The sequence below is a fragment of the Ralstonia sp. UBA689 genome, from assembly GCF_002298975.1.
Taxonomy (GTDB): domain Bacteria; phylum Pseudomonadota; class Gammaproteobacteria; order Burkholderiales; family Burkholderiaceae; genus Ralstonia.
On record NZ_DBMV01000031.1, the window covers coordinates 55,858 to 112,759 of the forward strand.

The 56,902-nt window shown below is 64.4% G+C and carries 52 protein-coding genes (2 of these 52 running past the window's edge); 26 read left to right on the plus strand and 26 right to left on the minus strand.

The annotated features are described in order from the left end of the window. From ppsA (B4F51_RS13995) to B4F51_RS14005, 3 genes are all read left to right on the plus strand, one after another. On the plus strand, positions 1 to 1,435 hold the 3' portion of the coding sequence (gene ppsA / locus B4F51_RS13995) for a phosphoenolpyruvate synthase (protein ID WP_296226463.1). It extends 971 nt beyond the left edge of the window; the window shows 1,435 of its 2,406 coding nt (coding positions 972-2,406); its start codon lies off the left edge, out of view; its stop codon occupies positions 1,433 to 1,435. Between the two features lie 214 nt (positions 1,436 to 1,649). Further along, positions 1,650 to 1,967: a hypothetical protein gene (locus B4F51_RS14000; RefSeq protein ID WP_296226464.1), complete on the plus strand. Its 318-nt coding sequence runs from the start codon at positions 1,650 to 1,652 to the stop codon at positions 1,965 to 1,967. A 269-nt stretch (positions 1,968 to 2,236) separates the two neighbouring features. Then, the gene (locus tag B4F51_RS14005) at positions 2,237 to 2,440 is read left to right on the plus strand and encodes a DUF3330 domain-containing protein (RefSeq protein WP_296226587.1); all 204 of its coding nucleotides are present in this window, start codon (positions 2,237 to 2,239) and stop codon (positions 2,438 to 2,440) included. Positions 2,441 to 2,598: 158 nt separating this feature from the next. On the opposite strand, the gene fdhF is transcribed toward B4F51_RS14005, so the two are convergent. Both fdhF and B4F51_RS14015 read right to left on the minus strand, forming a co-directional pair. After that, positions 2,599 to 5,328: a formate dehydrogenase subunit alpha gene (gene fdhF, locus B4F51_RS14010; protein WP_296226466.1), complete on the minus strand. Its 2,730-nt coding sequence runs from the start codon at positions 5,326 to 5,328 to the stop codon at positions 2,599 to 2,601. Beyond that, a complete protein-coding gene (locus B4F51_RS14015) occupies positions 5,316 to 6,671 on the minus strand; it encodes a complex I 51 kDa subunit family protein (protein ID WP_296226468.1) in 1,356 nt (451 codons plus the stop codon). The genes fdhF and B4F51_RS14015 overlap by 13 nt, the downstream gene beginning before the upstream one ends. A 377-nt stretch (positions 6,672 to 7,048) precedes the next feature. Between B4F51_RS14015 and acsA the strand changes: the two genes are divergently transcribed. From acsA to B4F51_RS14040, 5 genes are read left to right on the plus strand one after another with little or no spacing between them, the layout of a single operon-like run. Beyond that, positions 7,049 to 8,815 carry an acetate--CoA ligase gene (gene acsA / locus B4F51_RS14020; RefSeq protein ID WP_296226470.1) on the plus strand — a complete coding sequence of 589 codons (1,767 nt, stop codon included), beginning with the start codon at positions 7,049 to 7,051 and terminating at the stop codon, positions 8,813 to 8,815. Then, positions 8,812 to 9,834 (plus strand): pyruvate dehydrogenase (acetyl-transferring) E1 component subunit alpha, encoded by a 1,023-nt coding sequence (pdhA, locus tag B4F51_RS14025; protein WP_296226472.1) that lies wholly within the window; start codon positions 8,812 to 8,814, stop codon positions 9,832 to 9,834. Before acsA ends, pdhA begins: the two co-directional genes overlap by 4 nt. Beyond that, positions 9,831 to 10,805 (plus strand): alpha-ketoacid dehydrogenase subunit beta, encoded by a 975-nt coding sequence (locus B4F51_RS14030; protein WP_296226474.1) that lies wholly within the window; start codon positions 9,831 to 9,833, stop codon positions 10,803 to 10,805. The genes pdhA and B4F51_RS14030 overlap by 4 nt, the downstream gene beginning before the upstream one ends. Before the next feature lie 37 nt (positions 10,806 to 10,842). Further along, positions 10,843 to 11,970 (plus strand): dihydrolipoamide acetyltransferase family protein, encoded by a 1,128-nt coding sequence (locus B4F51_RS14035; protein WP_296226476.1) that lies wholly within the window; start codon positions 10,843 to 10,845, stop codon positions 11,968 to 11,970. After that, a complete protein-coding gene (locus B4F51_RS14040) occupies positions 11,967 to 12,209 on the plus strand; it encodes an acyl carrier protein (RefSeq protein ID WP_296226478.1) in 243 nt (80 codons plus the stop codon). Before B4F51_RS14035 ends, B4F51_RS14040 begins: the two co-directional genes overlap by 4 nt. A gap of 122 nt (positions 12,210 to 12,331) precedes the next feature. On the opposite strand, the gene ytfE is transcribed toward B4F51_RS14040, so the two are convergent. Beyond that, positions 12,332 to 13,003: an iron-sulfur cluster repair protein YtfE gene (ytfE, locus tag B4F51_RS14045; RefSeq protein WP_296226479.1), complete on the minus strand. Its 672-nt coding sequence runs from the start codon at positions 13,001 to 13,003 to the stop codon at positions 12,332 to 12,334. A 163-nt stretch (positions 13,004 to 13,166) separates the two neighbouring features. Here ytfE and norR point away from each other — a divergent pair, with 163 nt between their 5' ends. From norR to B4F51_RS14070, 5 genes are all read left to right on the plus strand, one after another. Next, a complete protein-coding gene (norR, locus tag B4F51_RS14050; RefSeq protein ID WP_296226482.1) occupies positions 13,167 to 14,702 on the plus strand; it encodes a nitric oxide reductase transcriptional regulator NorR in 1,536 nt (511 codons plus the stop codon). Positions 14,703 to 14,914: 212 nt separating this feature from the next. Then, positions 14,915 to 16,966, plus strand: coding sequence for a ribonucleoside triphosphate reductase (locus B4F51_RS14055; RefSeq protein ID WP_296226484.1), 2,052 nt, complete (start codon positions 14,915 to 14,917; stop codon positions 16,964 to 16,966). Next, positions 16,963 to 17,139 (plus strand): anaerobic ribonucleoside-triphosphate reductase, encoded by a 177-nt coding sequence (gene nrdD / locus B4F51_RS14060; RefSeq protein ID WP_296226486.1) that lies wholly within the window; start codon positions 16,963 to 16,965, stop codon positions 17,137 to 17,139. Before B4F51_RS14055 ends, nrdD begins: the two co-directional genes overlap by 4 nt. Next, a complete protein-coding gene (locus B4F51_RS14065; protein ID WP_296226488.1) occupies positions 17,102 to 17,815 on the plus strand; it encodes an anaerobic ribonucleoside-triphosphate reductase activating protein in 714 nt (237 codons plus the stop codon). Before nrdD ends, B4F51_RS14065 begins: the two co-directional genes overlap by 38 nt. Before the next feature lie 4 nt (positions 17,816 to 17,819). Next, positions 17,820 to 18,497 (plus strand): Crp/Fnr family transcriptional regulator, encoded by a 678-nt coding sequence (locus B4F51_RS14070; protein WP_296226490.1) that lies wholly within the window; start codon positions 17,820 to 17,822, stop codon positions 18,495 to 18,497. A gap of 64 nt (positions 18,498 to 18,561) precedes the next feature. Here the strand turns inward: B4F51_RS14070 and B4F51_RS14075 are convergent, their stop codons facing one another. From B4F51_RS14075 to B4F51_RS14095, 5 genes are read right to left on the minus strand one after another with little or no spacing between them, the layout of a single operon-like run. Further along, positions 18,562 to 18,984 (minus strand): putative zinc-binding protein, encoded by a 423-nt coding sequence (locus B4F51_RS14075; RefSeq protein WP_296226492.1) that lies wholly within the window; start codon positions 18,982 to 18,984, stop codon positions 18,562 to 18,564. A 36-nt stretch (positions 18,985 to 19,020) separates the two neighbouring features. Beyond that, positions 19,021 to 19,437: a ubiquinone anaerobic biosynthesis accessory factor UbiT gene (gene ubiT / locus B4F51_RS14080; RefSeq protein ID WP_296226494.1), complete on the minus strand. Its 417-nt coding sequence runs from the start codon at positions 19,435 to 19,437 to the stop codon at positions 19,021 to 19,023. Beyond that, positions 19,434 to 20,318: a U32 family peptidase gene (locus tag B4F51_RS14085; protein WP_296226496.1), complete on the minus strand. Its 885-nt coding sequence runs from the start codon at positions 20,316 to 20,318 to the stop codon at positions 19,434 to 19,436. The genes ubiT and B4F51_RS14085 overlap by 4 nt, the downstream gene beginning before the upstream one ends. Positions 20,319 to 20,337: 19 nt before the next feature. Continuing rightward, the gene (gene ubiU / locus B4F51_RS14090; protein WP_296226589.1) at positions 20,338 to 21,354 is read right to left on the minus strand and encodes a ubiquinone anaerobic biosynthesis protein UbiU; all 1,017 of its coding nucleotides are present in this window, start codon (positions 21,352 to 21,354) and stop codon (positions 20,338 to 20,340) included. Between the two features lie 44 nt (positions 21,355 to 21,398). Further along, positions 21,399 to 22,703 carry a hypothetical protein gene (locus B4F51_RS14095; RefSeq protein WP_296226498.1) on the minus strand — a complete coding sequence of 435 codons (1,305 nt, stop codon included), beginning with the start codon at positions 22,701 to 22,703 and terminating at the stop codon, positions 21,399 to 21,401. Between the two features lie 244 nt (positions 22,704 to 22,947). On the opposite strand from B4F51_RS14095, the gene B4F51_RS14100 reads away from it, so the two are divergent. Beyond that, positions 22,948 to 24,264: an MFS transporter gene (locus B4F51_RS14100; RefSeq protein ID WP_296226500.1), complete on the plus strand. Its 1,317-nt coding sequence runs from the start codon at positions 22,948 to 22,950 to the stop codon at positions 24,262 to 24,264. A 48-nt stretch (positions 24,265 to 24,312) separates the two neighbouring features. Further along, a complete protein-coding gene (locus B4F51_RS14105; protein WP_296226502.1) occupies positions 24,313 to 25,698 on the plus strand; it encodes a NarK family nitrate/nitrite MFS transporter in 1,386 nt (461 codons plus the stop codon). 19 nt (positions 25,699 to 25,717) lie between these two features. Here B4F51_RS14105 and B4F51_RS14110 read toward each other — a convergent pair whose 3' ends face one another. Beyond that, positions 25,718 to 26,386, minus strand: coding sequence for a YitT family protein (locus B4F51_RS14110; protein ID WP_296226504.1), 669 nt, complete (start codon positions 26,384 to 26,386; stop codon positions 25,718 to 25,720). A 287-nt stretch (positions 26,387 to 26,673) separates the two neighbouring features. On the opposite strand from B4F51_RS14110, the gene B4F51_RS14115 reads away from it, so the two are divergent. From B4F51_RS14115 to B4F51_RS14145, 7 genes are all read left to right on the plus strand, one after another. Beyond that, complete coding sequence (locus B4F51_RS14115) at positions 26,674 to 30,411, plus strand: nitrate reductase subunit alpha (RefSeq protein WP_296226506.1); 3,738 nt, start codon at positions 26,674 to 26,676, stop codon at positions 30,409 to 30,411. Beyond that, a complete protein-coding gene (narH, locus tag B4F51_RS14120) occupies positions 30,408 to 31,952 on the plus strand; it encodes a nitrate reductase subunit beta (RefSeq protein WP_296226508.1) in 1,545 nt (514 codons plus the stop codon). The genes B4F51_RS14115 and narH overlap by 4 nt, the downstream gene beginning before the upstream one ends. Before the next feature lie 17 nt (positions 31,953 to 31,969). Beyond that, positions 31,970 to 32,671, plus strand: coding sequence for a nitrate reductase molybdenum cofactor assembly chaperone (narJ, locus tag B4F51_RS14125; protein ID WP_296226509.1), 702 nt, complete (start codon positions 31,970 to 31,972; stop codon positions 32,669 to 32,671). Then, positions 32,668 to 33,351, plus strand: coding sequence for a respiratory nitrate reductase subunit gamma (gene narI / locus B4F51_RS14130; protein ID WP_296226512.1), 684 nt, complete (start codon positions 32,668 to 32,670; stop codon positions 33,349 to 33,351). The genes narJ and narI overlap by 4 nt, the downstream gene beginning before the upstream one ends. Position 33,352: 1 nt before the next feature. Further along, positions 33,353 to 33,874 (plus strand): molybdopterin-guanine dinucleotide biosynthesis protein B, encoded by a 522-nt coding sequence (mobB, locus tag B4F51_RS14135; RefSeq protein ID WP_296226514.1) that lies wholly within the window; start codon positions 33,353 to 33,355, stop codon positions 33,872 to 33,874. Positions 33,875 to 33,935: 61 nt separating this feature from the next. Continuing rightward, positions 33,936 to 35,891, plus strand: coding sequence for a type IV pili methyl-accepting chemotaxis transducer N-terminal domain-containing protein (locus B4F51_RS14140; RefSeq protein ID WP_296226516.1), 1,956 nt, complete (start codon positions 33,936 to 33,938; stop codon positions 35,889 to 35,891). 35 nt (positions 35,892 to 35,926) lie between these two features. Further along, positions 35,927 to 36,595: a response regulator gene (locus B4F51_RS14145; protein WP_296226519.1), complete on the plus strand. Its 669-nt coding sequence runs from the start codon at positions 35,927 to 35,929 to the stop codon at positions 36,593 to 36,595. Positions 36,596 to 36,854: 259 nt separating this feature from the next. Here B4F51_RS14145 and guaA read toward each other — a convergent pair whose 3' ends face one another. The 3 genes from guaA to guaB form a co-directional block, all read right to left on the minus strand. Continuing rightward, complete coding sequence (guaA, locus tag B4F51_RS14150; protein ID WP_296226520.1) at positions 36,855 to 38,474, minus strand: glutamine-hydrolyzing GMP synthase; 1,620 nt, start codon at positions 38,472 to 38,474, stop codon at positions 36,855 to 36,857. Beyond that, positions 38,449 to 39,027 carry a hypothetical protein gene (locus B4F51_RS14155; RefSeq protein ID WP_296226521.1) on the minus strand — a complete coding sequence of 193 codons (579 nt, stop codon included), beginning with the start codon at positions 39,025 to 39,027 and terminating at the stop codon, positions 38,449 to 38,451. The genes guaA and B4F51_RS14155 overlap by 26 nt, the downstream gene beginning before the upstream one ends. A 137-nt stretch (positions 39,028 to 39,164) precedes the next feature. Then, positions 39,165 to 40,628: an IMP dehydrogenase gene (gene guaB, locus B4F51_RS14160; RefSeq protein ID WP_296226522.1), complete on the minus strand. Its 1,464-nt coding sequence runs from the start codon at positions 40,626 to 40,628 to the stop codon at positions 39,165 to 39,167. A 167-nt stretch (positions 40,629 to 40,795) separates the two neighbouring features. Here guaB and B4F51_RS14165 point away from each other — a divergent pair, with 167 nt between their 5' ends. Both B4F51_RS14165 and B4F51_RS14170 read left to right on the plus strand, forming a co-directional pair. Beyond that, positions 40,796 to 41,734, plus strand: a complete 939-nt coding sequence (locus tag B4F51_RS14165; RefSeq protein ID WP_296226523.1) for a DMT family transporter — start codon at positions 40,796 to 40,798, stop codon at positions 41,732 to 41,734. 155 nt (positions 41,735 to 41,889) lie between these two features. Further along, positions 41,890 to 42,432: a DUF4124 domain-containing protein gene (locus tag B4F51_RS14170; RefSeq protein ID WP_296226524.1), complete on the plus strand. Its 543-nt coding sequence runs from the start codon at positions 41,890 to 41,892 to the stop codon at positions 42,430 to 42,432. A gap of 11 nt (positions 42,433 to 42,443) precedes the next feature. On the opposite strand, the gene B4F51_RS14175 is transcribed toward B4F51_RS14170, so the two are convergent. After that, positions 42,444 to 42,800, minus strand: a complete 357-nt coding sequence (locus B4F51_RS14175) for an RnfH family protein (RefSeq protein WP_296226525.1) — start codon at positions 42,798 to 42,800, stop codon at positions 42,444 to 42,446. Beyond that, entirely contained in the window at positions 42,787 to 43,224 is a 438-nt protein-coding gene (locus B4F51_RS14180) for a type II toxin-antitoxin system RatA family toxin (RefSeq protein WP_296226526.1), read from the minus strand. Before B4F51_RS14180 ends, B4F51_RS14175 begins: the two co-directional genes overlap by 14 nt. Before the next feature lie 124 nt (positions 43,225 to 43,348). Here B4F51_RS14180 and smpB point away from each other — a divergent pair, with 124 nt between their 5' ends. Further along, positions 43,349 to 43,795 (plus strand): SsrA-binding protein SmpB, encoded by a 447-nt coding sequence (gene smpB / locus B4F51_RS14185; protein ID WP_296226530.1) that lies wholly within the window; start codon positions 43,349 to 43,351, stop codon positions 43,793 to 43,795. Positions 43,796 to 43,819: 24 nt separating this feature from the next. Here smpB and B4F51_RS14190 read toward each other — a convergent pair whose 3' ends face one another. The 3 genes from B4F51_RS14190 to ppsA (B4F51_RS14200) form a co-directional block, all read right to left on the minus strand. Beyond that, positions 43,820 to 44,746 (minus strand): SPFH domain-containing protein, encoded by a 927-nt coding sequence (locus tag B4F51_RS14190; RefSeq protein ID WP_296226532.1) that lies wholly within the window; start codon positions 44,744 to 44,746, stop codon positions 43,820 to 43,822. A 22-nt stretch (positions 44,747 to 44,768) separates the two neighbouring features. Further along, positions 44,769 to 45,194, minus strand: coding sequence for an NfeD family protein (locus B4F51_RS14195; RefSeq protein ID WP_296226533.1), 426 nt, complete (start codon positions 45,192 to 45,194; stop codon positions 44,769 to 44,771). Between the two features lie 155 nt (positions 45,195 to 45,349). Continuing rightward, positions 45,350 to 47,737, minus strand: coding sequence for a phosphoenolpyruvate synthase (gene ppsA / locus B4F51_RS14200; protein WP_296226536.1), 2,388 nt, complete (start codon positions 47,735 to 47,737; stop codon positions 45,350 to 45,352). A 226-nt stretch (positions 47,738 to 47,963) separates the two neighbouring features. Between ppsA (B4F51_RS14200) and ppsR the strand changes: the two genes are divergently transcribed. After that, entirely contained in the window at positions 47,964 to 48,803 is an 840-nt protein-coding gene (gene ppsR / locus B4F51_RS14205) for a posphoenolpyruvate synthetase regulatory kinase/phosphorylase PpsR (RefSeq protein WP_296226538.1), read from the plus strand. A gap of 66 nt (positions 48,804 to 48,869) precedes the next feature. Here the strand turns inward: ppsR and B4F51_RS14210 are convergent, their stop codons facing one another. From B4F51_RS14210 to lpxD, 9 genes are all read right to left on the minus strand, one after another. Beyond that, positions 48,870 to 49,766, minus strand: a complete 897-nt coding sequence (locus B4F51_RS14210; protein WP_296226541.1) for a metal-dependent hydrolase — start codon at positions 49,764 to 49,766, stop codon at positions 48,870 to 48,872. Between the two features lie 45 nt (positions 49,767 to 49,811). Continuing rightward, the gene (locus B4F51_RS14215; protein ID WP_296226543.1) at positions 49,812 to 51,611 is read right to left on the minus strand and encodes an SDR family oxidoreductase; all 1,800 of its coding nucleotides are present in this window, start codon (positions 51,609 to 51,611) and stop codon (positions 49,812 to 49,814) included. Positions 51,612 to 51,628: 17 nt separating this feature from the next. Beyond that, positions 51,629 to 52,504: a M24 family metallopeptidase gene (locus B4F51_RS14220; protein ID WP_296226544.1), complete on the minus strand. Its 876-nt coding sequence runs from the start codon at positions 52,502 to 52,504 to the stop codon at positions 51,629 to 51,631. 140 nt (positions 52,505 to 52,644) lie between these two features. Then, positions 52,645 to 53,427, minus strand: a complete 783-nt coding sequence (locus B4F51_RS14225; protein ID WP_296226545.1) for a TrmH family RNA methyltransferase — start codon at positions 53,425 to 53,427, stop codon at positions 52,645 to 52,647. A gap of 5 nt (positions 53,428 to 53,432) precedes the next feature. Then, a complete protein-coding gene (gene rnhB, locus B4F51_RS14230) occupies positions 53,433 to 54,131 on the minus strand; it encodes a ribonuclease HII (protein ID WP_296226546.1) in 699 nt (232 codons plus the stop codon). Positions 54,132 to 54,146: 15 nt separating this feature from the next. Further along, positions 54,147 to 55,280: a lipid-A-disaccharide synthase gene (gene lpxB / locus B4F51_RS14235; RefSeq protein WP_414706771.1), complete on the minus strand. Its 1,134-nt coding sequence runs from the start codon at positions 55,278 to 55,280 to the stop codon at positions 54,147 to 54,149. Positions 55,281 to 55,321: 41 nt separating this feature from the next. Then, complete coding sequence (lpxA, locus tag B4F51_RS14240; protein WP_296226548.1) at positions 55,322 to 56,134, minus strand: acyl-ACP--UDP-N-acetylglucosamine O-acyltransferase; 813 nt, start codon at positions 56,132 to 56,134, stop codon at positions 55,322 to 55,324. Further along, the gene (gene fabZ, locus B4F51_RS14245; protein ID WP_296226549.1) at positions 56,131 to 56,625 is read right to left on the minus strand and encodes a 3-hydroxyacyl-ACP dehydratase FabZ; all 495 of its coding nucleotides are present in this window, start codon (positions 56,623 to 56,625) and stop codon (positions 56,131 to 56,133) included. Before fabZ ends, lpxA begins: the two co-directional genes overlap by 4 nt. Then, positions 56,622 to 56,902, minus strand: the end of a protein-coding gene (lpxD, locus tag B4F51_RS14250) for a UDP-3-O-(3-hydroxymyristoyl)glucosamine N-acyltransferase (protein WP_296226550.1). Its footprint extends 793 nt past the window's final position; the window shows 281 of its 1,074 coding nt (coding positions 794-1,074); its start codon lies beyond the right edge, outside the window; the stop codon is at positions 56,622 to 56,624. The genes fabZ and lpxD overlap by 4 nt, the downstream gene beginning before the upstream one ends.

Below are 56,902 nucleotides of genomic sequence, written 5' to 3' on the forward strand. Positions count from 1 at the left end.
AACCAATGAGATGTTCGTCGTGCAGGCCCGGCCGGAGACGGTCGAGTCGCGTCGCGAAGCCAGTGCGGTAAAGACCTGGCGCATCAAGAAAGCCGGCCGCAAGATCGTATCCGGCGCAAGCGTCGGCGAAGCCATCGCGGCCGGCAAGGTCTGCATCATCGAGAGCCCGCGTGACATGGGGCGCTTTGTCGACGGCGCTATCCTCGTCACCCAGACGACGGACCCGGACTGGGTGCCCGTCATGAGGCGCGCCGCTGCCATCATCACCGACCAGGGCGGCCGCACATCACACGCCGCAATCGTGAGCCGCGAACTTGGACTTCCGGCCATCGTCGGTGCGGGCAATGCGACGCATCTGCTGCACGACGAACAGGAAGTGACGGTGTCGTGTGCAGAAGGCCGAGAAGGATTCGTCTACGATGGCATCGCCGACTTCGAGGTCGAAGAAATCGATTTTGGCAGCATCCCGGCGACGCGCACCAAGGTCATGCTGAACCTCGCCAATCCAGCGGCAGCGTTTCGTTGGTGGCGGATTCCTGCGGACGGCGTCGGGCTCGCACGCATGGAGTTCGTCGTCAGCAACCATATCAAGATCCATCCGATGGCCCTTGCCCGCTTCGATGCGCTCAAAGACGAAGACGCAAAGCGAACCATCGCAGCGTTAACGGCGGGGTACGAAGACCGGACCGAGTATTTCGTCGATCGCCTCGCACGTGGATTGGGGCGGATCGCCGCAGCCCAGTATCCCCACCCCGTCGTCGTCCGTATGAGCGACTTCAAGACCAACGAATACGCGCATCTGATCGGCGGGGCGGAATTCGAGCCTAAGGAGGAGAACCCCATGCTCGGGTTCCGGGGTGCATCACGGTACTACTCGCCCCGCTACCGGGAAGGCTTCGCGCTTGAATGCCGTGCCATTTGCCGCCTGCGCAACGAGATGGGCTTCACGAATGTCATCGTCATGATCCCGTTCTGCCGTTCAACAAAAGAGGCGGACCGCGTGCTGGAGGTGATGGCCGAAAACGGTATCCGGCGCGGCGAAGCCGGCCTCAAGATTTACGTCATGTGCGAGATCCCGTCGAACGTGATTCTGGCGAAGGCCTTCGCGCAACGCTTCGATGGCTTTTCGATTGGCAGCAACGATCTGACGCAACTGACGCTGGGCGTTGATCGCGACTCAGCGGACCTTGCAGAGCTGTTCGATGAGCAGGATGACGCAGTCAAGTGGATGATCCGAAACGTCATCACGGAGGCCCACAAGGCCGGCGCCGACGTCGGTTTGTGCGGGCAAGCGCCGAGCGATCATCCTGAGTTTGCTGTCTTCCTTGTCGAATGCGGCATTGATTCCATGTCGGTCAGTCCTGACAGCTTTATCGCGGTCAAGCGCCGTGTGGCTGCTGCGGAGAAGGCCGCACAGGCGGCTCCGGAGACATAAGCACCGTACCGAATGATTGGTTGCGCCTGGTCAACGCTGTGGACACGCGTTCTCGTACATTAAGGCAAAGGCAGGCAGATATTTCAGCAGCGACGGGAAGCATCGCACCTGCTCCCACCCGCGTCCATGTGTGAGGAAATCGAGCATGCGTTGGCGAACCTCTCAATGCGAATGCACGCAGCACACAAGCGCTGCGTCGGAGCCGGCCCCACCCATGCCGGTCAAAGACGACATCCTGCGCGCATACACCGTGCTCTTCTGGTTTAACCTCTACCTCAGGCATCCGGAATTCCCGGCAAGCGATGGGCTGTTCCCGAAAGACCCAGCCGTCCGCCGTGTCTTCCTGCGGGTGCATGACAAGGTGTTTGCACACTGGGCAACCGCTGCGAACCGGGTAGGCATCAGCACCCACGAGTTTCGGGACGCGTGTGCGGCCGTGCGCGCATCGTGGATCGGTGAGGACGACCCTCTACGCACCTGCCGAGGCAGGGCAAGCGTTTTGTCGGATTGGCCGCAACTGGATCTGGACTGAGGGGGACATCGTCCTTTTCGCGCAAAAGATGGAAGAAGCAGTTTGAGGGAAACTGCTTGCACGGAGCACCTTGATTGCTTGCTCGGCCCTTGATGCATATCAACTATGTCGCGTCACAAAAGAGGAAGCTCCAAGTTATGGAGCAGACCGTACTGGCCCATACGCAGTGCGTTCTCGCTCAACCACAATCCGTTGGTCGACCCTACATCGGCCAACGTCCGTGCGCCGCTGCGAGGAAATTGTCGGCCGATTTTTTGGGGGGGATCATGATGAAGCCCAACCCACCCGCAGAACTCGTCTCCTGCGAAATCTGCATGAAGGAAGTACCGATATCGGAGGCGTTTGTCCCCGAAGCGTCCGACTACGTTGCCTACTTTTGCGGTCTGGAGTGCTATGCCCAGTGGCGCCGTCAGCTTTCGGAGAAAGCTGGGCAAGAGGGGACTGCTCCGCCTCCCGTCGAGCCGCCAGCGTGACCTGTGCAAAACGGCCGGGCGTGTCGTACTCACAACCGATAGTCCGGGCTTCCGTTAGGGTCTGTTCACATATGCAACGTGCGTACGTTCCATGTGTGCACGGCTGCTTGAGCAGGTAGAACAAGCGTAGAAATGCGCGGTTCGGCCGTCGCGCATCCTCAGCTTCCACTTGCCGCCAGCCTAGGTGATGACTGCACCGTAGTACTCGGTTGGGGCGGCCGTGTGGATGAGCCGCCGCACTTTTCAACCTGCACCGCTGTCACTTTGTATTCCGGTGCGTGCACGAGCCGGTCACGCACCGGCGATGTCAGTTGGTTGATCGATAGATCGGGGCGGTGGAAGCTGCAGAACAATTGTCCGACCTGCATCGCATCGCTGATATGCAGGGGCAGAATCGCAGAACCATACCGGCTCGTCACCCGTACTGCCTCGCCCTCTCCCAACCCATGGCGTGCAGCGTCCGCCGGCGCCATATCCAGCGTGTCCGACGGCCGCAGCGCTGCGTTGGGGGTGCGGTAACTCATCGTGCCGGCGTTGAACTGATGCAGGACGCGACCCGTGGTCAACAACAAGGGATAGGTGTCGTCGGGTTGCTCTGGTGTGGGCACGTAGGCAATCGGCGTGAGCGCTGCGGTCTTGCTGCCGACAAAATGTTCCCGGTGCAGCACTGCCGTGCCTGGGTGATTCTCATCCGGGCACGGCCAATGAAGATCTCCGCGCTCCAGGCGCGAATACGCCAGTCCAGCACCATCGGGCCAGAGCGAGCGCACTTCATCCCAGATCTGCTGCGCTCCCTCGAACTCGAAGCCCTTCGGTTTGCCCATGTGGGCCGCGAGCGCCTGGATGATCCACCAGTCCGGGCGTGCCTGCCCGGGAGCTGATGTGACAGCGCGGACACGCTGCACGCGCCGGTCGGAGTTCATGAACGTCCCGTCTTTCTCGAAGCCCGACGCCGCAGGCAGGAACACCGTACCGAATGCTTCGGCGGTTTGATTCATGAACAGATCCTGCACGATGACCAGATCCAGCGCGGCAAGCGCCGCGGCCGTGGCGCTTGCGTTGGCCAGCGAAAGATAGATGTCATAGCCCATCACCCACAGCGCCTTGAGGCGGCCTGACTGCGCGGCATCCATCATCTCCAGTACATCCAGGCCGCGCGTTGTTGGCAGCTTGACGCCCCACGCCTGCTCGAAGCGAGCCCCGGCCTGACGGATTGACTGCGATCCAGTGAGCGTCACCGGATCGCACCCCATCTGCGCGGCACCTTGCACGTTGTTCTGGCCGCGCAGCGGGTTGATGCCGCTGCCAGCCTTGCCGAGATTGCCTGTAAGCAGCGCCAGGTTGATGAGCGCCATGACCCCTTCACTGCCTTGCAGATGTTCGGTCACACCCAGGCCGTGAAAACACATGGCCGGCCGGCCCTCGGCATAGATCCGGGCAGCGGCACGGATTGCCGCCGCCGACACACCGCACATATCTGCAACCTTTTCCGGCGAGAAGGCAGCCACATGCGCGGCAAATGCATCGAAACCGCTGACCCGCTCGCCGAGAAATGCGCGATCGATCAACTCTTCCTCAATCAGAGTGGCGGCTAGAGCGTTGAACAGCGGCACATTGCAGCCCATGCGTACCGGCAGGTGGACGTCAGCCATCGCAGCCAGCTCGGTACGGCGAGGATCGATGACCACCAGGCGTGCCCCCTTGAGTACTGCCTGCTTGATGCGCGCACCGACCACCGGGTGGTTCTCGGTCGGATTCGCGCCGCAAATCAAGAAGGCATTCGCCTGTTCGATGTCGTCGAAGCTATTGGTGGCCGCACCGACGCCGAGCATTGTCTTGAGCGCCTTGGCGCTGGGCGTGTGGCAAACGCGCGCGCAGCAGTCGATGTTGTGCGTACCAAGCACCACGCGGGCAAACTTCTGCGCCAGGTAGTTGTCTTCGTTGGTGGCGCGCGCCGAGGCGAGCACACCTACGGCGTCGGCGCCGTACCGGGCAATGACGGCTTGCAGTTGCGACGCTGCAAAGCCGAGCGCTTCGTTCCAGCCCACCCTCTGCCACTTTCCATCGCGGCGCAGCATCGGTTGGCTGACGCGGTCTGAGGCGTGGTTGTACTCGAATGCATAGCGCCCCTTGACGCACAGATGCCCACGGTTGACCGGGGCGTCGGCAGGGCGTACGGCGACCACGCGCCCGCCAGCCGTCCCCACCTCCATTTGGCAGCCAACGCCGCAATACGCGCAGGTTGTGCGCGTCCATGCGGTCGGCTTGGCGGCGGTCCGCTTGTCGAACAAGGCTCCGCTGGGGCAACTGTCCACGCAGGCACCGCAACTCACGCAGCCGGCGGTGAGCAAGGTTGGCCCTTTTCCCGTGGCAATGCGCGTCGTATCGCTCCGCCCGATCGCCTCCCAAATGAACTGCCCCTGCACCTCCTCGCAGATGCGGACGCAGCGTTCGCAAAAGACACAGCGGTCCATCCCGACACCGAGATAGGGGTGGCTGTCGTCCTGGAACAGCCCGTCCTCCTGCTTGCCTCCTGGCTGCACGCCGTATTCGGCCAGCAGGCGGTGGAACGGGTGAAGCGGGTCCGCCGCGTAGGCCGTTCTCGGATAGCGCGCGGTGATGAGTTCGAGGTTCGTGCGGCACAGGGCATCGATTGCGTTGCTGTGGGTCTGCACGGCCATGCCTTCGGCCACTTCGGTCGTACAACTTGCAACGGGTCGCACTTGGCCGTCCACGTGCACAACGCAAAGACGGCACGCTCCGGACGGCGCCAAGCGCTTGTCGTGGCACAGGTGGGGAATTGCCTTGCCGGCCGCCAACAGCGCGTCAATCAGCAACGAGCCCTCCACGGCTTCCCACGGAACACCGTCGATCGTCAATCGCACCATGCTCGCAGCTCCGACGGATAGTGGCGTTTCACGGACTGAACAAATTCGGCCAGCCCCCGGCCGTGCCCGCACAAGCTTGTTGCCGCCAACGCTTCGACCAGGCGGCGGAAGCGATCGCCATCGACTGGCATGCGGTTGGCCGCCGCGTCGGCCATCGCGGCCAGAATTGGCGTACCGAGATGGCAGGGTGTGCATTTGCCGCAGGATTCGCGCGCACCAAAGCGCAGAACCTCCGCAACGATGCGTCCGATTGAGGTGTCATCGGCAAACGCGATCACGCCGCCGTGCCCGACCGCGCAGTCGATGGCCTGCATTTCTTCGTAGCCTAGCCGCGTGTCGAGCAGTGTCGGCGGCACGATGCCGGCGAGCGGCCCACCAACCATCAACCCTTTCAGGCTGCCGCGGCGCAAGCCTTGACCGAGCCGGTTGACGACGTCCGCCAAGGGGGTGCCGAATTCGACCTCATAGAGCCCAGGGCTGCGAAACAGCGAGTTGAGAGACAGCAGCTTGGTCCCCCGGCTTTGGGAGAAACCGAGCGCTGCGTAGGCTGCCGCGCCATGCGTCACGATCCATGGAATCGCGCACAGAGTCTCCACGTTGTGCACCAGCGTGGGGGCGCCGAACAACCCTTGCTGTGTGATTTGCGGCGGCCGTGGCCGCACCTCCGGCCGGCGCCCTTCCAGCGCATTCAGCAGGGATGTCTCCTCCCCGCAGATGTAGGCGCCCTGCCCCACGACCAACTCCAGTTCAAACGCGGGGTGAAGCCAGCCCGCGGCGTGCGCCTGTTCCAGCGCTTGTGACAGAACTTGCGCCGCGACCGGATACTCCTTGCGGATGTAGATATAACCGTGGTGTGCGCCGACAGCATGCGCGGCAATCGCGGTCGCCTCGATCAGTCGAAACGGATCGTCTTCCAGCAGGAAGCGGTCTGAAAACGCACCGGGGTCACCTTCGTCCGCATTGACCACCACGTATTTGGTCTGGGCCGGTTCATTGGCAACGGCCTGCCACTTGGTGCCTGCCGGAAACCCGGCCCCGCCCCGTCCGCGCAGCCGGGAATCGCGCACCATGTTCACCAGCACCTGCGGTGCCATCGCCCGGGCCACGGCAAGCGCGTCGCCGCCACCATGGCTGCGATATGTGGCCAGGTCGCGCACGCCACCGCGCAACACGTTGCTCAATAAAACGGGATGACGCGCATGTTCGCCAATGTGCGGCCGGACATCGTGCGCCCCGTCGCTTGGGGCGGCATAGCATTTGCCCAGGCAGTAGAGCGCTGGCGTTTGGCTGGCGGCGGCATGCCAGCGCTCCGGTCTATCCGCGCGTGCCGCAAAACAGGCCAAGCCCGCGCACGAGCGTTCGCTGATTGCGCACTGTTCGAGGTGATAGAAGCCACGTGTGGCAGCGTACCGTTGCATCGGTTTCACCGTAGGGCCCACCAAAGAGCATCCGGGGCGGTAACCCGACCTGCTTCCGGATATCTACCTCACCCTACCTTGATGGCACTGGCATCTGTTGCGTTGGATCAAGCACCGGCATCGGCGAGCTGTCAGCAAGTGGCTTTACATGCACAGCACGCCTACCATCGCCCGCATTTCACCGAGTCCGGCTTTCGCCCGCTGGGCATGTGCGAAACCGTCGCGCCACGCCGCCGCCATCGAGCCGGCTTTCCTTTCTGTCACCCAGCCGGGCGCCTATATTGGCCGAAAGGGGGAGCACGATGGATACGTCATCGATCATCCGCAAGACGGCCACCGACCTGCGGGTCAGCCCCAATCTGGCGGATTACGAAGCCGAGTGCCGCCGCTTTTCCTGGGGTGCCGTCGGCCGCGAGTTGAGCGGTCAGCCACTGGGGGCGGTGAATATCGCGTGGCACGCGGTGGACCGTCATGTCATCGGTGGTGCGGGCGACAAGACCGCATTCCGTTTTCTCGCGAGCGGCGCATCCAGTCGCACTGTCAGCTACGCGGAGTTGTCCGCGCAGACCAATCGCTTCTGCAATGCGCTGCGCGCACTCGGCATCGGCAAGGGCGAGCGGCTCTTCATCCTTGCGGGGCGCATTCCGGAACTCTATATCGGCCTGCTGGGCGCCCTGAAGAATGGCACGGTGGTCTCCCCTCTTTTTTCGGCGTTCGGCCCCGAGCCCATCGCCACGCGCATCAACCTCGGTGCCGGCACCGTACTGCTGACGACGGATGCGCTCTATGCGCGCAAGGTTGCCAAGTGGCGCAGCCGCATGCCAAGCCTGAAGCATGTGTTGCTGGTGGCGGAAGACGGCGGCATCACGTCTGAGCCGGGCACGCTCGACTTGGCTTCGCTGCTATGCAGCGCGTCAGACACGTGCGAGATCACGCCAACCACGGCCGAAGACATGGCGCTGCTGCATTTCACCAGCGGCACCACAGGCACGCCGAAGGGCGCGGTCCATGTGCATGGTGCGGTTGCTACTCACTGGGCGACCGGCAAGTACGCGCTGGACCTGCACGCCAGCGACATCTATTGGTGCACCGCCGATCCGGGCTGGGTGACCGGCACCTCTTACGGCACCATCGCACCGCTGCTGCACGGCGTCACCTCGATCGTCGATCGCGAAGAATTCGACGCCGAACGCTGGTACGGCATTCTGCGCGACGAGGGTGTCAGCGTCTGGTACACGGCACCAACGGCCATCCGCATGTTGATGAAGGCCGGGGCGGACATGGCGAAGCGATACGCCCTTCCGCAGCTTCGCTTCATTGCCAGCGTGGGCGAGCCATTGAACCCGGAGGCTGTCCGGTGGGGCAAGGAGGTGCTGGGCCTGCCGATCCACGACAACTGGTGGCAGACCGAGACCGGCGGCATCATGATCGCCAACACCCCCGCGTTCGACATCAAGCCTGGTTCGATGGGCAGACCACTGCCTGGCGTTGAGGCGGTGATCGTGCAGCACCACGAAGACGGCAGCGTGGATGTCATCGATACCCCCGGCAAGCAGGGCGAGCTCGCGCTCAAGCGAGGCTGGCCCTCCATGTTTCGCGGCTATCTCAACAATGACGAGCGCTATCGCAAAAGTTTTTCCGGCGAGTGGTACTTGACTGGCGACCTGGCCAAGCGCGACGCGGATGGCTACTACTGGTTCATCGGCCGCACCGACGATGTCATCAAATCCGCCGGCCATCTGATCGGTCCGTTCGAAGTCGAGAGCGCGCTGATGGAGCATCCGGCCGTGGCCGAAGCCGGGGTGATCGGCAAGCCGGACCCGGTCGTCGGCGAAATGGTCAAGGCCTTTGTCTCGCTCAACCCGGGGTTCGAGCCCAGCGACGCGCTGCGCCTGGACCTGCTCGGGCACGCCAGGACGCGCCTGGGCGCGGCCGTCGCCCCCAAGGAGATCGCCTTTCTGGAGCAACTGCCACGAACGCGCAGCGGCAAGATCATGCGGCGCTTGCTCAAAGCGCGCGAGCTCGGCCTGCCAGAGGGGGATACCTCGACACTGGAGGGCGGCACATGACCGTCATCGATCATCCGGCACCGCAGCCGCCAACGGGACCCGTCCCCTACGATCGGACATTCGCACAGGCGCTGCTGCGCGACATGGTGCGCATTCGCCGTTTCGAGGAGAAATGCGCGGAGCTCTACGGCGCGGGCAAGATACGCGGTTTCCTGCATCTGTACATCGGCGAGGAGGCGGTGGGCGTGGGCGCCTTGCACGCGCTGTCCGCCGACGACAACATCGTCGCAACCTATCGCGAACATGGCCATGCGCTGGTGCGCGGCATGGACATGGGCGTGCTCATGGCGGAGATGTACGGCAAGCGTGAAGGCTGCGCCAGGGGGCGTGGCGGCTCCATGCATCTGTTCGACCACGAGCACCGGCTGTTCGGAGGCAACGCCATTGTTGGCGGTGGCCTGCCGCTCGCGGTGGGCCTGGCGCTGGCAGAGAAGATGCAAGGCGGCAGCCGGGTCACCGCCTGCTTCTTCGGCGACGGAGCGGTGGCGGAAGGCGCATTTCATGAGTCGATGAACCTGGCTGCGTTGTGGAAGCTGCCGCTGCTGTTCTGCTGCGAGAACAACCTCTATGCGATGGGTACGGCCTTGGAGCGCCACCAGGCCCAGACTGACCTATGCGCCAAGGCCGCCTCCTACGCCATGGCCGCGCAGTCGGCGGACGGCATGGATATCGTCGCTGTGCATGAAGCCGCCAAGGATGCCGTCGCACGCATCAGAACCGGTGCCGGGCCGGTGTTCCTGGAGCTGCGCACCTACCGTTTTCGGGCCCACTCGATGTATGACCCGGACCTCTACCGGCAGGCCGAGGAGATCGAGGCGTGGAAGCAACGCGGTCCGATTCACACGTTCACTGCGCGGCTGAAGGCCGAGGGCAAGCTGAGTGAGGAGGACTTCCTCGCGCTCGATGCTGCAATCAATGCCGAGGTGACCAAGGCGGCGGCCTTTGCCGACGCCGGCGCCTGGGAGCCCGTGGAGGATTTGCTGAAAGACGTGTACACGCCTGTCGGAGCCGCGCCATGAGCCGCCGCCTCAGCTACCGCGACGCGTTGCGCGAAGCCCTGCGCGAAGCGCTTCTCAGCGATCCACGCGTGTTTCTCATGGGCGAGGATGTCGGCCGGTATGGCGGCACCTATGCGGTTTCCAAAGGGCTGTTGGCCGAGTTCGGCCCCGAGCGCATCCGCGATACACCGCTGTCGGAACTCGGATTCACGGGGGCTGGCATTGGTGCCGCGCTGGGCGGCATGCGCCCGATCGTCGAGGTGATGACCGTCAATTTCAGCCTGCTGGCGCTCGATCAGATCGTGAACACTGCTGCGTTGTATCGCCACATGTCCGGTGGGCAGTTCTCGGTGCCGCTGGTCATTCGCATGGCCACGGGTGCCGGCCGCCAGGTGGCAGCGCAGCATTCGCATAGCTTCGAAGGCTGGTATGCGGGCATTCCGGGCATCAAGGTGGTGGCGCCAGCCACCATTGAAGATGCACGCGGCATGCTGGCGCCGGCGCTGGCCGATCCCGACCCCGTCCTGATCTTCGAGCACGCCGGCCTCTACAACATGGAAGACGAATTGCCCGATGCCGGCAACGTCGACATCAACTCGGCGCGCGTCCGGCGCGTGGGCAAGGACGTGTCGGTCATCACGTATGGCGGGTCGCTCTACAAGGCATTGCAGGCAGCCGAGACGCTCGCCGCAGACGGCATTGCGGCAGAAGTGGTCGATCTGCGCTCGCTGCGCCCGCTGGACGATGCCACCATCATGACGTCGGTTGCCAAGTGCCGCCGCGCGGTCATCGTTGATGAAGGGTGGCGCAGCGTCAGCCTGGCATCGGAAATCATGGCGCGCATTGTCGAGCAGGCGTTCTATGAGCTTGACGCCCCGGTGGCCCGCGTCTGCACTGCGGAAGTGCCGATTCCCTACGCAAAACACATGGAAGACGCCGCGCTGCCGCAGGCCAATCGCATCGTCGATGCAGTCAGGCGGATGGTGTCATGAGGGCGCGCCCAAGCGCTGCGACCCTTGCGGAGGCCGCATGATCGAGTTCACGCTGCCCGCCCTGGGCGCTGACATGGACGAAGGCACGTTGCTCGAATGGCGAATCAAGCCCGGCGACGCCGTGAAGAAAGGCCAGATCATTGCCGTGGTCGACACCAGCAAGGCGGCAATCGATGTCGAGAGCTGGCACGAAGGCACGGTAGCCGAGTTGCTGGTCGCGCCCGGGGCGAAGATCCCCGTGGGGACGCTGATGGCGACGTTTCTGGAACCGGGCGAGGCACCGGGCGCCGTCAGGCGTCTGCACGAAAAACCAACGGCAGCCGGTGCCGAGGCAGGGCCGAGCCGACGTCGCAGGATCTCGCCCGCGGCGCGCAAAGCCGCACGCGAACACGGCATCGATGTCGAGAACATCACTGGCAGCGGCCCTGGCGGTGCGGTCACGCTGGCGGACGTCGAGCACGCCGCACGAAGCAGCGGCGCAGTGCCAAGCGACAGATCAGCCGAGATACGCAAGGCCATCGCTGCCGCCATGACGCGCTCCAAGCACGAGATTCCGCATTACTACGTGGCCGAGACGATCCCGTTGGTGGCCATGCTGGCATGGCTCGCACGGGAGAACGCCAAGCGCCCACTGGCTGAACGCCTGCTGCCGGCGGTCATGCTGATCAAGGCCGTCGCCCTTTCGCTCAAGCAGTTTCCGGAGTTCAACGGCTTCTTTCGCGATGGCGCCTTCGAAGCGGCTGCGGCAGTGCACGTCGGCGTCGCGATCTCGTTGCGACAAGGCGGATTGATGGCACCGGCGCTGTTGGATGCCGATACCAAATCCCTCACACAGTTGATGCAGGAGCTGACCGACCTGGTCAAGCGATGCCGGGGCGGATCGTTGAAAAGCTCCGAGATGTCGGCGCCCACCGTCACCGTCACCAATCTCGGTGATCAGGGGGCAGCACAGGTCTTCGGCATCATCTATCCGCCGCAGGTTGCGCTGGTGGGTTTTGGCCGTATCACAGAACAACCGTGGGCGGAAAACGGCGGGCTGAAGGTCGTGCCGGCGGTGACCGCCAGCCTGTCGGCCGATCACCGCGTCTCCGACGGGCACCGGGGCGCCCTCTTCCTCACGGAACTGCGCGAACTGCTGCAACATCCGGAGGCACTCGACCAATGAACGAAGCAGAAATCCGCGCGACCGTGCTTGCGGCACTCCGCGCCATTGCGCCCGAAATCGATGCTGCCCAATTGCGCCCCGACCGGCCGTTGCGCAGGCAGGTGGACCTCGATTCAATGGACTGGCTCAATTTCCTGCTGGCCCTGCATGACAAGCTGAAGGTCGAGATTCCAGAATCCGACTACGCGCGGCTGGTGACGCTGGATGATGTGGTGGCGTATCTAGCCCACGCACGCTGAGCCCGCGCCACCAGAAACTCCCTGCACGAGGTCATGCTGACCCTGTTCGCTGCCCAGGTGCCGTGAAGCGATTGACTGTGTCGCGGGCCAGGGGGCGGCGCAAACCGACGCCTGCAGCACACTCAGTTTGACGCGCCAGCGATGTCGAACAAAACGTTGTTCTCCAAATGAATGTGCTCCATCAGGTCTTCGCGGAACACGCGCAAACCGAGATAGAGCGCCCGCCATGTCGTGCAAGCCCCGCGTGGCAAGGTGATGTCGTTGGTCAACGTCATCAGTTGCTGCAGCGCTTCGCCGTGCTGGTCATGCTCCATGCGCATCACGGCAATCGGGCCGCCTGCCCGCACGCCATGGCCGCGTGCCAGCATCGGAAACAGGATCTGCTCCTCTTTCTGCATGTGGCTTTCAAGCTCCTGCCGCATCGCATCCAGCAGATCGCCCAGGCCCGTGGGGCACTCCGGGCGGTCGCCATGTACATGCTCAACCCGGCGCGCCAGGCGAATCAGTTCGGGCAACTGCTCACGATGGCGCTCGTGAAAGCGCTCAAGAATGTAGTCAATCAACATGCTTGGCGACACGGCGGACCAGTCCACTGCTTCATCCGGGGTCACTGCTTCGTGCAGGGCCTCCAAGCGCTCTACGATGGGTGCGGCGTCGATCCCCTTGGCCTGCGCTGCGTCACGCAGGCTGTGCTGGCCGCCGCAGCAAAAATCGAGCTGGTATTCATGAAAGATGCCCGTAGCGCCAGGAATATTGCGGGCCAGTTGCCCCAGCGGCTGATCGAGTAACGCCATAACGTGCTCCTATGCAAAATCGGTGTGTGGGAAAGCGATGTCGCATTAGTGCGAATTGCATGCCAGATTTTTCCCCCGACAAATCAAAGGGTTGAACCGAACAGGGTAAAATCCACCCACTTCAAATGAAGGTGTTTTTTACCTTTCTAAGGTGATTTAGACCATGCTCGACCGCTTGCTCCTCACCGATCTGGTTGCCGATCTGCCGCCGGCAGTGCGCATGCAGCGGCTGGTCGGCAGCCTGCGCTCACACTTCCGTTGCGGGGCGGTTGCGCTGCTGAAACTGGAGGAAGACCACCTGCGACCGATTGCGGTGGATGGGCTGGTGCGCGACGCGCTGGGCCGGCGCTTTGTGGTCGGGCAGCATCCGCGTCTGGCCGCCATCCTCGCGCGGCGCGGCGTGACGTGCTTCCACCACGACAGCACCTTGCCCGACCCCTACGACGGGCTCATCGACGAACAGGCCGGCGTGCCCTTGCCGGTGCACGACTGCATGGGCGTCAGCCTGCAGGTCGAGGGCCAGTTGTGGGGCGTGCTCACGCTCGACGCGCTCAAGGTCGGTACCTTCAACGCGGATGCGCAGGCCGAACTGCGCCGCCTCAATGTCGTGATCGAAGCCGCTGCACGCACCACGCGGCTTGAAGAGGAAATCCGCGCGCTGCGCGCCACGCGCGGTGACTCGCCTGCAGGCGACGCTGCGGCGGATGACTGGGAGATCGTCGGCCAGAGCCCCGCGATTCATCAGTTGCTGCATGAGCTGGAGGTGGTGGCCGATTCCGAGTTGCCGATCCTGGTGCTCGGTGAGACCGGCGTGGGCAAGGAGTTGTTTGTGCACCGGTTGCATCGTCTGTCACGCCGTCGCGATCGTCCGCTGGTGCATGTGAATTGCGCGGCGCTGCCGGAGTCGCTTGCAGAGAGCGAGCTGTTCGGCCACGTCAAGGGCGCATTCTCGGGCGCCGTGGGTGAGCGCCCAGGCCGCTTTGAGGCTGCGGACGGCGGAACGCTGTTTCTCGACGAGGTCGGCGAGCTGCCGCTCACGGTGCAGGCCAAGCTGCTGCGCGCGCTGCAGAACGGCGAGATCCAGCGGCTCGGTGCCGACCGCCCGCGCCATGTCGATGTGCGCGTGATTGCCGCGACCAACCGCAACCTGCGCGAGCGCGTGCGCGATGGCGCGTTCCGGGCCGATCTCTATCACCGGCTGTCGGTCTATCCGGTGCCGATCCCTCCGCTGCGTGAGCGCGGCAACGACATCCTGCTGCTGGCCGGCCGTTTTCTGGAAAACAACCGTGCACGCCTCGGCCTGCGCAGCCTGCGGCTCAGCCCCGATGCAGAGCATGCCTTGCGCCGCTATCCGTGGCCCGGCAACGTGCGCGAACTGGAACACGTCATCAGCCGCGCCGCACTCAAGGTGCTGAGCCGCGGTGCCAACCGCGACGACATCGTGACGCTGGGCGCCGAGCTGCTCGACCTCGATACCGAGGCGGCCATTCCCGGCGCGTCGGCCGTCGGAGTGTCGCTCGACGCGTCGCAGGACATCACGCCCGGCACAACGTTGCGCGACGCCGTTGACGATTGCCAGCGGCAGTGCATCCAGGCAGCGCTGGCCATGCACAGCAATAACTGGGCACAGGCGGCGCGTGCACTTGGCGTAGACGCCAGCAACCTGCACAAGCTGGCGCGGCGGCTGGAGCTCAAGTAGTCGATCTTTTGCTCACGCGATCGTCGAGCCCTTGATCGTGTGAGTGGCAACACGGCAAGGCATGCGCCCCTGCTCTCGACATGGGCTTTGGGGCCCGCACCCGTGTGCGATTGACTGCCGTCAACAGAATCGAAAATCCGCGCAAGCAGGCACCTCCAACCACAACATCTAGTGCTAGCCTTACCCACATACCACTATATGTAGGGGGTCTTATGGCGTGCACACAGGTCACCAAACGCGATGGATCATTGGCCGCGTTCGACGGGAAGAAGATTGAACGGGCCATCGCTGCGGCGGGCCAGGCGACGGGGGAATTCGACACGCAGGAAGCGCAGCGCCTGAGCGCGCGCGTGGTCGAGCAAGTGAGCGCACTGGACTGCCCAAGCATCGAGGTCATCCAGAACCGCGTCGAAGAAACGCTGGTTGCCGCCGGCTACTGGCGCACGGCACGCGCGTACATCGTCTATCGCGAGCAACATGCCCGCCTGCGCGCGCTCAAGCACACGCTGGTCGACGTCGAAAGCACGATGGACGAGTACCTCGAACAGCGCGACTGGCGCGTCAACGCCAACGCCAATCAGGGCTACAGCCTGGGCGGGCTGATCCTGAACGTGGCGGGCAAGGTCACCGCCAACTATTGGCTGTCGCACGTCTACAGCCCCGAGGCCGGCACCGCGCACCGCGAGGGCGACATCCACATCCATGATCTCGACATGCTGTCGGGCTACTGCGCGGGGTGGTCGTTGCGCCAGTTGTTGACCGAAGGTTTCAACGGTGTGCCCGGCAAGGTAGAGGCCACGCCGGCGCGCCATATGTCGGCGGCCATCGGGCAGATCGTCAACTTTCTCGGCACGCTGCAGAACGAGTGGGCCGGCGCGCAGGCGTTCAGCTCGTTCGATACATACATGGCGCCGTTCATCCGCCGCGACGCCATGTCCTACGCGGCCGTCAAGCAGGCCATGCAGGAGCTGATCTACAACTTGAACGTCCCCAGCCGCTGGGGCACGCAAACGCCGTTCACCAACCTCACGTTTGACTGGACGTGCCCGGCCGACCTGCGCGAGCAGATCCCCTACATCGGCGGCGAGGAGATGCTCTTCACCTACGGCGATCTGCAGCCCGAGATGGACATGATCAACCGCGCCTACATCGAAGTCATGATGGCCGGCGATGCCAAGGGCCGCGCGTTCACCTTCCCGATCCCGACCTACAACATCACGCCCGATTTCGATTGGGAGCACACCAACACCACACTGCTGTTCGAGATGACGGCCAAGTACGGGCTACCGTACTTCCAGAACTTCCTCAACTCCGACCTGGAACCGCACATGGTGCGCTCGATGTGCTGCCGCTTGCAGCTCGACCTGCGCGAACTGCTCAAGCGGGGCAACGGGTTGTTCGGGTCTGCCGAGCAGACCGGGTCGATTGGCGTGGTCACCGTCAATTGCGCGCGACTTGGCCACCTTTATGCGGGCGACGAGGCCGCGCTGCTGGCGCGGCTGGACACCCTGCTCGCACTCGGCCGCGACGTGCTGGAGGTCAAACGCAAGTTCGTGCAGCGGCTGATCGACCAGGGGCTGTATCCATACACGCGACGCTACCTGGGCACGCTGCGCAATCACTTCAGCACGTTGGGCGTGAACGGCATCAACGAAATGGTCCGCAACTTCAGCGGCGATGCCGATGACCTCACCACGCCCGCCGGTCACGCCATGGCGGTGCGCCTGCTCGACCACGTGCGCCAACGCATCACGGAATTCCAGGAGGCCACAGGCCATCTCTACAACCTGGAGGCCACGCCCGCCGAGGGCACGACCTACCGATTTGCCCGCGAAGACCACAAGCGCTGGCCCGCCATCCTGCAGGCCGGCACGACGGACCAGCCGTACTACACCAACTCCAGCCAGTTGCCGGTCGGCTACACCGACGACCCGTTCGAGGCACTGGCGCGTCAGGAAACCTTGCAGAGCAAGTACACCGGCGGCACGGTGCTGCACCTGTACATGAACGAGGCGATCTCCTCGCCCGAGGCCTGCCGGGAACTGGTGCGCCGAGCCTTGGCGAATTTCCGCCTGCCGTATATCACCATCACCCCGACGTTTTCGATCTGCCCAAAGCACGGCTACCTGTCGGGCCAGCACGCGTTCTGCCCGAAGTGCGATGCCGAACTGCTGGCGCGTCAGGCTCCCAGCGCTTGCGGTTGTGCAACGGCAGACACCTCCGGTTCTTCCACCCATGTCACCCACGAAGGAGCATCCGTATGAGCACACTCACCCAAACTTCCACACCCGCCGTTCAACTGGACGACAGCCAGCGCACCCGATGCGAAATCTGGACCCGCGTGATGGGCTATCACCGGCCCGTCAGCTCGTTCAACATCGGCAAGCAAGGGGAATTCCGTGAACGCCGCTTCTTTGTTGAAGAACGCGCCCGCTGAGCCACCACGCTGCCCGCCGCCGGCCATCGGCGGCCTGACGCCGTTTTCCAGCGTCGACTGGCCGGGGCAACTGGCGGCGGTGGTGTTCATTGCGGGCTGCCCGTGGCGCTGCCACTACTGCCACAACCCGCACCTGCAGACGCGCGCGCGCACGCTGGATTGGGACGACGTACTGACCTTCCTGCAGCGCCGCCAGGGCTTGCTCGATGCTGTGGTGTTCTCCGGCGGCGAACCCCTGAGCGAGCCACGTCTGCCGCAACTGATGCGCGCCGTGCGGTCGCTCGGCTTCAAGGTGGGGCTGCACACCGGCGGCATCTACCCGGCGCACCTGGCAGACGCGCTGCCGCTGGTGGACTGGGTGGGTCTCGACATCAAGACCACCGCGCCGCGCTATGACGCACTGACGGGCCGCCGCGGCAGCGCTGCGCCGGTCGATGCCTGCCTTGACTTGCTGCTGCGCAGCGGCTGCGCATTCGAGTGCCGCACCACGTGGGACCCGAGCTGGCTGCCCGAGCCGCAACTCCTTGCGCTGGCGCAAGACCTGAGCCTGCGCGGCGTGAAACACTATGCAATACAAGCCTATCGAAGTGCCCCCGGGACCCCGGTCATCACGTTGCCGAGCGAACGCACGCAAGGTGCATTGGCCGCCTGCTTCACTTCTTTCTCCTGCCGGTGACACCATGTCCGAGACCGTCGATATTGGCAGCCTGCTCAAACACACCGCTCTGTTCCAGGACTTCGATACCGACGACATGGCGGTGCTGGCACGCGACTGCCGCCAACTGCGCATTGCGCGCCATGACTTCGTTTTCAACCACGGCGATCGTGCCGACGGCTTCTATGTCGTGGCCGTCGGTGCGATCAAGCTGGTGCTGCCGGGGCCGCACGGGCAGCGCAAGGTGATCGAATTCTTCGGGCCGGGCCAGTGCTTTGGCGAGCCCTTCATGTTCATCAACCAGCCCTATGCGGCCGATGCCCAGGCCATGGAAGACAGCCTGCTGGTCTGGATCGGCAAGCCGGCCATCGATGCCGCGCTTGACGTCCACCCGCACCTGGCGCGCCAGATGCTCGCGGGCCTGTCTTCACGGCTGCACACGCTGATGCGCGACATCGAGACCGTCAAGCTGCAAAGCGCCAATGAGCGTCTGATCGGCTATCTGCTCTCACTGCCACGCAAGCTGGACCGGGCGCGCTTTCCATGCAGCAAGAGCCTGGTGGCGTCCAAGCTGGGACTGGCGCCCGCCACGCTCTCGCGCGTGTTGCAGCAGTTGATTCGAGATGGGCTGATCCTGGTTGATGGGCGTGACGTGGTCATCCCCTGCACCACCGCCCTGCAGCGTCAGTTGCAGGCTGGGTAAGCGATTACGGGGGTACGGCCCCGAACATGAAATTGCGGGCCACGGCGCGAAGCCGTGGCGCAAATCAACCCTCAGACGCGGACAGCGAAGCGGGCTCCGCAGCGCCTGCGGCGTCGATCTTGCGCTGGAGCGTATCGACCGCCTCATCCACCAGCGCGGCGGCGGCGACGAGTTCGTCCTCGCTGCAATCGGCGTGATACCGCTTTCTGGCACCGAGCTGGTTGAGTATCAGATGCACGTCGGCGGTCACGCCGGCCGTCGCCAAGCATGCCTTGACGCAGGCCAGTGCACAACCGTCGAGTGCCAGGATCGGCCGCCCGCTGCGCGCGGTCTTGACGAGCGCATGCACGCCACCGCCCACGCCACTGATGCAAGACATCTCTGCCCGGCCGCTGCGGTCGAGATCAACAGCCAGGCGGTTGGCCGCCTGTGCCACGCTCGAACACCCCGAGCATGCATAGACCAGCGGCAAATGATGCGACGACATGGCAAACCCTCCCTCCGCGTGACTGGGCAATGTGCGCTAGCGCGACTGCCACCGCGCCAGCCACGCCGGCCGCGAAGCGGCATCGAGCCAGTTCTTGACGATCAGCCCCAGCTCGGTATCTCCGGCAATTTTGAGGCGGCGCTGGAAGAACAGCGTGTCGGCATCGGCAGTGCCGCGCATGAGCGCCAGGAAGTCGCCAACGTCTGCTCGCAACTCCAGCTCCGGCGCCTGCCCGGATAGCCGATGGAATGCGCCATTACGGCAGCAGAAGCATGCGCGCAGGCCCAGGTCTTCCACCGTGATGGCAAAGCGCCGCCCATCAAGTTCGGGCGGCGGCGTCAGCCACGACAGGCGCCGCGCCGCGTCAAGCCCCAGCACGAACGGCAAGGAGGTCAGCGGCTCCGGCAAGCGGCGCGCAAACCGTACGAGGATGGCGGGTGGACGCAGCATCATGCCTGCGACTCCAGCCATTCGATGCCGGATCGGCCATGCCAGTAGCCGTTACAGCGGCCGATGCCATCTGGCGGCTGCACCTCGGGGGCAGGCTTGCCTTGGCGCAGGGCATCCAGCGCGGCAACTGCTTCGAGCGTGCCGCGCGATTGCGGGCTCACGCGCAACACATTCACGCCCAGGGCCGACAACGCCGGGGCCTGGTCCAGCACATCCAGGCACTGCCCAGACTGTGTCTGGATACCGTTGATGGCGAGAAACTCCTGTCCCTCGCGCGTGCGCACCGCAAGGCCGTCGGGATGCTCGATGCAGCGAAAGCCGCATTCGTCCTTGTTGAGGCGGAAGTGCCGCGCCGTGAAGCAGCGCGCAGAAAACGCCAGCGGCAGCCGCCCCCACACCATGGCTTCGATCTCCAATGCACTGGGCTTCTCGCGCATCAGCTCAGCCAGGGTGGCCTGACTCATTTCCAGCGGCATGACCGCGCGTATTGCGCCCAGCCCGGCCAGCCATTCGAGCGTGGCACCGTAGTAGCCATTGCAGTGCGGCCCGGCCACAAACGGCCGCCCGCCCAGAAGCCGCACGGCGCCAAGCTCGCCGACCTCCACGAGCCAGTCGTCCTGCTGGCAAAGCTGGCGCAGCGCGCGCGCCTCGGTGCTGGTTTCGATGAGCGTGCGCGTGGACAAGACGACGGATTTGCCTGCCGCGCGCAGCATGGCGGCAAGCGCCAGCCAGTCTTCGGTGCGCAGTTCGTGGCGGCGGCTGCAGACGGTTTCGCCCAGGTAGACGATATCGACCGGGCTGGCCGCCACCTCGGCATAGAAATCCAGCGTGTTTTGACGTGGCCAGTAGTAAAGCAGCGGCCCCAATGAGATTTGGTAGGACATGATGTGCCGGAGAAAACGCCTATTTCCAGGGACGATCGAAGGCACCCTGTGTCACGTGTGCCCCTTCGGCATGCCGTACGAGCGCGGCTTGCCAGTCCGGCTTGGCCGAGAAGCGGGCCGGGTCCGCCAGCGCCGCATCCAGCGCAGCACGCAGCGTGGCTACCACCTGCGCAACGTAGGCCGGGCTGCGCTGGCGCCCTTCGATCTTGATGGCCGCCACCCCCATGCCGATCAGCCTCGGCAGCAGGCTCAACGCGTTCAGGCTGGTCGGCTCTTCCAGTACATGATCGACCTCGCCATCGACCAGGAAGCGGCCCTTGCACAGCGTCGGATACCCCGCCGCCTCTCCGGGTGCGTAGCGGTCGATCAGGATGTCGTTCAGGCGCGCGTCGAGGTTGCCGTCACGCTCCATCCAGCGCACCGCATGCGCGGGGGAACACACGCCCTTGTTGTTGGGCGAATCGCCCGTGGCGTATGACGACAGCAGGCAGCGCCCTTCGGCCATCACGCACAGGCTGCCAAAGCCGAATACCTCGATCTGCATCGAGGTCTGCCGGATCACGCGCTCCACCTCAGCCAGCGTCAGCACGCGCGGCAGCACCGCGCGGTGGATACCGAACTGCTCGCGCATCAACTCGATGGCATCTGCGTGCGTGGCCGAGCCCTGCACGGACAAGTGCAGCCGCAGCTCGGGATAGCGGTCACGCGCATAGGCCATCAGCCCAGGGTCGGCCAGGATCACGGCATCGGCGCCCAGCATGTAGGCCGCGTCGATGGCCATGCGCCACTCGATGCCCCGGCCGGCCTGCGGAAACGTGTTGATGGCAAACAGGACCTGCCTGCCCATGCTGTGCGCCAGCTCGACGCCCGTGCGGATATCCGCCTCGGTGAAATTAAGGCCGGCGAAGTTGCGCGCGTTGGTGGCGTTCTTCAGACCAAGGTAGACGGTGTCGGCCCCGGCGCTCAGGGCAGCCTTGAGCGCGGCAAGGCTACCTGCGGGGGCCACCAGTTCAATGGCGGGTGTGGTCGGTGTCATGCCGGCAGTCTGCGATGTGTCTGCCAGTGTGGTTTTGCGTTCGATCAAGCGTTCGGTCGTGCGTGCGCAAAAGCTCGGGAGACCTGCCGGAAGATCAGCAACGCACGGCACAGTTGCCCCCCCAGCCAGAGTTGCGACAGCGCGAACAGCCCTCCGGCCGGTACGGTCATCGCCCCGGGGTGCAGCGGTACCAGCAGCAACCCTGCCAACGCAAGCAGCAGGACACGGGCATGCCAGTGCTGCTGCCGCTCGCCAATCAAGGTCTGCATGGCGGGCAACCGTACGTGCCGCGGCACGCGCCTGCGCAAATGCATCCACACCATGAAGGGGATGATCTTGCCGAGCATGGCGTTGATCGGCAGCACACCGCCACCCACCAGAGCCAACACGCCCATCCACCAGGCAACCGGCCAACCCGTCGGCAACCAGCGTGCCGCCAGACCGAGCACAGCCACCGTCAGCCAGGAGCCCGTCGCGCCCAGCCACAGCGGCCAGCCCGGATCGTGCCTGCGCCGTGCGCCGTACACCGCCCGCAGCCCGACGGCCGACAACGCACCCAGCGCGAGCCACGCCCACGTCTGCCAGAGCGCCGCGCCACCCAGCCAGCCAATTGCGCTGCCCAGCAGCAGCGGCGCCCACAGCCAGCCCGGCATCCACCGTTGCCAGCGGATCGGCAGACGCCGCGTCTGCCAGAACATCGGCAGCACCGTTGACGCTACACCGGCCAGCAATGTTGCCAGCCAACCGCCCAGCCCCCAGCCGACATGCAAATCCAGAAGCACCGGTGGCGGCGCGAACATCCCCAAACCAAGCACCGTGCTAAGGGTTGCGCCGCTGGTCAGCGTCAACAGCAGAGCCCAGCCAATGCGGCGCAAGGTGCGTACCGTGCCGGGCGCGGCTTGCGCCGCATGTGTCTGGCCGACACGCAAGCCTGCCAGGATCAGCAAGGCGGCTGGAATGGCCAGCAGCGGTGCGCCAAACCACGCTGCCAGCGCAAAGGCGGAACGCCCCACCCCAAGAAAGCCCGCGTCCAGCGCAACCGCCGTCGCCACACAGGTTGCGGCCACGCAGGGCGAGACCCAACGCGCACCCGGCACCGGCACACCCGCCACCACGGGAAACAACTGAAAGAGCGCGCCCAGCATTGCGGGCAGCAACGTCCCCACGGCCAGCGCGTGAACCAGCGCCAGCGTGAGCGGTGCAAAGCGATCCGGCAATCCATTCGCAGGCCCAAACGCCAGCAGCAACCCCGCCGCCGCGCCGACCCACGGCACGGGCAGCAGACAGCCGAACACGACGCCCGGGGCGGGCATGCGTTCGTAGAAGAGCGTTGGGGCAGGTTGTGTCATGGGTGGCCGATGTCAGTGTCCTCACGCTAGCCGAAGCGGGACAGCGCCTGTTTGATGTGCATTAAGGCTCCAACGAGATCGGCTTCAACGATGGGCAACATCCGGGTTCCGCAAGCGTCGCCCCTGTCGAAGGAACTAGCCCGGTCGACCCGCCTTGGGCACGCACGCCCTCCTCCAGCGACGAATAGACGCACGCGGGTGGCGGCCCTACGCTGGCCTTGCCAATTCGAGCACTGGGTCAGACATGTCCACCGCTACCGTCCACTCTCAATCCGCCGTACCGCAAACCGTCGTCGCGCCACGCGCCTACCTGGTACTGGCTTCCAGCACCTTCGCCTTCACCATCTGCTTTGCGGTGTGGACGATGTTCGCCATCCTCGGGATTCCGCTGCAGAAACAACTGGGGCTTTCCGAAACCGAATTCGGGCTGATTGCCTCGATGCCCGTGTTGACGGGCTCGCTGGTGCGCGTGCCGCTGGGCATGTGGACGGACCGCTTCGGCGGGCGCATCGTGTTCTTCCTGCTGATGCTGGCAACGGTTGTGCCGATCTGGTTTGTTGCCGATGCTACGCGCCTCTGGCAGTTCCTGCTGCTCGGCGCGCTGGTGGGCCTGGTCGGCGGGTCGTTCTCGGTGGGCACGCCATACGTCGCACGCTGGTTCCCCAAGAAGCGCCAAGGCTTTGCCATGGGCATCTTCGGTGCAGGCAACGCGGGCGCGGCACTCAACAAGTTCGTTGCGCCAGCGCTGGTGCTTGCCGCCGGCACGTGGACCGTGGTGCCGCGCGTGTATGCGGTTGCCATGCTCATCACCGCGCTGCTGTTCTGGTTCGGCTCGGCCACCAACCCGGCGCACGCCACGGGCAAATCCGTCTCGCTGGGCGAGCAGTTGCGCGTGATGAAAGACCCGCGCGTCTGGCGCTATGCGCAGTATTACTCCGTGGTGTTCGGCGGATACGTAGGGCTGTCGCTGTGGCTCACGCGCTACTACGTCTCGGAATACGGCTTCTCGATCAAGACCGCGGCGTTCCTGGCAGCCTGCTTTTCGCTGCCGGGCGGCGTGCTGCGCGCGGTGGGCGGCTGGCTGTCAGACCGCTACGGCGCCTACCGCACCACCTGGGCGGTGATGTGGGTGTGCTGGGTGGCGTTCTTCCTGCTGAGCTATCCGCCAACGCAGCTCACCATCAACAGCACACATGGCCCTCTGGATTTCCACATCGGCCTGTCGCCCGTGATGTTCACCGTGCTGATGGGCGTGGTGGGCGTAGCAATGGCCATCGGCAAGGCTTCGGTCTTCAAGTTCATCTCCAACGATTTCACCGACAACATCGGCGCGGTTTCTGGCGCCGTGGGTCTGGCCGGTGGCCTGGCGGGGTTCGTGCTGCCGATCCTGTTCGGCGTGCTGGTCGACCTCACGGGCATCCATTCCACCTGCTTCATGTTGCTGTACGGCGCCGTTTGCGTGAGCCTGGTGTGGATGCACTTCAGCTTCCGCAACAGCGCGCAGGCCACCACGGCCGCCGCACAAGCCCCGCACGCCGCACTCGCCCAACGCGCCGCCTGATCCTTGATTGCGCCGCGCCGGCCTGGCGCGGCTTTGCTGGAGCTCATCATGACTTCAAACGTCCTCACCCACTGGGAGCCGGAGAACCCCTCGTTCTGGCGCGCCACCGGCCAATCGGTGGCGTATCGCAACCTGTGGATCTCCATTCCCGCCCTGATGATCGCGTTTGCGATCTGGTCCTTGTGGAGCGTGGTGGTAGTCAACCTCGACAAGGCCGGCTTTGTGCTGACCAAGAACCAGATGTTCTGGCTCACCGCGCTGCCGGCGCTGTCGGGTGCCACCTTGCGCATCTTCTATTCGTTCCTGGTGCCAATCTTCGGCGGGCGGCGCTGGACGGCGATGTCCACCGCCAGCCTGCTGATTCCCGCACTGGGCATGGGCTTCGCGCTGCGCGATCCGCAGACGAGCTACCCGACCCTGCTGGTGCTGGCGCTGCTGTGCGGCCTGGGCGGCGGCAATTTCAGCTCGTCGATGGCCAACATCAGCTTCTTCTTCCCCAAGCAGAAGAAGGGGCTGGCAACGGGGCTCAATGCCGGCATCGGCAACCTGGGGGTGTCGGTGGTGCAATTCGTCACGCCGCTGGTGATCTCGGTGGGCGTGTTCGGCGCGCTGGGCGGAGACCCGCAAACCTACACGGCAGGCGGTGTCGAGCGCAGCTTGTGGCTGCAAAACGCGGGCTTCCTCTGGGTGCCATTCATTCTGGTGGCCACGGTTGCGGCCTGGTTCGGCATGCATGACATTGCCGATGCCCGTGCATCCTTTGCAGATCAGGCCGTGATCTTCAAGCGCACCCACAACTGGCTGATGTGCCTGCTGTATGTCGGCACCTTCGGCTCGTTCATCGGCTTCTCGGCCGGGCTGGCCCTGCTGACCAAGTCGCAGTTCCCGAGCGTCAACCCGACCACCTACGTCTTCCTCGGGCCCCTGGCGGGTGCGCTGACCCGGCCCGTGGGCGGGTGGATATCAGACAAGGTCGGCGGCGCGCGCGTCACGCTGTGGACGTTCGCCGGCATGATCGCCGCCGTGCTTGGCGTGCTGATGTTCCTGCCCGCTGAGGGCAGCGCCGGCAACTTCGCGGGCTTCCTGGCGATGTTCATCGTGCTGTTTGCGCTGGCCGGCATCGGCAACGGCTCGACCTTCCGCATGATCCCGATCATCTTCCTGACGCAGCACCAGCGCGCGGCCCGCGGCAAGGATGAAGCTGCGCAACGCCAGGCCGTGCAGGATGCCGGCAAGGAATCGGCCGCCGTGCTGGGCTTTACCGGTGCCATCGGCGCTTATGGCGGGTTCTTCATCCCGAAGAGCTTCGGCACCTCGCTGGAACTGACGGGCTCGGTCAATGCGGCGCTGTACTGCTTCATTGCCTTCTACGTGCTGTGTCTGCTGGTGACGTGGGCGGTCTACGCCCGGCGCAATGCGCCGATGCCTTGTTAGGCAACGCCCCGATGCCGCGCTAAGCCATTGAAGAACCGGGCGAGCCGTTGCCGCCGACACGTTCAGCGGCAGCGGCGGCTTGCGCCGCCAGGTAGCGGCCGGGCCGGTGGTTCAGCGCAATGCTGAGGTTGAGCGCCACCGCACCCACCAGCGAGGCGGCCAGCGCCATCGGGCTGACAACGAACAGCGATGCCAGCACGATGCCGACGTCCACCGCCATCTGAAACTTGCCCGCGCGGATGCCGTACTTGTCTTGCAGATATAGCGCGACGATGTTGACGCCCCCCAGGCTGGCCTGGTGGCGAAACAGCACGATCAGGCCGACGCCCATCAACGTGCCACCGATGACACCGGCGTATAGCGGGTTCAGCGTGCCCAGGTGCACGAAATGCGCGTGCACCTCACTCAGCCACGACACCAGCGCCACCGCACAGAACGTCTTGAACGTGAAGCGCCACCCCATGCGCCGCACCGCCAGGTAATAGAACGGCAGGTTGATGGTGAAGAACACGACGCCAAACGGCAGCGATGTGGCGTAGTGGATCAGGAACGCCACGCCCGCCGTTCCGCCGGAGAGCAAGCCGCCCTGCTTGAACAGCGTGATGCCGAGCGACACAAAGAGCGTGCCGGTGACGATGGCCAGCACGTCTTCGAGCGCGCTATGCCGGGTGATGGTGGGGGCATTCATGGAGAGGCTCCTTGCGGATACCGTGGATACGGCGCTGACTATGAACCCGCTCAGCGCGCGGGCTCCTTGATCCAGACCAAGGGAAGGCCAATCAAGCCGGCCCGTTGCACGGGCGCTGCGGCCACTCGGCATAGTTCTTCCGGCGGAGGCGCCCCGCACTTTCCTCCCTCTATTGCAGTGCGTAGGCAGGTCGGCCGATGAATGGGCACGGCTGGCGACGATCCTTAAGCTGGCGTCATCCCTGCAATCGCTGCGCGCCGGCCAACTGGCGTGCACGTCACTCCGCCATGAGCCACTTTCTCGATCGCCTGAAATTCCTCACCCACGTCCGGTCGACCTTTGCCGATGGGCACGGCGCTGTGGTCAATGAAGACCGCCGCTGGGAAGACGGTTACCGCAGCCGCTGGCAGCACGACAAGATCGTGCGCTCCACCCACGGCGTGAACTGCACCGGTTCTTGCTCGTGGAAGGTCTACGTCAAGAACGGCCTCATCACGTGGGAAACACAGCAGACCGACTACCCGCGCACCCGCCCGGACCTGCCCAACCACGAACCGCGCGGCTGCCCACGCGGCGCGTCGTATAGCTGGTACGTCTATTCCGCCCAGCGCGTGAAGACGCCGCTGATTCGCGGCCGGTTGATGGCGATGTGGCGTGAAGCACGCAAGACCATGGACCCGGTTGCCGCCTGGGAATCCATCAGCCAGGACCCCGAGAAGGCCCAGCGCTACAAGAGCGTGCGCGGCCAGGGCGGCTTCGTGCGCGCTGATTGGGACACCGCCACCGAGATCATCGCCGCCGCCAATGCGTACACCATCAAGCGCTACGGCCCGGACCGCGTGATCGGCTTCTCGCCCATCCCGGCCATGTCGATGGTCAGCTATGCGGCCGGCGCGCGCTACCTGAGCCTGATCGGCGGCGTATGCCTGTCGTTCTATGACTGGTACTGCGACCTGCCGCCCGCCAGCCCGCAAGTCTGGGGCGAGCAGACCGACGTGCCGGAATCGGCCGACTGGTACAACTCGACCTACCTGATGGTGTGGGGCTCCAACGTGCCGCAGACGCGCACGCCGGACGCGCACTTCTACACCGAGGTTCGCTACAAGGGCACCAAGACCGTGGCCATCTCGTCCGACTACGGCGAGATGGTCAAGTTTGGCGACATCTGGCTCGCCCCAAAACAGGGCACCGACGCCGCGCTGGCCATGGCGATGGGCCACGTGGTGCTCAAGGAATTCCACACGACAGGCAAGTCGGCCTACTTCCGCAACTACGTCAAGCAGTACACCGACATGCCGATGCTGGTGCTGCTGCGCGAGACCGCAGACGGCAGCTACGCAGCCGACCACTTCCTGCGCGCCTCGCACCTGGCGGGCAACCACGGCGAGGCCAACAACCCCGACTGGAAGACGCTGCTGATCGACGCGCCGACGGGCCGGCTGGTGGTGCCCAACGGCACCATCGGCCTGCGCTGGAACGAAGCCCAGCACGACAATGGCGCCAAGGTGGGCCGCTGGAACCTCGAACTGAAGGATTCCGCCGACGGCTCGGAAATCGACCCGCTGCTCTCGCTGGTCGACAAGCACGACGACGTGGTGGAAGTCAGCTTCCCCTACTTTGGCGGCGAGCACGACGCGATGTTGAAACGCCGCGTGCCCATCAAGCGCGTCACGCTGGCCGATGGCACCACGGCGTGCGTTGCCACCGTTTATGACTTGCAACTGGCCAACTACGGCGTCGACCAGGGCCTGGGCGGCCCCAACGTAGCTGCCAGCTTTGATGACGATGTGCCCTACACCCCGGCCTGGCAGGAGAAGCACACAGGCGTGCCGCGCAAGCAGGTGATCCAGGTGGCGCGCGAGTTTGCCGACAATGCCGACCACACGCACGGCAAGAGCATGGTCATCGTCGGTGCGGCGCTAAACCACTGGTACCACAACGACATGATCTACCGCGGCATCATCAACCTGCTGATGATGTGCGGCTGCATCGGCCAGAGCGGCGGCGGCTGGGCGCACTACGTGGGCCAGGAGAAACTGCGTCCACAGTTCGGCTGGGCACCGCTGGCCTTCGGGCTGGACTGGTCGCGCCCCCCGCGCCAGATGAACGGGACGTCGTTCTTCTACAGCCACACCAGCCAGTGGCGGCACGAGAAGTTGTCCGTGGACGAAATCCTCAGCCCCACGGCGGACCGGGCACGCTATGCCGGCCAGTCGCTGCTGGACTTGAACACCAAGAGCGAGCGCATGGGCTGGCTGCCCTCCGCACCGCAACTCAACGCCAACCCGCTGGACGTCACTGCCGCCGCGCAGGCTGCGGGCCGGGAACCCGTGGCCTACACGATCGAACAGCTCAAGAGCGGCAAGCTGCGCTTCGCCTGCGAAGACCCGGACCACCCGGACAACTTCCCGCGCAACATGTTCGTCTGGCGCTCGAACATTCTCGGCAGCTCGGGCAAGGGGCACGAATACTTCCTCAAGTACCTGCTCGGCACGCAGAACGCGCTGTTCAGCGATGAAGCGGCCGCCATCAAGCCATCGGAAGTGGAAGTGCGCGAGGCGGCCGAAGGCAAGCTCGACCTGCTGACGGTGCTCGACTTCCGCATGAGCACGACCTGCCTGTACGGCGACATCGTGCTGCCCACGGCCACGTGGTACGAGAAGGACGACCTGAACACGTCCGACATGCACCCGTTCATCCATCCGCTGTCGGAAGCGGTGCACCCGCTGTGGGAATCCAAGACAGACTGGGAAATCTACAAGGCCATCGCCAAGAAGTTCACGGAGATTGCCGGCCCGATGCTCGGCACGCGCCACGACCTAGTGTGCACACCGCTGATGCACGACACGCCGGGCGAGCTCGGCCAGCCGTTCGAGCCCAAGGACTGGAAGCACGGCGAGTGCGATCTCATCCCGGGTAAGACCGCGCCGGCGATGACCGTGGTCGAGCGCAACTACGCCGACATCTATCGCAAGTTCACGTCGGTCGGCCCGCTGCTCGACAAGCTGGGCAACGGCGGCAAGGGCATCAACTGGAATACCGAACACGAGGTGCACGAGCTGGCCGGCCTGACCCACAAGGTCACGACGCCCGGCGTGAGCCAAGGCCGCCCACGCCTGGAAACCGCTACCGACGCGGCGGAAATGATCCTGACCTTCGCGCCCGAAACCAACGGCCACGTGGCCGTCAAGGCGTGGGAGGCGTTGTCCAAGATCACCGGGCGCGACCATACGCATCTGGCCGTCGGGCGCGAGCACGACAAGATCCGCTTCCGCGACGTGCAGGCGCAGCCGCGCAAGATCATCTCGGCGCCGACGTGGTCGGGGCTGGAATCGGAAGAGGTCAGCTACAACGCGGGCTACACCAACGTGCACGAGCTGATTCCATGGCGCACCCTCACCGGCCGCCAGCAGTTTTACCAAGACCACCGCTGGATGCTCGACTTTGGCGAAGGCGCGTGCCTGTACAAGCCGCCCATCGACACCAAGACCGTGCAGCCGATGCTGGGCAAGCACAGCAACGGCAACCCGGAACTGGTGCTGAACTGGATCACGCCGCACCAGAAGTGGGGCATCCACTCCACCTATTCCGACAACCTGCGCATGCTCACGCTCTCGCGCGGCGGCCCGCACGTGTGGGTATCGGAAGCCGAAGCCAAGGCTGCCGGCCTGCGCGACAACGACTGGGTGGAGGTCTTCAACGTCAACGGCACGCTCACGGCGCGGCTCGTGGTGAGCCAGCGCGTGCCGCGCGGCATGTGCCTGATGTACCACGCCCAGGAAAAGATCGTGAACGTGCCCGGCGCCGAGACCAGCGGCATGCGCGGCGGCATCCACAACTCCGTCACACGCACCGTAACCAAGCCCACGCACATGATCGGCGGCTACGCGCAGCAGGCCTACGGCTTCAACTACTACGGCACGGTCGGTAGCAACCGAGATGAATACGTGATCGTGCGCAAGATGCAGCGCGTCGATTGGATGGAAGAACAACTGGCCGAGAGCCTTCCGGGAGTCTCGCAATGAAAATCCGTGCCCAGGTGGCCATGGTCTTGAATCTGGACAAGTGCATTGGCTGCCATACCTGCTCCGTGACGTGCAAGAACGTCTGGACCTCGCGCGACGGCGTGGAATACGCCTGGTTCAACAACGTCGAGACCAAGCCCGGCATCGGCTACCCCAAGCAATGGGAGAACCAGGACAAGTGGCAAGGCGGCTGGCAACGCCACGCCGACGGCAAGCTCACCCCGCGCCAGGGCGGCAAGTTGAAGATCCTCGCCAACCTGTTCGCCAACCCGAACCTGCCGCAGATCGACGACTACTACGAGCCCTTCACCTACGACTACGCGCGCCTGCAGAACGCGCCGCTGTCGCAAACGCCGCCCACCGCGCGGCCGGTCTCGGCCATCACCGGCAAGACGATGGAAAAGATCGAGTGGGGCCCCAACTGGGAGGACGACCTGGGCGGCGAGTTCGAATCGCGCAGCCGCGATCAGCTCTTTGAAGACATCCAGAAGGAGATGTACTCGACCTTCGAGAACACCTTCATGATGTATCTGCCGCGCCTGTGCGAGCACTGCCTGAACCCGACCTGCGTGGCATCGTGCCCATCGGGCTCGGTCTACAAGCGCGAGGAAGACGGCATTGTGCTGGTCGACCAGGACAAGTGCCGCAGCTGGCGCATGTGCGTGTCGGGCTGCCCATACAAGAAGATCTACTTCAACTGGCAGAGCGGCAAGGCCGAGAAGTGCACCTTCTGCTTCCCCCGCATCGAGACCGGTCAGCCGACGGTGTGCTCGGAAACCTGCGTGGGCCGCATCCGCTACCTGGGCGTGATGTTGTATGACGCGGATCGCATTGAAGCCGCCGCCAGCGTGGAGAACACGAAGGACCTCTACAACGCGCAACTCGACGTGTTCCTTGACCCGCACGACCCGGCCATCCAGGCCGAAGCGCTGCGTCAGGGGATTCCGCAAAGCTGGATCGACTCGGCCGTGAAATCACCGGTCTACAAGATGGCCTGCGAGTGGAAGGTGGCCTTCCCGCTGCACCCCGAGTACCGCACGCTGCCGATGGTCTGGTACATCCCGCCGCTGTCGCCGATCCAGTCGGCTGCGGAATCCGGCGTGATGGGCATGGACGGGATGATCCCCGACGTGAAGAGCCTGCGCATTCCGGTGCGCTATCTCGCCAATCTGCTCACTGCGGGCGACGAGGTACCGGTGGTCAGCGCGCTGGAACGCATGCTCGCCATGCGCGCGTACAAGCGCGCGCAGACCGTGCACGGCGTGCAAGATCTCGACGTGCTCCGCCGCGTCGGCCTCACACCCGCGCAGGTGGAAAACATGTACCAGATCATGGCCATTGCCAACTATGAAGACCGCTTCGTCATCCCGGCCTCGCACAAGGAGATGACGCAGGACAGCTTTGATGAGAAAGGCGCGTGCGGCTTCAGCTTCGGCAACGGCTGCTCGGGCGGCGTATCTGAAGGCACGTTCTTCGGGCGCAAGAAGGCCAGCGTATCGACCATCAGCATGCCGGTCTCGCGCAAGAAGAGCGCAGCCTGATGCCACCGGAGACCCACATGACCACGCCCTCGATGTACCACTTGCTCTCGGTCCTGCTCACCTACCCCGAGCCGGAGCTGCTGGATGCTCTGCCCGAACTCGATCAGGCGCTGGGCGCCACGCCCGCCGCCCGCGAGCGGTTGGCCCCGCTGCTGGCCACGCTGCGCGATACCGATCTCATCACGCTGCAGGAACACTACGTTGCCACCTTCGACCGCACCCCCTCGCACGCACTGCATCTGTTCGAGCACGTGCACGGAGAGAGCCGGGACCGTGGCCAGGCCATGGTCGACCTGATCGACGAATACCGCAAATACGGTGTCGAACCCGCCGACAGCGAACTGCCGGACTACGTGCCGCTGTTCCTGGAAGTACTGGGGCATATGGAATCGACGGGGCACCGCGCCCAGGCCACGGCCTTGCTGGGCGACGCCATTCATGTGCTGGCGGCCATTGGCGAGCGCCTGACGCGCGACGGCACGCCCTACGCCGGCATCTTCGACGTATTGCTGACGCTCTCCGACGTGCAGCCGCAGCCGTTGACCGAGCCACCTATCCGCGACATGGACGAAGCCATGGAGCACTTCGGCCCCGGCGCAGACGGTGTCGAGCCGCTGCTGCGCCCGGCACTGTCGGCCGAGCAGCCCGTGCAATTCCACCCGCGCAAGGCCGCCCGTCCCACGCCCGCGCAACCCTCTTCCCATGCGAGCCTGACATGACGATGCTCAACACCCTGCTCTTCGGCATCTATCCGTACATTGCGGGCACGATCTTCCTGCTCGGCAGCCTGCTGCGCTTCGAGCGCGAGCAATACACCTGGAAAAGCGACAGCTCACAGTTGCTGCACACGGGCACACTGCGTGTGGGCAACCTGCTGTTCCATGTGGGCATCCTTGGCCTGTTCTTCGGCCACCTCGCCGGCCTGCTTACGCCCGTGGCGGTGTGGGATGCCCTGGGCGTGCCGCACAGCGTCAAGCAACTGGTGGCCATGACGGCCGGCGGCATCCTGGGCAGCCTGTGCCTGATCGGGCTGCTCCTGCTGATCTATCGGCGCCTGTCCAGCCCACGCATCCGCGCCGTCACGCGCCGTGGCGACAAGCTGCTGCTCACCTGGTTGCTCATCACGCTGCTGCTCGGCCTCACGACCATCCTCACCTCCGCCGGCCACCTCGACGGGCACGTGATGGTGCAGCTGATGACCTGGGCCCAGCACATCGTCACGCTGCAAGCCGATGCCTCCAGCTATGTGGCCGAGGTGCCGCTGGTCTTCAAGCTGCATCTGTTCATGGGGATGACGCTGTTCCTGATCTTCCCGTTCACGCGGCTGGTGCACGTCTGGAGCGGGCTGGCCTCGGTCACCTATGTGGGGCGCGCATGGCAACTGGTGCGGGGGCGTTGACATGCCAACGCGCCAGCGCGCCGTCTTCGGCATCACCGGCCGCTCGGGCAGCGGCAAGACGACCCTGATCGAGGCCGTCCTGCCACTGCTGCGCGCACAAGGGCTGCGTGTGAACGTGATCAAGCACAGCCACCATGTGCTCGCGCTGGAGCCTCCGGGCAAGGACAGCGCCCGCGTGCGTGCCGCCGGCGCCAGCGAGGTCATGGTGGCCTCGCCCTACCACTACGCCATCGTCCACACGCTGCATGACACGCCGGAGCCCACGCTGGCCGACCTGCTGGCGCGCATGAGCCCGGCCGACATCACGCTGGTCGAAGGGTTTCGGCGCGAATCGATTCCGCGCATCGAGGTGCATCGCCCCGCACTTGGCAAACCGCCGATGTATCCCGGCGACGACAGCATCCTTGCCGTGGTGTCCGACCAGCCGCTGCAACTGGACCGGCCATGCCTGTTTCTTGATCGGCCGCAAGGCGTCGCGGACTTCATCTGCCAGATACTGGAACTCGACTTGCGGCCCACATAACGCCACCCCGATTCGACACTGAGCGAGCGGAGGATGGGCGGGCTCCCATTGCGCCCCAACCATGAACGCTCTCCCTGCTTCGTCTCTGGCCATGCTGCCGCCCATGCGGCATCGCCTCTCGACACGCATTGTCGCGGTGTCGCTGGCGGCGCTCACGCTGGTGCTCGCGATGATCGGCGGCACGCTGTGGCTGTCGTGGCAACTCGAAGGCGCCGGCGCCGCCATCAACGACACCGGCAGCCTGCGCATGCGCGCCAGCCAGATCGGCGTGGCCGTGCTTGAGGCTCGCAACGGGCACGTCGGCATGCTCCAGCCACAGATCGATCGCCTGGATGCCACGCTGGACTCGCTTCACAAGGGCGATGCTCAACGTCCGCTCTTCCTGCCGGCCGACACGGAAATCCGCAACCAGTTCGACGCGGTCGGCACCGCCTGGCGGACGCGGCTGAAGCCCAGCATTGCAGCCGACGTGACACTGCCGCCCGGCGCGCCGTCGGCGTATCTCTCCCACCTCCCCGATTTCATCGCACAGGCCGATCATCTGGTGCGCATGATCGAGCAGAGCAATGCGCACAAGACCACGCTGCTGCGGCTGTCGCAGTTTGCGCTGGCCGTCATGGCCTGCGTGGGCACGCTGGCGATGATCTATTTGCTGTACCTGTGGATCATCCTGCCGGTGATGCGCCTGCAGGAAGGTCTGCAGCGCATGGCGGCGCACGAGTTCACCACGCGCCTGACCGTGGAGACCCGCGACGAGTTCGGCCTGCTGGCGCGCGGCTTCAACCGCATGGCAGAAGAGTTGCAGGACTTGTATGCGGACCTCGCCTCGCGCGTGACGCAGAAGACCGAGCAGCTTGCCGCGCAGAACCGCGAGTTGTCTGCGCTGTATGACATCACGGCCTTCCTCAACGTGTCGTCCGACATCGATGCCATGTGCCAGGGATTTCTGCAACGCGTTGCCGAGCAGTTCGGGGCGGCTGGGGGCAGCATCCGCGTGATGGACCCGGACGGCGAGCGCCTGCACCTGGTGGCCTCCGTGGGCCTGCCCGCCGACCTGGAAGAAGCCGAGCAATGCATACGCGCCGACACCTGCCTGTGCGGCCAGGCCACACGACAGGACGTGGTGGTGGTACATGACTTCCGCCGAGTACCGCCTGGGCTCACGGCCGCGCTGCCCACCGCACTGCCCTGCCAGCGCGAGGGTTACACCACCGTGGCGGTGTTCCGCATCATGACTCAGCAAGCCGTGCTCGGCACATTCTCGCTGCATCTGCGTGACGATCGGCAGTTGCCCGCCAACGACCTGCGCTTGCTGGAAACGCTGGGGCAGCATCTGGGGATCGCCCTGGAAAACCTGCGCCTGCAGGCCAAGGCCACGCAACTGGCGGTGGTGGAAGAGCGCAACCTCGTCGCGCAGGGGCTGCATGACAGCATCGCGCAGGGGCTCAACTTTCTGAACCTTCAGGTGCAGATGCTCGACGCCGCCATGCAGGATGCCAACCTGGACGAAGCGCGCGAGATCGTGCCGCTGCTGCGTTGCGGCGTGGAAGAGAGCTATCAGGACGTGCGCGAACTGCTGCAGAACTTCCGCTCCAAGCTGGAGAGCGGCGAGTTGCGCCCGGCGGTTGAGCAGACGCTTGCCCGCTTTGCCCAACAGAGCGGGATCGTGCCGACACTGCATTACCACGAAGCCGGCGGTGCTCCGCTGCCAGCGGACCAGCAGTTGCAGGTGCTGTTCATCCTGCAGGAGGCACTGTCCAATGTGCGCAAGCACGCCATGGCCAGCCGGGTGGACGTGGCCATCACCAATGGCCGCGATTTCGAGTTGCGCGTAGACGACGACGGCCGCGGCTATGACGCCCAGGAAGTTGCTGAACGCGGCCAAGTCCACGTCGGCCTGAACATCATGCGCGAACGCGCCGCCTATCTGCAGGCGCAACTGCAATTGGAGGGGCGCCCTGGCCAGGGGGCCTCCGTGACCCTGCGGCTGCTCGAACGGCAGCGCCAAGCCGCCTGACCCAAGGCTCCATCACGCCATCGCCCCCGATCATCATGACCATTCGTATCCTGCTCATCGACGACCACACCCTGTTCCGCTCGGGCATCCGGCTCCTGCTGCAGCGCCAGCCAGACTTTGAGGTGGTGGACGAAGCCGCCGACGGATTGGAGGGCATCAAACTCGCCAAGCGGCACCAGCCCGACGTGATATTGCTCGACCTGAACATGCCGGGGCTGTCCGGCCTGGAAACGCTGCAATTGCTGGTGCAGGACCTGCCCGATACCGCTGTGGTGGTGCTGACCGTGTCGGAAGAAGCCGATGAGTTGAAGGCGGCGCTGCGCGACGGCGCACGCGGCTACCTTCTAAAGAACATCGAGGCGGAAACCCTGGTGGCAGGCGTACGCCGTGCAGCGGCTGGTGAACCGGTCATCTCCGAGAGCATGACGGCCAAGCTGGTGGCCCATTTCCGCGCGCCGGAGAAGGCTGCGCCCGCCGCTCCCACCACGCCCGTGACGGCTGACCGGCTCACCCCGCGCGAACGCGAGATCGTCCTGGGGCTGGCACGTGGAGAAAGCAACAAGGAAATCGCCCGCACGCTGGACGTGGCCGAGAGCACGGTGAAGATCCACGTGCAGAACATCCTCAAGAAACTCAATCTGACCAGCCGGGTGCAAGTGGCTGTCTATGCGGTCGAGCATGGACTGAACAACGCTTGCCGATAGTGTTGCTGACAGTGACACTCGGCAGTCAAGGCCTCGACGGTGGAGCGCGCCAACGCATAGCACAGGTCGAGCTGCTGTCGAGCAGAAATGTAGGAACGTCGCCGAGAACGATCAGTAGATAGATGGCGAGATTACCGAAACCACGCCTCAAGTGCGGCGAATGCGCGCCTCGGGATTCCCCCCGGTTCAGCCTTGTCGCGCATGACGCCGAAAAAAAACCCGCTTGACGCGGGTTCTTTCACACACAGGAGCAAGAACCTCACTCCCACTCGATTGTCGCAGGCGGCTTGCCCGACACGTCATACACGACCCGGCTCAACCCACGCACTTCATTGATGATGCGGTTCGACACTCGGCCCAGCAGCGCATACGGCAAGTGCGCCCAATGCGCGGTCATGAAGTCGGTGGTCTGCACTGCACGCAGTGCCGTCACGTAATCGTACGTACGGCCATCGCCCATCACGCCGACGGACTTGATCGGCAGGAAGACCGCAAACGCCTGGCTGGTCAGGTCGTACCAGCTCTTGCCGACATCGCCCTCGGCGCACAGGCCGGCGGCCGCGTCCTGCGCCGTGGCCTTGGTGCCGCGCAGCTCTTCGATGAAGATGGCATCGGCACGGCGCAGCAGGTCGGCATATTCACGCTTGACCTCGCCCAGAATCCGCACGCCCAGGCCCGGGCCCGGGAACGGATGGCGGTACACCATCTCGTGCGGCAGGCCGAGCGCCACGCCCAGTTCGCGCACTTCGTCCTTGAACAGATCGCGCAGCGGCTCGAGCAGCTTCAGGCCCAGCGTTTCCGGCAGGCCGCCCACGTTGTGGTGGCTCTTGATCGTCGTCGCCTTCTTGGTCTTGGTGCCGCCAGATTCCACCACGTCCGGGTAGATCGTGCCCTGCGCCAGCCATTTGGCGTTGCTCAGCTTCTTGGCCTCAGCCTGGAACACTTCAACAAACTCCCGGCCGATGATCTTGCGCTTGGCTTCCGGGTCTGTCACGCCAGCCAAGTGGCCGAGGAACTGCTCGGAAGCATCCACGTGCACGACCTTGGCGTGCAGGCGGCCGGCGAACATGTCCATCACCATCTTGCCTTCGTCCAGACGCAGCAAGCCGTGGTCGACGAACACGCAGGTTAGCTGGTCACCGATGGCGCGGTGGATCAGCGCCGCAGCCACTGATGAGTCGACACCGCCAGACAGGCCGAGGATCACCTCTTCATCGCCCACCTGTTCGCGGATCGCCTTGACAGCTTCGTCGATGTGGTCGCGCATGACCCAGTCGGGCTTGGCACCGGCAATTTCCAGCACAAAGCGCTCGAGCAACGCGCGGCCCTGCACGGTGTGCGTGACTTCCGGGTGGAACTGCACGGCGTAGTAGCCACGCGCCTCATCGGCCATGCCCGCGACCGGGCAGCTCGGCGTCGATGCCATCAGCTTGAAGCCCGGGGGCAGTTCAGTGACCTTGTCGCCATGGCTCATCCAGACCTTGAGCATGCCGTGGCCCTCGGGCGTGGCGAAGTCCTGGATGTCCTTGAGCAGACGGGTATGGCCGTGGGCACGGACTTCGGCATAACCGAATTCGCGGTGATCGCTCCACTCAACCTTGCCGCCCAATTGCACGGCCATGGTCTGCATGCCATAGCAGATGCCAAGCACCGGCACACCCAGATCCCAAACGGCCTGCGGCGCGCGGAGTTGGTGATCTTCGTAGGTGCTGGCGTGGCTACCTGACAGGATGATCGCCTTGGGCGCGAACTCGCGCACGAAGGCGTCGGACACGTCGTTCGGGTGGATCTCGCAGTAGACGTGTGCTTCACGCACGCGCCGCGCAATCAGTTGCGTGACCTGCGAGCCGAAATCAAGGATGAGGACTTTGTCGTGCATGTTGTGGAGGAATGGAATCGGCAATCGTGTCGACTTCAGTGCCGGGGCCGTAGCCCGGCGGCGGCATATAGGCGGGTTCTTTGCGCTCGGTTTTTTCCGTGCGCTCACGTTCGCGAGCGGCAGCGGCTTCCTCGCGGGCCTTCTGCGCACGCTCACGCTCATTTGTGCGTACACGGCGCGAAGCGGGAATCTGCACGGCGGAGAACAGCGCCAGCACGGCAGCAAACGTCGGCAGCCAGATGCGGCCCGCGCCTTCCACCGGCAGGTGGAAGAACAACAGCCAGGCAATCACTAGCACAGCCACGGCCAGGTTCACATGGCCGATCACCTGCGCCACGGCGGTAGTCAGTTGCCCATTGACGGTGGCGTGCCACAGCAGCCAGGCCAGGCCGACCAGCGTGACGCCGAGTAATTGGCCGTACATCGCCGGCTCCGGCTGCGGCAGTTGCAGCGCGCCGAAAACGGACGTCAGCGGTGACGCCAGCAGGACGAGACCGACGCACAGTGCGACAGCCGCATCCAGAAACAGAACGAGTCGCAAAAGCGCTTTCATCATCGTCTCCAGTTGCGGGTGGCCGCCCGTGCTTCGGCCACCAGATTGAAATCCGCCGGAGCGCCCGCGCGCCCCGGCGGCAGTACTGCATGCCTTCTATCTTGTATGCGGTGATCGGCCACAAGGACCAAGCGCGATCAGTCGCGGTGATAGTTCGGCGCTTCCTTCGTGATCTGCACGTCGTGCACATGCGATTCGTGCATGCCGGCGGCGGTGATCTCGACAAACTGGCTCTTCTCGTGCCATTCGGCAATCGACGCGCAACCGCAGTAGCCCATCGACGAGCGAACGCCGCCCGTCAGTTGATGCACGATCGGCAACGCGGAGCCCTTGTACGGCACGCGCCCCTCGATACCTTCGGGCACCAGCTTGTCGACGTTGGCAGTGTTGTCTTCCTGGAAGTAACGATCGGCGGCGCCGTCCTTCATCGCGCCCACCGAGCCCATGCCACGGTAGCTCTTGTACGAGCGGCCCTGGAACAGGAACACCTCACCCGGGGATTCGTCCGTACCGGCAAACATGCCGCCCATCATCACTGTGTGTGCGCCGGCAGCCAGGGCCTTGGCGACATCGCCCGAGTAGCGGATACCGCCGTCGGCGATCAGCGGAACGCCGGTGCCCTTCAGTGCCTCAGCCACATTGGACACGGCAAAGATTTGCGGCACGCCCACGCCAGCGACAATCCGCGTCGTGCAGATCGAGCCCGGGCCAATGCCAACCTTGACGCCATCTGCCCCGTGGTCGACCAGTGCCTTGGCCGCGTCGCCCGTGGCGATGTTGCCGCCGATCACCTGCACTTGCGGGTAGTTGTCCTTGATCCAGCGCACGCGGCTCAGCACGCCCTGGCTGTGGCCGTGCGCGGTATCGACCACGATCACGTCCACGCCGGCCTTGACCAGCAAATCGATACGCAAATCGTTGTCCGGGCCCACGCCCACCGCCGCACCCACGCGCAGCGAACCGCGTTCGTCCTTGGACGCCAGCGGGTATTCGGTAGCCTTCTGGATATCCTTGACGGTGATCAGGCCGCGCAGCTCAAAGGCTTCGCCCACCACCAGCACACGCTCCAGGCGGTGCTTGTTCATCAGGCGCTTGGCTTCTTCCAGCGTGGCGCCTTCCTTGACGGTGACGAGCTTCTCACGCGGCGTCATCTTGGCGCGCACCGGGGCGTCCAGTTCTTCTTCGAAGCGCAGGTCGCGGTTGGTAATGATGCCAACCACCTTCTTGTCTTCCAGCACCGGGAAACCCGAGATGCCGTGCTGTGCCGACAGCGCCATCACGTCGCGGACCTTCATGTCCGGGCCGATCGTGATCGGATCGCGCAGCACGCCCGACTCGAAGCGCTTGACCTTGGCGACTTCGCGCGCCTGTTCTTCCGGCTTCAGGTTCTTGTGGACGATACCGATACCACCCTGCTGGGCCATGGCGATGGCCAGCCGCGCTTCCGTAACCGTATCCATGGCGGCGGACACGAGCGGAATGGCAAGTTCAATCGAACGGGTAAGCTTGGTGCGAAGGGACGTATCGCGGGGCAGGACGGCCGAATAAGCCGGGACAAGCAGCACATCATCGAACGTGAGTGCTTTCTGGACAAGACGCATAGCAATTTCCTCTAGGCGCAAAATCGGATTATACGGGAATTCGCCCCACGGTTGTAGACAGCCGTGCTATGCTCGATAAATTTTTCTTCGCGCACCCACCTGAAGCGCCTCGCGCCGTCAGCGGCCGTCGTTTGTGGCCATGTGGTGCAAGCTTCGCGAGTGTTCGAATGGGAATTGGCGTATTGTGCGCCCTGCTGGCGGGTGCCATGTGGGGCATGGTCTTCATTGCGCCCCGCGCGCTGACGGCATTCTCGCCGTGGGAACTGGCCCTGGGCCGCTACCTGGCCTACGGCGCCATCGCAGCCGTCGCCTCGGCGCCTATCCTTCCCCGCATCGCCCGCAAGATCACCCGCGCCGATTGCCTGGAGCTGGTCAAGCAATCCTGCAGCGGCAATCTCGTTTACTACGTGTTGCTGGCCTTCGGCGTGCAACTGGCCGGAGTTGCCCCCACGTCGCTCATCATCGGCATCCTGCCCATTACCGTGACGGTGCTCGGGCGGCGCGACCATGGCGCGGTACCGCTCTCCCGGCTGATCTGGCCTCTGCTGGTGGTGGCCGCAGGCATCGTGTGCATCAATATCGACCTGTTCGGTCATGAGGCGGCCACGGCCGACGTTCGGCCGGTCTGGCAACGCATCGCGGGCATCGTCTGCGCGGCCGGCGCGCTATGCAGCTGGACATGGTATGCGGTGGATAACGCCCGCTATCTGCAGCGCAACCCGCATTTCTCGAGCAACGAGTGGTCAGCACTGTATGGCATGTCGACAGGCATTCTTTCGACCGCGCTGACCGCAATTGCCCTGCTCGTGGCGGGTACCGGCTGGGCCCATGGCGGCGGGCGAATCTGGAGCACCTTCTGGGCCGTCAATGCCGCCGTGGCGCTTGGCGCGTCGCTGATCGGCAACAACCTGTGGAACATGGCCTCCCGTCGCCTGCCGCTGACCCTGTCGGGTCAGATGATCGTGTTCGAGACGCTGTTCGCGCTGGCATATGGCTTTGTGTACGACGGCCGCTGGCCGCGCCCGCTGGAAATGGCCGCCATCGCGTTGCTGATCGTGGGGGTTGGCTGGTCCGTACGCTTGCACGCAGAAGATAAGTCTGCATAAACTGGGCGCCTTGCCGGGGGGCGAGTCGGTGGGCCGAGCCAGGCTGCCGACCTCAAACAAACGAGTGGTGATCACGCCACCGGGCCTCCGTGCGCGTCGAGGGGCCGTCGTCGGGTCGGCCAACGCGCCTTCGGCAGTCCACGAACGAGAACTCCATGAAACGACTGCACGTCCTGCTGCCCGCCTCTGTCACCTTGATCGCCCTTGTCGCCTGCCCGGCAGCCCTTGCACAATGGGCGTGGCAATGGCGCGATGAGAAGGGGCTGATGGTTTACAGCGACGCGGCGCCGCCGCCGTCGGTTCCGGCCAACCGCATCATCCGCAACCCGAACAGCCGCACAGCAACCGCATATGAGGCGCTGCCGGCGCCAGCATCGGGCGTGAAGGCTGCGGACCCCAATGCAGCGGCCAAACCGGTCCAAGCCGCCTCAGGTGTTGCCGCATCGAACCCGGATGAAGAACTGCGCAAGCGCTTGGCTGATCGCGCCAAGAAGGAACAGGACGAGGCCAAGCAAGCAGAAGCCGTCCAACGCAAGCAGGCCGAATGCCAGCGCCTGCGCAACGAAACCGCCTACCTGCAGAACGGTCGCCGCGCTGGCACAGTACAGGCTGATGGCTCGATCGCGTATATGGACGACAACCAGCGCGCCGCTGCCGTCCAGCGCAATCAAAGCGACTTGAGCGCCAACTGCAACTGACGCAGGCCGCGTTATTCGGTGATGCCGCCCTCGGGCGGCGCTTCGTTGCGCAGCCACTTCAGGCCCTCTCGCGTGCCGGTCGCCCGTACTTTCTGCACGCGGCGGCGGCGCGCCGTTTTGGGGTCTGCAATCAGCGGGCCCAGGATTTCCACCCGATCACGCGCATGCAGGGGCGCGTCCGGCGTCCGACGTTTGCCGTAGATGCCCAATCGGCAGGTGTCGATCGTCAGATCCGTTCCCTCCAGAACGCCAGAGGCCCGCACCGCATCGGCTACCGTCGCCTGACTCGGCACCTGCACACCCACCAGCCGCGGCGGCGCGACCGTCGCCAGGCAAACCAATACGTCGATGTGATCAGGATTCGCCATAGATCACCTCGGCGCGCTTGACGAAGGAATCGACAAAGGTGTTGGCGATCATGCTGAACACCGGGCCGATGATCTTCTCCAGCAAGTGGCTGGAGAATTCGTAGTGCAAGTGGAAGTTGATCTTGCAGGCATCCGCGCGCAGCGGGGTGAACTGCCAAAAACCCGTGAACGCCTTGAAAGGGCCATCGGCGAACTGCATATCGATATGAGTCGGCCGCGTTTGCTTGTTGCGGGTACGGAAGTGTTGATGGATGCCCTTGAAGGCGATGTCGACACGCGCATCGAGTGACGTGTCGGTCTGCTCGAAGATTTCCACGCCACCACACCACGGCAGGAAGTTCGGGTAGTCGCGAACGTTGGTCACCAGGTCGAACATCTGTTCGGCCGAGTAGCCGATCAACACGGTTTTTTCAACGTCTGCCATGCGCCGTCCGAAAGCTTTGCGTGCCACGCCCACGTTCGGGCTGCGGCGGATTTGTTAAACTCGCCATTTTATCGCAGCGCATGCAGGTGCCGTCACCCAAGTGCGCTCACCGCACATTCCACGTATGACCATCGCCGACAACAAGAAAGCCTTTTTCGATTACTTCATCGAAGAGCGCTACGAGGCGGGCATGGTACTCGAGGGCTGGGAGGTCAAGGCCATCCGTGCCAACCGCGCGCAGATCAAGGAAGGCTACGTGGTCATCCGCAACGCCGAGCTGTTCCTGATCGGGGCGCACATCAGCCCGCTGCAATCGGCCTCCACGCACGTCACGCCCGACCCGGTGCGCACGCGCAAGCTGCTGCTCCACGCCGAAGAGATCAAGAAGCTGATCGGCAAGGTCGAGCAGCGCGGCTACACGCTCGTGCCGCTCAACCTGCACTACTCGCGCGGCCGCGTGAAGTGCGAGATCGGCCTCGCCAAGGGCAAAAAGCTCTTCGACAAGCGCGAGACAGAGAAGAACCGCGACTGGCAGCGCGAGAAAGCCCGCCTCATGCGCGAGAAGGCCTAAGCCTTCTCGGCGACACCGCGCACGTCACGCGCCGGGCCGCTGCTGCTTAACGATCTGCAACGCTGACGCAATCATCGTGCTCAGGTCACCCATATTGCCCGGCACGATCAGCGTGTTGCCCTGCTTGGCCAGATTGCCGAACGCGCTCACATACTCCTCTGCCACCTTCAGATTGACCGCGTCGATACCGCCTTCGGTGCGGATCGCCTGACCGATCTTCTGGATCGCCTGCGCGTTGGCCTCGGCCACCGCCAGAATCGCCGCCGCCTCGCCCTGTGCCTTGTTGATGGCGGCCTGCTTTTCCCCTTCCGATTTCTGGATGGCGGCCTCGCGCGCACCGGATGCCAGGTTGATCTGCTCCTGGCGCTTGCCTTCGGATGCGGCGATCAGGGCACGCTTTTCGCGCTCAGCCGTGATCTGCGCCTGCATGGCGTGCAGGATTTCCTTCGGGGGCGTCAGGTCCTTGATCTCGTAGCGCAGCACTTTCACGCCCCAGTTCGATGCCGCCTCATCCAGCGCATTGACCACGCTGTGGTTGATGAAGTCGCGCTCCTCAAATGTCTTGTCCAGTTCCAGCTTGCCCACCACAGAACGCAGCGTGGTCTGTGCGAGTTGCGTGATGGCGATGACGAAGTTGCTTGAGCCGTACGAGGCGCGCATCGGGTCGGTCACCTGAAAGTACAGGATGCCGTCCACCTGCAGCTGCGTGTTGTCCTTGGTGATACAGATCTGGCTCGGCACGTCGAGCGGGATTTCCTTGAGCACGTGCTTGTAGGCCACGCGATCGACGAAGGGCAGAACGATGTTGAGCCCGGGCGAGAGCGTCGCGTGATACTTGCCTAGCCGCTCCAGAATCCAGGCGTGCTGTTGCGGCACGATCTTGATGCCTTGCGCGATCAGCACAACGGCAGCAAACAGGACAATGATCGCAAGCGTCCCCAGCTCGAACATAAAACCTCCGTGGTTGGCCTTGTTATTTGGGTGCGACGACGAGCACGCTGCCGCGCACTTCGACGATACGGAATTCGCCAGCGGTGGCCGGCGCGTGCGGTGCCAGCTCGACGTCCCAGGCGGCGCCCCGGTATTGCACGCGCGCCCGGCGCTCCGGCGACCAAGCGTCGACACGCAGGGTCTCGCCGATATCCAGGTTGACGTTGCGGTTGCGCGCGGCATTCTCGCGCGTCTGGCGCCCGTAGCGTGTACGCCGCAAACCGGCGATGCCGAACACCGCCACGACGGCGGCCACGATGGCCTGTGCGGGAAAGGCGAGCCCGACCAGCGCGGCAAGCCCGCCCGCCAGTAACCCGATAGCCACCATCAGCAGGTAGAACGTACCCGTCATCAGTTCACCGATCACGAGCAGCACAGCCAGCGAGAACCAGACGGTCTGAGCCGACATATCCCCCCTCTCCCAGAAAAAAACCCCCGCGACGCTGCACGTCTGCGGGGGCATGTCGCTCGGCCCCCGCCAGCGATACGCTGCCGGGCACTTCGCGTTCTTTATTCCCGGCGCGTATCGGTGAGGATACGCGCCGTGTCTTACCGCACGCTAGCTCAGAGCGAGCCCAGCTTCTGCCACGTATCGATGACCGAGTCCGGGTTCAGCGAGATCGAGGAAATACCCTCCTTGGCCAGCCACTCGGCAAAATCCGGGTGGTCGGAAGGGCCCTGGCCGCAGATACCGACGTACTTGTTCATCGACAGCGCCGTGGAAATCGCACGCTGCAGCATGAACTTGACCGCCGGATCGCGCTCGTCGAAGTCCTTGGCCAGCAGCTCCATGCCGGAGTCGCGATCCAGGCCCAGCGTGAGCTGCGTCAGGTCATTCGAGCCGATCGAGAAGCCGTCGAAGTGCTGCAGGAACTGCTCGGCCAGGATCGCGTTGGACGGCACTTCGCACATCATGATCAGACGCAGGCCGTTCTCGCCGCGCTTCAGGCCGTATTTGGCCAGCAGCTCGACAACCTTCTCCGCCTGGCCGAGCGTGCGCACGAACGGCACCATGACCTCAACGTTGGTCAGGCCCATTTCATCGCGCACGCGCTTCATGGCGCGGCATTCCATCTCGAAGGCTTCGGCAAAGTCTTCGGCGATGTAGCGCGAGGCGCCGCGGAAGCCCAGCATCGGGTTCTCTTCGTCCGGCTCGTAGCGCGAACCGCCAATCAGCTTCTTGTACTCGTTGGACTTGAAGTCCGACAGGCGCACGATCACGGGCTTCGGATAGAACGCCGCTGCGATGGTGGCGATGCCTTCGGCCAGCTTGTCGACGTAGAACGCACGCGGGCTCGCATGGCCGCGGGCTACGCTTTCCACGGCCTTCTTCAGGTCGCTGTCGACCTGCGGGTAGTCGAGGATCGCCTTCGGGTGAACGCCGATGTTGTTATTGATGATGAATTCCAGACGGGCCAAGCCCACACCGCCGTTCGGGATCTGGCAGAAGTCGAAGGCCAGTTGCGGGTTGCCGACGTTCATCATGATCTTCGTGCTGATCGTCGGCATCTCGCCGCGCTGGACTTCCGTGATTTCGGTTTCCAGCAGGCCGTCGTAAATCTTGCCTTCGTCGCCTTCTGCGCACGACACCGTCACCAGCGTGCCGTCCTTCAGCAGGTCGGTGGCGTCGCCGCAGCCGACCACGGCTGGCACGCCCAGTTCACGCGCGATGATGGCCGCGTGGCAGGTACGGCCGCCGCGGTTGGTGACAATGGCCGAGGCGCGCTTCATCACCGGCTCCCAGTTCGGGTCGGTCATGTCGGCCACCAGCACGTCACCAGGCTGCACGCGTTCCATCTCGGCCGGATCGTTGATCACGCGCACAGGGCCCGTGCCGATCTTCTGGCCGATGGCGCGGCCGGTGGTCAGCACCGGCGCGGAGCCCTTCAGGCGGAAGCGCTGCTCGACCTTGCCGTGCGATTGGCTCTTCACCGTCTCGGGGCGGGCCTGCAGGATGTAGATCTTGCCGTCCTTGCCGTCGCGGCCCCACTCGATGTCCATCGGGCGGCCGTAGTGCTTCTCGATGATGACGGCGTACTTGGCCAGCTCCGTCACGTCGGCGTCGGTGATGGAGTAACGGTTGCGCAACTCGCCCGGCACGTCGACAGTCTTCACGCGGCCGGCTTCGCCCGGCGCGGTGAATTCCATCTTGATCAGCTTGGAGCCGATCGAGCGGCGGATGATCGGGTATTTGCCGGCGGCCAGCGTCGGCTTGAAGACGTAGAACTCGTCCGGGTTCACGGCGCCCTGCACCACCGTTTCGCCCAGGCCGTAGCTGGAGGTGATGAAAACGACGTCCTGGAAGCCCGATTCGGTGTCGATCGTGAACATCACGCCCGAGGCGCCGCAGTCCGAACGCACCATGCGCTGGATGCCGGCGGAGAGCGCCACCACGTCATGGGCAAAGCCCTTGTGCACGCGATACGAAATCGCGCGGTCGTTGTACAGCGAGGCGAACACATGCTTGATCTTGTCGAGCACGTCGTCGATGCCGGAGACGTTGAGATAACTCTCCTGCTGGCCGGCGAACGAAGCGTCCGGCAGGTCTTCGGCCGTGGCCGACGAGCGCACCGCGAACGAGGCTTCGGCGCCTTCGCGCTTGGACACACGCTCGAAATGCTCGCGAACCTCTTGTTCCAGACGCGGCTGGAACGGCGCGGTGGCAACCCACTCGCGAATCTCCTTGCCGGCGACGGCCAGCGCCTTGACGTCATCGACATCCAGGCTGGCTAGGCGCTGCGAGATGCGCTCGGTCAGGTTGTTGTATGCAAGGAAGTCACGGAAAGCGAGTGCCGTGGTGGCAAAGCCGCCCGGAACGCGCACGCCGGCGCTATCCAGCTGGGAGATCATCTCGCCCAGCGAAGCGTTTTTACCGCCGACGACTTCGACATCGGTCATCCGCAACTGCTCGAACGGCAGCACATAGGCGCCGTCTTGCGACAGGTTGGTCATACAAGCCTCTAAACTAAGTGAAAAATCGGTCGGATGCGCGCGGGGCGTTGTTCTTGTCGTCTGGCCGCACGAATCGCTTGGCTAAACCATCCGGAGTGCCCGGATTGCCGCCGCGACAATGTCTGGCAGGCGGCAGGTCCGAATTGCTTAGCTAAACGATCGCCGCTATTCTACCGTGCCGCAGCACGATTTCCTGCCTGCGTGCCGCAAAAACCCCTTGTTTTCGATGACCGACCTCGCCGCCAAACCGGCCGCCCGCACTGTCTTTATCGTGTCGGATGGCACCGGGATCACCGCAGAAACCTTCGCCCACTCCATCCTGGCCCAGTTCGAGATGAAGTTCCGCCAAGTGCGGATCCCATTTGTCGACACGACGGACAAGGCGCATGTGGCGGTTGGCAAGATCAATGAGGCGTTCAACGCCGAGGGCGTTCGCCCAATCGTCTTCACCACGCTGGTGGATTCGGAGGCCAATCAGATCGTCCATCGGGCCAAGGCTACCATCCTGGACATGTTCCAGACCTTCATCGAGCCGCTCGAGAAGGAATTGCGCCTGAAATCGACCCACGCCATCGGACGCTTCCACCAGAACGCCGATACCGAGGCGTACAAGAACCGCATCGAAGCGATCAACTTTTCACTTGCGCACGACGACGGCCAGTCGCACAAGAACCTGGCGGAAGCCGATGTGATCCTGGTGGGCGTCTCCCGAAGTGGCAAGACGCCGACCAGCCTCTACCTGGCCATGCAGTACGGCGTGAAATCGGCCAACTATCCGCTCATTCCCGACGATTTCGAGCGCGGCAAGCTACCAACGGTGCTGTACGAGTACAAAAATAAGATCTTTGGCCTGTCGATCGATCCGCAGCGGCTATCCGAGATTCGCAACGAACGTCGCCCAGGCAGCAAATATGCGGCGATCGAAAACTGCCGCTATGAAGTGAACGAAGCGGAATCGCTGATGCGCCGGGAGGGCATCAAGTGGCTGTCGTCCACACACAAGTCGATCGAGGAGATCGCCACGACCATCCTGCAAGATGTGCGGATGGATCGCGACAACTACTGAGCGTCACATCCGGAAGTGGGAACGGCCGGCATTGCACCGGCCGTTTTTGCTTTCCGGAAGCCCGGATCACGCGGAGTCACGCACCCAGTTGCCACCGTGTGCGGCTGCCTGAGCTGCCGGCGAGGTGGCGAGGTAGGCCAGCGCCTGCTCCGTCGATCCCTCTTCATGCGGCGTGTAGCTCGGCCGGAAATAGCGCAGGGCTGCTCCCAGCATCTTCCAGAACGACGGCAGACAAGCGCGCCGCGAGCCACGCCACCAGCCCCGGATGAAGCCGGGAAACCGCCCCGCCCCGGGATCGCGCTTGTACATGAAGCGAAAGCCCGTCACCAGGAAGTACAGCAACAGCAGGATCGTCGTCAGCATGTGGAAGCAGCGCTCGGCATACGTGCCGCCCATGTGGCGGAAGATGTCGAACGCGACCGTGCGGTGCTCGACCTCTTCGGCGCCATGCCAGCGCAGCAGGTCCAGCATGACCGGATCGGCCCTGGCCGCATCCAGCCCCTTGGCATTGAGCACCCAGTTGCCGAGATAGCCGAAGAAGTGCTCCAGCGCGGCGATGATGCCGAGTTGCTGTCGCAGCCAAAAACGCGTGTGCCCGATCTTCAGGCCGAGCGGCTGCTCGCCGAGCACCTTGGAGAACAGCCAGTCCAGCCGCTTGGTGAAGGGCTGGGTGTCGATGCCGTGGTCCTTGTAGTAATGCGTGAGCACCCCGCCGTGTGAGCGCGAGTGGACTGCCTCCTGGCGCAGGAAGCCCTCCGCATCGGCGCGCAGCTTCGGGTCGGTGATCTGCGGGAGCGCCTTGTTGTAGACGCGGCAGAACCATAGCTCACCCGCCGGAAACAGCAGGTTCAGGATGTTGATGATGTGCGTGCTGGACGGATCGCCGGGAATCCATTGGATGGGCGTGTCCTTCCAGTCGAAGCGGACGTGGCGGGCCTTGATGAAATAGTCGGGTGCGGTCATGGGGGGTCTCCTTTTGTTCTCATGTGCGGGGGACGCGGCCCCCCCTCAGTGGCCTGCCATGCTCACGCGCGCGATCAGCCGGCTGAGCCACTGCGCGTAGCGTGAGATGAAGCGCGACGAATGGGCCTCAATGCCGATCGTCACCACCGGCCTGTTGCGCAGCACCGCGCGCAGCATGGCTTTCGCCACGGTCTCGGGCTTGAGGCCTCGCAACTGGTAGAGCTTGGTCGCGCGCTGGCGCAACTGGGCCTGCTGTGCCTCTGTCGTGCCGGCATAAACGGTGGACGCCATGATCCCGGTCTCGGCAAAGCCCGGGCAGATGGCAGTCACGCCGATGCCCTGCCCGGCCAGCTCGCCGCGCATGCATTCCGAGAGCATCAGCACGGCAGCCTTGGTGGTCGCGTAGGCCGCCAGGTCGCGCGACGGCGCAAAGGCAGCGGCCGAGGCGGTGTTCAGGATGTGCCCACCCTGCCCGCGTGCCACCATCTGCTTGGCAAACAATCGCGCGCCATGGATCACGCCCCACACATTCACGTGCAGGATGCGTTGCCAATCGCGCTCGGAGGTGTCGACAATGCCGCCAGCCATGCCGATGCCGGCATTGTTGACGACGATATCGGCGCCGCCCAACGCCCTGCCGACCCAGTCGGCCAACGCTTCCATCTGCTCCGCGTTGCCAACGTCGGCGGTGCGTGCCCAGGCCTTGCCACCTGTCAGGCGGACCAGCGTGGCGGTGCGCTCGGCGTCTTCCGCGCGGATATCGACTGCGACGATGGATGCGCCCTGCTCGGCAAACTCCAGCGCCGCGCAACGCCCGATGCCGCTGCCTGCGCCGGTGATGACAGCCAGCTTGCCGGTCAGCGGCTTACGTTCGCCTCGCTGGCGGGCGCGCTGCAACTCTTCGGATTCTGGCCTCCCTTCCGCATGCTCAATCAACTCGCGCGCCATCTCGGCCATGCGCTCAGCGTGTGTGACGGGCAGCCAATGCCGCGCCACAACCTCCCGCCGCCAATAGTTCGGCACCCAGCGCGACAGGTCTTCCGACAACGCCGGGCTGACGTACTTGTCCAGCGTCGGCACGATCACCTGCACTGGCGCGTGTGCATAGCGCTTGCGCGGCGCAAACAGGCTGCGCATGAAGTTTGCGCGGTACAGCGAGACGCCGTGTATACCATCGTCCGTCTGCGTGATGCGCGGCACGATGGTGGTTTTCTCCACGCGCTGCAGCACGCGCGGCCAGGCGCGCCCCAGCCACAGGCGCCAACTCAACTCTGGCACGATCGGCAGGTGAAACAGCAACACGTACCACGAGCGCACAAGCTGCCCCAGCATCTTGCCCAGCGACAACGGCGTCGGCCGCAGCAGCCGAGCACGCATCCAATACCCCACGTGATCGAGACACGGCCCAGAGCATGACGTGTACGACGCGATGCGCCCGCGCAGGCGCGCCTCCGTCACGAACTCCCATGACTGGATCGAGCCCCAGTCGTGGGCGATCAAGTGGACGGGTTTGGTCGGGCTCAGCGCATCGACCACGGCGACGAAGTCATCGGTCAGTCGCGCGAAGCTGTAGTGGCGCATGCCCTTGGGCGCGCTCGATTGCCCCGCACCGCGTACGTCGTAAGCGATGACGAAGTAGTCACAAGCGAGCAGCGGCGCCATCTCATGCCAGACCTCGCTGTTATCGGGATAGCCATGGACGAGCACGACCGTCGGCCGCGCCGGATCGCCCCACGTTTTGACAGCCAGCGTCACGTCGCCGGATTGCACCGTCCGCTCGGCGCGCGGAAATGCGGCAGCCGGCTCGAACAGTGCCAGCGGGGCCTCTTCGGAAAGGGTTTTCATCCGAACCTCCAGACAGGTCAGGCAGCGCGCTGCTGCGCGTGCTGGCGTTGCTGCCAGCGGCGCACGTGCGGCAGGTCGTCATCAAGCCAGTAGGCATCGTCTTCGGTGATGACGAGCAGCTCCTCAAACTTGGCGCCCACGCCGCGAAAGCCGAGGTGCGGCTCGACGGCCCACAAGCCGGGCACTGGCGCGTGCTCGGAACGGCGATCGATCGACCACAACGGCGACCACCCCTCCTGCTTGCCGTTGCGCACCTGGTCGAGGATGAGATTGCGCGTGGCGTTCAACCCGAAGCGGGCCACGAAGCGCGGCTTGGAAGGGTTTTCCAACTTGGCCACGCGATGCGCCAACACCTTGAACGGATACGCCTTGTGGCGCGGCTCCACGCCCTGCTTCATGCAAAGCTGATCCACCGCGCGGGCGACCTCGGCCATCGGACGGCGCTCGCGAATCAGGCGCACGATCAACTCGCGATGCACCATCAGGTCGTCCAGCAGTTGCTCAAGAATGGCGTTGTGGCCGAGGCACGTGGCATAGCCGACGTCGGCGATCACGCCGTTGCGTACCGGCGCCACGTCAAGGATGACCGGCATGTTCTCCTCCAGCCGCCGCGACGATGGGAAGAACGCCATGTTGAAGCCGGCCATGTGCGTCAGGCCCGAAAAGCCCTGGAACGCCGTGCGGTCGCCAAACCAGGCGAACGGCTTGTGCAGCCAGTCATGCACACCGCGGTCGCCCAGCCATTCGGTCAAAAGCTTGGCCGCGTCCTTCTCGGTCATGCCCGGGCGCAGCATCCCGCCGACAGCTTCGACGCATTGGTAGGCAAGCTGCTGGATTTCACGAAACTGCGCGAGTTCGTCGACATTGACGCGCGCCAGGACGGGGTTCGGCATCGCCGGTCTCCTTGAGTCTGGTTATCGGGGGCACTCAATGGCGCCTCGCGCAATGTTCCATTACTCAATGGCAAAGTCAATGCGGGACTTTTCTGGCGTTTGAAAACGCCATGTGACCGTTAGTCGACTGGAAAACGAGGTTAGCTGGTACGCCGCTGGCGCACGGCCTCGAATAGGCAGATGGCTGCCGCTGCTGCCACGTTGAGCGACTCCATGCCGCCCGGCTGCGGAATTACCACGGGCGTAGTCACCGCAGACAACCACGCCTCCGACACGCCTGCCCCCTCATTGCCGAACACCCAACCGACGGGCGCACGCAGCGGCACATCGAAAACGGCCTGCTTGGCATGCGACGACGTGGCCAGCAGCGGCACCTGCAGGCGTGCGCGCACGCTCTCGAACGTGCAGTGCTCGACGATATTCAGGTGAAAATGCGCACCCATCGCAGCGCGCAGCGTCTTGGCCGACCATGCAAACGCGCACCCCGTCGTCATGAAGACATCACGAACGCCCGCCGCCGCCGCGCAGCGCAGGATGGAGCCAACGTTACCGGCGTCCTGGATGCCATCGAGGATCACGCAATCGGTATCGATCACGTGCGGCAGGTGCCCTTCCGGCGTATCGATCAGGGCGATCAGGTCGATGCCGTTGACCACCGTGGTGAGCTGGGCGAACAGGTTGTCGGCCAACAGGATGATGGTCTGCGGATCGATGCGATCGAGCAGCGGCGTCACCTCCGGATGTGAGAGATGGCGCTCGGAGACAAGAATCTGCGCCGGCGTATGCCCCGCATCCAGATAGGCCGCGACCAGATGGACGCCGTCGAGCACGGATTGCCCCGCGCGCCGGCGCTGTTGTGTCGAGCCCGACAGAGCCTTCAGGTGCTTGAATACCGCGTTGTCGCGAGAGGTGATGTGCTTCATGGAAATCAGTCGTCCCAGGCGGAGTTGGCGCCGGCCGTCGTGGCCGTTCGCTCGGTCTGCCCTTCAAGCGCGCGACGCACCGGCGCAAACGAGCGGCGATGATGCGGCGTAACGCCGTGCGCTTCGATAGCGGCCAGGTGCTGGGGCGTACCGTAACCCGCATGCACATCGAAACCGTACTGCGGAAACTCGGCGTGCAGCGCGACCAACTGCCGATCGCGCGTGACTTTGGCCAGAATGGACGCGGCCGAGATGGCCGGCACCAGCGCATCGCCCTTGACGATGGCCTCCACGGCAAAGGCTATCTGCGGGCAGCGATTGCCGTCCACCTGTACGAGATCGGGCAGCGTGCCTTGTGCGGCCACGCCTTGCACAGCGCGTTGCATGGCGAGCATTGTCGCGTGCAGGATATTGATGCGATCGATCTCCTCGACGGTGGCTTCGGCCACGTGCCAGGCGAGCGCCTTCTCGATGATCTCGTCGTACAGCGCTTCGCGCTTCCTGGCCGTGAGGACCTTGGAATCGGCCAGACCAGCGATCGGCTTGCGCGGGTTGAGGATCACGGCGCCAGCCGTCACCGGACCGGCCAGCGGTCCACGCCCAGCCTCATCGACGCCGCAAAGGATGCGGCGCGCGCGCTTGCCGGCAGGCTCTTGTGACAGCAGCAGACCAAGCTGATCCGGATTGGGTTTGCGGGAAGCCATGGGCTTAAAGCCGGCTCAGAGCCGATTGCGGCTGCGCAGCAGATCAACCACGACCTTCGCACCGATCTCCGCCATGTTCTGCTTGAGCGTCAGATGCATCTGCGTGAAGTGTTCGCGCAGGAAGGTGGCGTTGGCGTGGTCGCTCAACTGCAGCAGCGTCTCACGTGCGAGCGCCTCAGGCGTGGCGTCGTCCTGCAGCAGTTCGGGCACGACAAAGCGGCCAGACAGGATATTCGGCAGCCCCACATATGGCAAATAGCCCTTGCGCTTCATGATCTGCGCGGTCAGCCAGGGCACCTTATAGGTGATGACCATCGGCTTCTTGTACAGCGCCGCCTCCAGCGTGGCCGTGCCGCTGGCGAGGAGGATCACGTCGGCCGCTTCCATGGCCGCGTGCGACTGGCCGTCGACTACCCACAGGTGCAGGCCCGGATGCTCGGCACGCAAGGCATCGACGCGCTCGCGCAGCGTCGCACTGGCCGCTGGCAGCACGAAGGCAATGTCCGGCTCGACCGCCTGCATGCGCGCCATGGCGGCAAACAGCGTCGGCCCGAGGTGCTTCACCTCGGAGTTGCGGCTACCCGGCAGCACCGCGACGACCTTGCTTCCCAGCGGCAGCCCCAGGCGCGTACGTGCGCCCTCCACGTCCGGCACCAGCGGAATCACGTCCGCCAGTGGATGGCCGACGTACGTGGCGGGGATACCCGCCTTGGCGTAAATCTCCGGCTCGAACGGGAACAGGCAGAGGATATGGTCGACCGCTCGGGCAATCGTCTTGATGCGCCCCGCACGCCACGCCCAGATCGACGGGCTGACGAAGTGCACCACCGGCACACCCGCCTGCCGCATGGCGATCTCGACATTGAAGTTGAAGTCCGGCGCATCGACGCCGATGAAAGCCATCGGCGGATTGGCCAGCAGATCCTGCTTGAGTTCCTTGCGGATGGTCAGGATCTCGCGGAGTTGGCCGAGCACTTCCACATAACCGTTGACCGACAACTTATGCATCGGCCAGCTCGACTGGAAGCCCTGCTCTGCCATGCGCGCACCGCCGATGCCGTTGTAGGCAATGTCGGCCGGCAGTTGCGCGCGCAGCCCCTTGAGCAGCAGTGAAGCCAGCAGGTCGCCGGACGCTTCGCCGGCCACCATACCGATGCGGCGCGCCAAGATGGCGGCCTGGGCCGGCTCGGTCAACGCACGATGCCGCGCTTGGTGGCGGCGATGAAATCAGCAAACGCGGTCAGCACTTCGCGCGTCGGTACATCGTCAGTCTGCGCGATCTGCGCAGCAATCTCGGCCTTGGCCTGATCGAAGCTCAGGTCGCTCTTGTAGAGCAGCTTGTACGCCTGGCGCAGGCCGGCGATCTGTTCGGCCGTAAAGCCGCGGCGACGCAGGCCTTCGACATTGATGCCATGCGGCGCGGCCTTGTTGCCGCCCTTGTCGCTCGCGGCGATCACGAAAGGCGGCACGTCCTGCACCAGCGCCGAGGCACCGCCCAGCATCGCATGCGCGCCGATGCGCACGAACTGGTGCACGCCCGACATGCCGCCGAGAATGGCCCAGTCGCCCACCTCCACGTGGCCGGCAATCTGCGCGTTGCTCGAAAACACCGTGTGATTGCCCACGCGGCAGTCGTGCGCGATGTGCACGTAGGCCATGATCCAGTTGTCATCGCCAATGGACGTGACACCGGCATCCTGCGCGGTGCCGGTATGGATCGTGGTGAATTCGCGGATCGTGTTGCGATCGCCGACGATAAGCTGCGTCGGCTCGTCGCGGTACTTCATGTCCTGCGGGCGGCCGCCCACAGACGCGAAGTGGCCGATGCTGTTGTCACGGCCCAGCGTGGTGTAGCCCTCGACCACTGTATGGTGGCCGATGCGCGTGCCCGCACCAATGCGCACATTCGGCCCGACAACCGTAAAGGCACCAATCTCGACGCTCGAATCCAGTTCGGCCTTCGGGTCGATCTGCGCTGTCGGATGGATCTTGCTCGTGCTCATGCAGCACCCTTCGGCTCGTCCTTGACGATCGCACACATGATTTCGGCCTCGGCGGCCAGTTTGTCTTCCACCATGGCGAAGACCTTGAACTTCCAGAAGCCACGCTTGCCGCGCAGCACCTCCGCGTGCAGGCAGAGTTGATCGCCAGGCACGACCTGTTGCTTGAAACGTGCTGCGTCAATGGCCGTGAACAGGTAGAGATCGTTGTCGTTGCGCTCGTGGTCGGGCTCGCCGAACGTCAGCAGCGCGGCGGTCTGCGCCAGCGCTTCGAGAATCAACACGCCCGGCATTACCGGATGCCCCGGGAAGTGGCCGTTGAAGAACGGCTCGTTGAACGTCACGTTCTTGATGGCCTTGATGCGCTTGCCCGATTCAAACTCGACCACGCGATCGACCAGCAGCATCGGGTAGCGATGCGGCAGCAGGTCGAGGATCTTCTTGATGTTGAAATCGCTGACGAGGCTCGTCGTCGCGTTAGATGCTTCAGTCATGATTCTTTTCGCAGGTCTTTGACCTGCTGTTCCAGTTGTTGCAACCGTTCGCGCATGCGCGTCAGGCCTCGGACGATGGCCGCGTTACGTTCCCAATCGCCGTGCGGCATGAATGGGAAGACGCTCGTGAAGTGACCACCGGGTTTGGTGATGGATTTGGTGATGGACGTACCGCCCGACACGGTCACACGATCCGCAATCGTCAGGTGGCCAGCAAAATTGGCCGCCCCGCCGATGATGCAGTAACGCCCGATCTTCGTGCTGCCCGAGATGGCCG

Coding starts and splice junctions, on each gene's coding strand:
- B4F51_RS14000 (WP_296226464.1), top strand. CDS start 1,650: ATGCCGGTCAAAGACGACATCCTGCGCGCATACACCGTGCTCTTCTGG.
- B4F51_RS14005 (WP_296226587.1), top strand. CDS start 2,237: ATGAAGCCCAACCCACCCGCAGAACTCGTCTCCTGCGAAATCTGCATG.
- fdhF (WP_296226466.1), bottom strand. CDS start 5,328: ATGGTGCGATTGACGATCGACGGTGTTCCGTGGGAAGCCGTGGAGGGC.
- acsA (WP_296226470.1), top strand. CDS start 7,049: ATGGATACGTCATCGATCATCCGCAAGACGGCCACCGACCTGCGGGTC.
- pdhA (WP_296226472.1), top strand. CDS start 8,812: ATGACCGTCATCGATCATCCGGCACCGCAGCCGCCAACGGGACCCGTC.
- B4F51_RS14030 (WP_296226474.1), top strand. CDS start 9,831: ATGAGCCGCCGCCTCAGCTACCGCGACGCGTTGCGCGAAGCCCTGCGC.
- B4F51_RS14035 (WP_296226476.1), top strand. CDS start 10,843: ATGATCGAGTTCACGCTGCCCGCCCTGGGCGCTGACATGGACGAAGGC.
- B4F51_RS14040 (WP_296226478.1), top strand. CDS start 11,967: ATGAACGAAGCAGAAATCCGCGCGACCGTGCTTGCGGCACTCCGCGCC.
- ytfE (WP_296226479.1), bottom strand. CDS start 13,003: ATGGCGTTACTCGATCAGCCGCTGGGGCAACTGGCCCGCAATATTCCT.
- norR (WP_296226482.1), top strand. CDS start 13,167: ATGCTCGACCGCTTGCTCCTCACCGATCTGGTTGCCGATCTGCCGCCG.
- B4F51_RS14055 (WP_296226484.1), top strand. CDS start 14,915: ATGGCGTGCACACAGGTCACCAAACGCGATGGATCATTGGCCGCGTTC.
- nrdD (WP_296226486.1), top strand. CDS start 16,963: ATGAGCACACTCACCCAAACTTCCACACCCGCCGTTCAACTGGACGAC.
- B4F51_RS14070 (WP_296226490.1), top strand. CDS start 17,820: ATGTCCGAGACCGTCGATATTGGCAGCCTGCTCAAACACACCGCTCTG.
- B4F51_RS14075 (WP_296226492.1), bottom strand. CDS start 18,984: ATGTCGTCGCATCATTTGCCGCTGGTCTATGCATGCTCGGGGTGTTCG.
- ubiT (WP_296226494.1), bottom strand. CDS start 19,437: ATGATGCTGCGTCCACCCGCCATCCTCGTACGGTTTGCGCGCCGCTTG.
- B4F51_RS14085 (WP_296226496.1), bottom strand. CDS start 20,318: ATGTCCTACCAAATCTCATTGGGGCCGCTGCTTTACTACTGGCCACGT.
- ubiU (WP_296226589.1), bottom strand. CDS start 21,354: ATGACACCGACCACACCCGCCATTGAACTGGTGGCCCCCGCAGGTAGC.
- B4F51_RS14095 (WP_296226498.1), bottom strand. CDS start 22,703: ATGACACAACCTGCCCCAACGCTCTTCTACGAACGCATGCCCGCCCCG.
- B4F51_RS14100 (WP_296226500.1), top strand. CDS start 22,948: ATGTCCACCGCTACCGTCCACTCTCAATCCGCCGTACCGCAAACCGTC.
- B4F51_RS14105 (WP_296226502.1), top strand. CDS start 24,313: ATGACTTCAAACGTCCTCACCCACTGGGAGCCGGAGAACCCCTCGTTC.
- B4F51_RS14110 (WP_296226504.1), bottom strand. CDS start 26,386: ATGAATGCCCCCACCATCACCCGGCATAGCGCGCTCGAAGACGTGCTG.
- B4F51_RS14115 (WP_296226506.1), top strand. CDS start 26,674: ATGAGCCACTTTCTCGATCGCCTGAAATTCCTCACCCACGTCCGGTCG.
- narH (WP_296226508.1), top strand. CDS start 30,408: ATGAAAATCCGTGCCCAGGTGGCCATGGTCTTGAATCTGGACAAGTGC.
- narJ (WP_296226509.1), top strand. CDS start 31,970: ATGACCACGCCCTCGATGTACCACTTGCTCTCGGTCCTGCTCACCTAC.
- narI (WP_296226512.1), top strand. CDS start 32,668: ATGACGATGCTCAACACCCTGCTCTTCGGCATCTATCCGTACATTGCG.
- mobB (WP_296226514.1), top strand. CDS start 33,353: ATGCCAACGCGCCAGCGCGCCGTCTTCGGCATCACCGGCCGCTCGGGC.
- B4F51_RS14140 (WP_296226516.1), top strand. CDS start 33,936: ATGAACGCTCTCCCTGCTTCGTCTCTGGCCATGCTGCCGCCCATGCGG.
- B4F51_RS14145 (WP_296226519.1), top strand. CDS start 35,927: ATGACCATTCGTATCCTGCTCATCGACGACCACACCCTGTTCCGCTCG.
- guaA (WP_296226520.1), bottom strand. CDS start 38,474: ATGCACGACAAAGTCCTCATCCTTGATTTCGGCTCGCAGGTCACGCAA.
- B4F51_RS14155 (WP_296226521.1), bottom strand. CDS start 39,027: ATGAAAGCGCTTTTGCGACTCGTTCTGTTTCTGGATGCGGCTGTCGCA.
- guaB (WP_296226522.1), bottom strand. CDS start 40,628: ATGCGTCTTGTCCAGAAAGCACTCACGTTCGATGATGTGCTGCTTGTC.
- B4F51_RS14165 (WP_296226523.1), top strand. CDS start 40,796: ATGGGAATTGGCGTATTGTGCGCCCTGCTGGCGGGTGCCATGTGGGGC.
- B4F51_RS14170 (WP_296226524.1), top strand. CDS start 41,890: ATGAAACGACTGCACGTCCTGCTGCCCGCCTCTGTCACCTTGATCGCC.
- B4F51_RS14175 (WP_296226525.1), bottom strand. CDS start 42,800: ATGGCGAATCCTGATCACATCGACGTATTGGTTTGCCTGGCGACGGTC.
- B4F51_RS14180 (WP_296226526.1), bottom strand. CDS start 43,224: ATGGCAGACGTTGAAAAAACCGTGTTGATCGGCTACTCGGCCGAACAG.
- smpB (WP_296226530.1), top strand. CDS start 43,349: ATGACCATCGCCGACAACAAGAAAGCCTTTTTCGATTACTTCATCGAA.
- B4F51_RS14190 (WP_296226532.1), bottom strand. CDS start 44,746: ATGTTCGAGCTGGGGACGCTTGCGATCATTGTCCTGTTTGCTGCCGTT.
- B4F51_RS14195 (WP_296226533.1), bottom strand. CDS start 45,194: ATGTCGGCTCAGACCGTCTGGTTCTCGCTGGCTGTGCTGCTCGTGATC.
- ppsA (WP_296226536.1), bottom strand. CDS start 47,737: ATGACCAACCTGTCGCAAGACGGCGCCTATGTGCTGCCGTTCGAGCAG.
- ppsR (WP_296226538.1), top strand. CDS start 47,964: ATGACCGACCTCGCCGCCAAACCGGCCGCCCGCACTGTCTTTATCGTG.
- B4F51_RS14210 (WP_296226541.1), bottom strand. CDS start 49,766: ATGACCGCACCCGACTATTTCATCAAGGCCCGCCACGTCCGCTTCGAC.
- B4F51_RS14215 (WP_296226543.1), bottom strand. CDS start 51,611: ATGAAAACCCTTTCCGAAGAGGCCCCGCTGGCACTGTTCGAGCCGGCT.
- B4F51_RS14220 (WP_296226544.1), bottom strand. CDS start 52,504: ATGCCGAACCCCGTCCTGGCGCGCGTCAATGTCGACGAACTCGCGCAG.
- B4F51_RS14225 (WP_296226545.1), bottom strand. CDS start 53,427: ATGAAGCACATCACCTCTCGCGACAACGCGGTATTCAAGCACCTGAAG.
- rnhB (WP_296226546.1), bottom strand. CDS start 54,131: ATGGCTTCCCGCAAACCCAATCCGGATCAGCTTGGTCTGCTGCTGTCA.
- lpxB (WP_414706771.1), bottom strand. CDS start 55,280: ATGGTGGCCGGCGAAGCGTCCGGCGACCTGCTGGCTTCACTGCTGCTC.
- lpxA (WP_296226548.1), bottom strand. CDS start 56,134: ATGAGCACGAGCAAGATCCATCCGACAGCGCAGATCGACCCGAAGGCC.
- fabZ (WP_296226549.1), bottom strand. CDS start 56,625: ATGACTGAAGCATCTAACGCGACGACGAGCCTCGTCAGCGATTTCAAC.